Source organism: Neglectibacter timonensis (genome assembly GCF_900048895.1).
In the GTDB taxonomy this organism is placed as follows: domain Bacteria; phylum Bacillota; class Clostridia; order Oscillospirales; family Acutalibacteraceae; genus Acutalibacter; species Acutalibacter timonensis.
Map to the genome: position 1 here is coordinate 115343 of NZ_LT160635.1, position 53895 is coordinate 169237.

General features: G+C 57.7%; 49 protein-coding genes, 1 tRNA gene and 1 pseudogene (1 of these 51 running past the window's edge). 29 read left to right on the forward strand and 22 right to left on the reverse strand.

Features of this window, described 5'->3' with window-relative positions:
- The 7 genes from BN3911_RS01145 to BN3911_RS01175 all read left to right on the forward strand — a co-directional run.
- On the forward strand, positions 1–824 hold the 3' portion of the coding sequence (locus tag BN3911_RS01145) for an S-layer homology domain-containing protein (protein ID WP_066860178.1). The gene continues 751 nt to the left of window position 1, outside the view; 824 of the gene's 1575 nt are visible here — the last part of the coding sequence; its start codon lies off the left edge, out of view; the stop codon is at positions 822–824.
- Positions 825–1070: 246 nt separating this feature from the next.
- Positions 1071–1724, forward strand: a complete 654-nt coding sequence (locus BN3911_RS01150) for a hypothetical protein (RefSeq protein WP_066860180.1) — start codon at positions 1071–1073, stop codon at positions 1722–1724.
- Between the two features lie 276 nt (positions 1725–2000).
- Positions 2001–2390: a MerR family transcriptional regulator gene (locus BN3911_RS01155; protein WP_066860184.1), complete on the forward strand. Its 390-nt coding sequence runs from the start codon at positions 2001–2003 to the stop codon at positions 2388–2390.
- Between the two features lie 421 nt (positions 2391–2811).
- Positions 2812–4179 carry an NCS2 family permease gene (locus BN3911_RS01160; protein ID WP_066860544.1) on the forward strand — a complete coding sequence of 456 codons (1368 nt, stop codon included), beginning with the start codon at positions 2812–2814 and terminating at the stop codon, positions 4177–4179.
- 242 nt (positions 4180–4421) lie between these two features.
- The gene (locus BN3911_RS01165; protein ID WP_066860187.1) at positions 4422–5102 is read left to right on the forward strand and encodes a TetR/AcrR family transcriptional regulator; all 681 of its coding nucleotides are present in this window, start codon (positions 4422–4424) and stop codon (positions 5100–5102) included.
- Positions 5099–5986, forward strand: a complete 888-nt coding sequence (locus tag BN3911_RS01170; protein WP_066860191.1) for an ABC transporter ATP-binding protein — start codon at positions 5099–5101, stop codon at positions 5984–5986. Before BN3911_RS01165 ends, BN3911_RS01170 begins: the two co-directional genes overlap by 4 nt.
- Positions 5983–6780, forward strand: coding sequence for an ABC transporter permease subunit (locus BN3911_RS01175; protein WP_066860194.1), 798 nt, complete (start codon positions 5983–5985; stop codon positions 6778–6780). Before BN3911_RS01170 ends, BN3911_RS01175 begins: the two co-directional genes overlap by 4 nt.
- A gap of 467 nt (positions 6781–7247) precedes the next feature.
- Here BN3911_RS01175 and BN3911_RS01180 read toward each other — a convergent pair whose 3' ends face one another.
- Positions 7248–8342 (reverse strand): uroporphyrinogen decarboxylase family protein, encoded by a 1095-nt coding sequence (locus BN3911_RS01180; protein WP_066860547.1) that lies wholly within the window; start codon positions 8340–8342, stop codon positions 7248–7250.
- A gap of 337 nt (positions 8343–8679) precedes the next feature.
- Here BN3911_RS01180 and BN3911_RS01185 point away from each other — a divergent pair, with 337 nt between their 5' ends.
- From BN3911_RS01185 to BN3911_RS01215, 7 genes are all read left to right on the forward strand, one after another.
- On the forward strand, positions 8680–9444 hold the full coding sequence (locus BN3911_RS01185) for a MerR family transcriptional regulator (RefSeq protein ID WP_082942001.1): 765 nt from the start codon (positions 8680–8682) through the stop codon (positions 9442–9444).
- 311 nt (positions 9445–9755) lie between these two features.
- Positions 9756–10547: a class I SAM-dependent methyltransferase gene (locus tag BN3911_RS01190; RefSeq protein WP_066860197.1), complete on the forward strand. Its 792-nt coding sequence runs from the start codon at positions 9756–9758 to the stop codon at positions 10545–10547.
- Between the two features lie 32 nt (positions 10548–10579).
- The gene (locus BN3911_RS01195; RefSeq protein ID WP_242871052.1) at positions 10580–11068 is read left to right on the forward strand and encodes a GNAT family N-acetyltransferase; all 489 of its coding nucleotides are present in this window, start codon (positions 10580–10582) and stop codon (positions 11066–11068) included.
- Positions 11069–11106: 38 nt separating this feature from the next.
- Complete coding sequence (locus tag BN3911_RS01200) at positions 11107–11844, forward strand: class I SAM-dependent methyltransferase (RefSeq protein WP_066860200.1); 738 nt, start codon at positions 11107–11109, stop codon at positions 11842–11844.
- Between the two features lie 221 nt (positions 11845–12065).
- A complete protein-coding gene (locus tag BN3911_RS01205; RefSeq protein ID WP_147578477.1) occupies positions 12066–12326 on the forward strand; it encodes a hypothetical protein in 261 nt (86 codons plus the stop codon).
- 1 nt (position 12327) lies between these two features.
- Positions 12328–12762, forward strand: coding sequence for an RbsD/FucU family protein (locus BN3911_RS01210; RefSeq protein ID WP_066860205.1), 435 nt, complete (start codon positions 12328–12330; stop codon positions 12760–12762).
- Positions 12763–12809: 47 nt separating this feature from the next.
- Entirely contained in the window at positions 12810–14900 is a 2091-nt protein-coding gene (locus BN3911_RS01215; protein ID WP_066860207.1) for a DUF6259 domain-containing protein, read from the forward strand.
- 163 nt (positions 14901–15063) lie between these two features.
- On the opposite strand, the gene BN3911_RS01220 is transcribed toward BN3911_RS01215, so the two are convergent.
- Together BN3911_RS01220 and BN3911_RS01225 are read right to left on the reverse strand one after the other, a co-directional pair.
- Entirely contained in the window at positions 15064–15561 is a 498-nt protein-coding gene (locus BN3911_RS01220; RefSeq protein WP_066860210.1) for an NUDIX hydrolase, read from the reverse strand.
- A gap of 125 nt (positions 15562–15686) precedes the next feature.
- Positions 15687–16148, reverse strand: coding sequence for a hypothetical protein (locus BN3911_RS01225; RefSeq protein ID WP_066860213.1), 462 nt, complete (start codon positions 16146–16148; stop codon positions 15687–15689).
- Positions 16149–16502: 354 nt separating this feature from the next.
- Between BN3911_RS01225 and BN3911_RS01230 the strand changes: the two genes are divergently transcribed.
- Positions 16503–18416 carry an N-6 DNA methylase gene (locus tag BN3911_RS01230; protein WP_066860215.1) on the forward strand — a complete coding sequence of 638 codons (1914 nt, stop codon included), beginning with the start codon at positions 16503–16505 and terminating at the stop codon, positions 18414–18416.
- A gap of 1 nt (position 18417) precedes the next feature.
- On the forward strand, positions 18418–18759 hold the full coding sequence (locus tag BN3911_RS01235; RefSeq protein WP_187127659.1) for a type II toxin-antitoxin system PemK/MazF family toxin: 342 nt from the start codon (positions 18418–18420) through the stop codon (positions 18757–18759).
- 371 nt (positions 18760–19130) lie between these two features.
- On the opposite strand, the gene BN3911_RS01245 is transcribed toward BN3911_RS01235, so the two are convergent.
- Positions 19131–19715, reverse strand: a complete 585-nt coding sequence (locus BN3911_RS01245; protein WP_066860224.1) for a TetR/AcrR family transcriptional regulator — start codon at positions 19713–19715, stop codon at positions 19131–19133.
- A gap of 161 nt (positions 19716–19876) precedes the next feature.
- Between BN3911_RS01245 and BN3911_RS01250 the strand changes: the two genes are divergently transcribed.
- The 6 genes from BN3911_RS01250 to BN3911_RS01275 all read left to right on the forward strand — a co-directional run bounded on the left by BN3911_RS01250 (position 19877) and on the right by BN3911_RS01275 (position 25746).
- On the forward strand, positions 19877–20788 hold the full coding sequence (locus tag BN3911_RS01250) for an ABC transporter ATP-binding protein (RefSeq protein WP_066860227.1): 912 nt from the start codon (positions 19877–19879) through the stop codon (positions 20786–20788).
- Positions 20788–21702 carry an ABC transporter ATP-binding protein gene (locus BN3911_RS01255; RefSeq protein WP_066860230.1) on the forward strand — a complete coding sequence of 305 codons (915 nt, stop codon included), beginning with the start codon at positions 20788–20790 and terminating at the stop codon, positions 21700–21702. Before BN3911_RS01250 ends, BN3911_RS01255 begins: the two co-directional genes overlap by 1 nt.
- Positions 21689–22882, forward strand: a complete 1194-nt coding sequence (locus BN3911_RS01260; RefSeq protein WP_066860233.1) for an ABC transporter permease subunit — start codon at positions 21689–21691, stop codon at positions 22880–22882. The genes BN3911_RS01255 and BN3911_RS01260 overlap by 14 nt, the downstream gene beginning before the upstream one ends.
- Before the next feature lie 419 nt (positions 22883–23301).
- Positions 23302–23505, forward strand: coding sequence for a helix-turn-helix domain-containing protein (locus tag BN3911_RS01265; RefSeq protein WP_066860236.1), 204 nt, complete (start codon positions 23302–23304; stop codon positions 23503–23505).
- A 31-nt stretch (positions 23506–23536) separates the two neighbouring features.
- The gene (locus BN3911_RS01270) at positions 23537–24670 is read left to right on the forward strand and encodes a DNA cytosine methyltransferase (RefSeq protein ID WP_066860239.1); all 1134 of its coding nucleotides are present in this window, start codon (positions 23537–23539) and stop codon (positions 24668–24670) included.
- Positions 24634–25746: a hypothetical protein gene (locus BN3911_RS01275; protein WP_066860243.1), complete on the forward strand. Its 1113-nt coding sequence runs from the start codon at positions 24634–24636 to the stop codon at positions 25744–25746. Before BN3911_RS01270 ends, BN3911_RS01275 begins: the two co-directional genes overlap by 37 nt.
- A gap of 191 nt (positions 25747–25937) precedes the next feature.
- Here the strand turns inward: BN3911_RS01275 and BN3911_RS01280 are convergent, their stop codons facing one another.
- Complete coding sequence (locus BN3911_RS01280; protein WP_066860246.1) at positions 25938–26150, reverse strand: helix-turn-helix domain-containing protein; 213 nt, start codon at positions 26148–26150, stop codon at positions 25938–25940.
- Positions 26151–26330: 180 nt separating this feature from the next.
- On the opposite strand from BN3911_RS01280, the gene BN3911_RS01285 reads away from it, so the two are divergent.
- The 3 genes from BN3911_RS01285 (at position 26331) to BN3911_RS01295 (ending at position 27453) form a co-directional block, all read left to right on the forward strand.
- The gene (locus BN3911_RS01285) at positions 26331–26639 is read left to right on the forward strand and encodes a hypothetical protein (protein ID WP_066860249.1); all 309 of its coding nucleotides are present in this window, start codon (positions 26331–26333) and stop codon (positions 26637–26639) included.
- A 20-nt stretch (positions 26640–26659) separates the two neighbouring features.
- Positions 26660–26989: a hypothetical protein gene (locus BN3911_RS01290; RefSeq protein ID WP_147578478.1), complete on the forward strand. Its 330-nt coding sequence runs from the start codon at positions 26660–26662 to the stop codon at positions 26987–26989.
- Positions 26990–27102: 113 nt separating this feature from the next.
- Positions 27103–27453, forward strand: a complete 351-nt coding sequence (locus BN3911_RS01295; RefSeq protein ID WP_066860255.1) for a DUF2200 domain-containing protein — start codon at positions 27103–27105, stop codon at positions 27451–27453.
- Between the two features lie 105 nt (positions 27454–27558).
- Here BN3911_RS01295 and BN3911_RS01300 read toward each other — a convergent pair whose 3' ends face one another.
- From BN3911_RS01300 to BN3911_RS01320, 6 genes are all read right to left on the reverse strand, one after another.
- Positions 27559–28278, reverse strand: a complete 720-nt coding sequence (locus tag BN3911_RS01300; protein ID WP_066860258.1) for a DUF5714 domain-containing protein — start codon at positions 28276–28278, stop codon at positions 27559–27561.
- Between the two features lie 2 nt (positions 28279–28280).
- Positions 28281–28964: an alpha/beta hydrolase gene (locus BN3911_RS01305; RefSeq protein WP_066860261.1), complete on the reverse strand. Its 684-nt coding sequence runs from the start codon at positions 28962–28964 to the stop codon at positions 28281–28283.
- Between the two features lie 61 nt (positions 28965–29025).
- Positions 29026–29484, reverse strand: coding sequence for a metallophosphoesterase family protein (locus BN3911_RS01310; protein ID WP_066860264.1), 459 nt, complete (start codon positions 29482–29484; stop codon positions 29026–29028).
- Positions 29481–30197 (reverse strand): SDR family oxidoreductase, encoded by a 717-nt coding sequence (locus tag BN3911_RS01315; protein ID WP_066860267.1) that lies wholly within the window; start codon positions 30195–30197, stop codon positions 29481–29483. The genes BN3911_RS01310 and BN3911_RS01315 overlap by 4 nt, the downstream gene beginning before the upstream one ends.
- An 11-nt stretch (positions 30198–30208) precedes the next feature.
- On the reverse strand, positions 30209–30298 hold the full coding sequence (locus BN3911_RS17870) for a peptide deformylase (protein WP_472671528.1): 90 nt from the start codon (positions 30296–30298) through the stop codon (positions 30209–30211).
- Between the two features lie 364 nt (positions 30299–30662).
- Positions 30663–31136 carry an SLOG family protein gene (locus BN3911_RS01320; protein WP_066860270.1) on the reverse strand — a complete coding sequence of 158 codons (474 nt, stop codon included), beginning with the start codon at positions 31134–31136 and terminating at the stop codon, positions 30663–30665.
- Between the two features lie 133 nt (positions 31137–31269).
- Between BN3911_RS01320 and BN3911_RS01325 the strand changes: the two genes are divergently transcribed.
- On the forward strand, positions 31270–31512 hold the full coding sequence (locus BN3911_RS01325; RefSeq protein ID WP_066860273.1) for a helix-turn-helix domain-containing protein: 243 nt from the start codon (positions 31270–31272) through the stop codon (positions 31510–31512).
- Between the two features lie 173 nt (positions 31513–31685).
- Here BN3911_RS01325 and BN3911_RS01330 read toward each other — a convergent pair.
- The 10 genes from BN3911_RS01330 to BN3911_RS01385 form a co-directional block, all read right to left on the reverse strand.
- A tRNA-Pro gene (locus BN3911_RS01330) sits at positions 31686–31762 on the reverse strand.
- A gap of 62 nt (positions 31763–31824) precedes the next feature.
- Positions 31825–33024, reverse strand: coding sequence for an L-serine ammonia-lyase (locus BN3911_RS01335; RefSeq protein WP_074039101.1), 1200 nt, complete (start codon positions 33022–33024; stop codon positions 31825–31827).
- Positions 33025–33204: 180 nt separating this feature from the next.
- Positions 33205–34449, reverse strand: a complete 1245-nt coding sequence (locus BN3911_RS01340) for a hypothetical protein (protein WP_066860278.1) — start codon at positions 34447–34449, stop codon at positions 33205–33207.
- Positions 34450–34467: 18 nt separating this feature from the next.
- Positions 34468–35190 (reverse strand): hypothetical protein, encoded by a 723-nt coding sequence (locus BN3911_RS01345; RefSeq protein ID WP_066860281.1) that lies wholly within the window; start codon positions 35188–35190, stop codon positions 34468–34470.
- Between the two features lie 166 nt (positions 35191–35356).
- The gene (locus tag BN3911_RS01350; protein WP_066860284.1) at positions 35357–36241 is read right to left on the reverse strand and encodes a TolB family protein; all 885 of its coding nucleotides are present in this window, start codon (positions 36239–36241) and stop codon (positions 35357–35359) included.
- Positions 36242–36339: 98 nt separating this feature from the next.
- Positions 36340–37053: a PHP domain-containing protein gene (locus BN3911_RS01355; protein WP_147578479.1), complete on the reverse strand. Its 714-nt coding sequence runs from the start codon at positions 37051–37053 to the stop codon at positions 36340–36342.
- A 479-nt stretch (positions 37054–37532) separates the two neighbouring features.
- Complete coding sequence (locus BN3911_RS01365) at positions 37533–38969, reverse strand: MATE family efflux transporter (RefSeq protein ID WP_066860292.1); 1437 nt, start codon at positions 38967–38969, stop codon at positions 37533–37535.
- Positions 38970–39093: 124 nt separating this feature from the next.
- Positions 39094–39720 carry a flavodoxin family protein gene (locus BN3911_RS01370; protein ID WP_066860295.1) on the reverse strand — a complete coding sequence of 209 codons (627 nt, stop codon included), beginning with the start codon at positions 39718–39720 and terminating at the stop codon, positions 39094–39096.
- 55 nt (positions 39721–39775) lie between these two features.
- Entirely contained in the window at positions 39776–40468 is a 693-nt protein-coding gene (locus BN3911_RS01375) for an HAD family hydrolase (protein ID WP_066860298.1), read from the reverse strand.
- A 186-nt stretch (positions 40469–40654) separates the two neighbouring features.
- Positions 40655–41437: a LytTR family transcriptional regulator gene (locus BN3911_RS01385; protein ID WP_066860304.1), complete on the reverse strand. Its 783-nt coding sequence runs from the start codon at positions 41435–41437 to the stop codon at positions 40655–40657.
- Positions 41438–41727: 290 nt separating this feature from the next.
- Between BN3911_RS01385 and BN3911_RS01390 the strand changes: the two genes are divergently transcribed.
- Positions 41728–51582, forward strand: a complete 9855-nt coding sequence (locus BN3911_RS01390; protein ID WP_066860306.1) for an S-layer homology domain-containing protein — start codon at positions 41728–41730, stop codon at positions 51580–51582.
- 262 nt (positions 51583–51844) lie between these two features.
- Here BN3911_RS01390 and BN3911_RS01400 read toward each other — a convergent pair whose 3' ends face one another.
- Positions 51845–52141 (reverse strand): hypothetical protein, encoded by a 297-nt coding sequence (locus BN3911_RS01400; protein ID WP_066860310.1) that lies wholly within the window; start codon positions 52139–52141, stop codon positions 51845–51847.
- 231 nt (positions 52142–52372) lie between these two features.
- Between BN3911_RS01400 and pfkB the strand changes: the two genes are divergently transcribed.
- Both pfkB and BN3911_RS17330 read left to right on the forward strand, forming a co-directional pair.
- Positions 52373–53299 carry a 1-phosphofructokinase gene (gene pfkB / locus BN3911_RS01405; RefSeq protein ID WP_066860313.1) on the forward strand — a complete coding sequence of 309 codons (927 nt, stop codon included), beginning with the start codon at positions 52373–52375 and terminating at the stop codon, positions 53297–53299.
- A gap of 186 nt (positions 53300–53485) precedes the next feature.
- Positions 53486–53895, forward strand: a pseudogene (locus tag BN3911_RS17330) (hypothetical protein); the annotation flags it as partial.

Below are 53895 nucleotides of genomic sequence, written 5' to 3' on the forward strand. Positions count from 1 at the left end.
ACGAGCTGAAGGGCGTGGGCACGGATTTTCTGACCGAGGCCCCGGAGGGCATCACCGGCCTGCCCGTGTACCGGGATAAGTATCCCTCCGACGAATATGAGACGACGGAGGAAATGAAGGCAGGCTACCGGAAACGGGTGGAGGATTTCCTGACCGCGGTGGGCCGCGGAGATTTGGTGGAGGCGGGCTTGACCCCCAACAGCTATCTGTGGAACGAGAGCGATACCCCGAGCTTTTCCTGTGACTTTCCAGAGTTTAAAGTTTCGGCAATGGCACGCGGCATGACCTTGGGCCTGAAGCTCCCGGGTGTCAAGGAAATGGGAACGGAGGAGCTGAAAACGCTGCTTGCGGAAAATGTGTTTCTTGCAGAGGCATGCAGGTATGCGGGGATAGACAATCCGGCGTTCGCTTCCAGGCAGGATTATACTTTTAGCGGGGACGGCTCCAGAAAGTTATTCTATATTTACCAGGACTGCGAGGACGCGGGACAGGCCGCGTTCAACCGGGCGCTGGCCCCCATGTTTCTGTCTGTGGAGACAGATGACTCCACAGCAGTGGGCGTCACGGCGCCTGACGCGATGGAATATGCGGGGGATTACGTCCTGCTCCCCTACAACGAGGCGCTGAAGCAGCTGGAAGAAGAGAAGGGTATAAAGAGCCAGGACGTCCTCGGCTATAAATTGGAGTACGACAATATGATTACCGCGTACTATTACATGCCCCATTACAAATTTTACTACGATATCACGGGGAGCCGTCCCTACGCGCTTCCGGAGGGTTTTCGTGAATATGGGGAATACGCGGTGCGGGCGGTGAAGGACTGAATTTGATGGACGAAACGTGATTTTGCTTTCCATCCGGCGGGAAGGGGAAGAAAAAGCTCGTAAACAGGCAGCGGGGCGGGGCTGCTCCAAAAGGGACCCCACCCCGCTGTCGGGTCGGATTTGAAGTGGGAAGATCGATTCATCAGGCGGGAAACAGGCCGTCGTTGGAGGGATGGAAGGAAGTTCTTGCTTTCTGTGAGAGATGGAGGCCGCGGACCCTGCGGCCCAGTGATCGAGGTGGAGTGAATGGCCCGGAACATAGAACAGATCATGGAATTGTTTCAGAGCGGCCCGGAATGGGGGATGTCAAAGCTGAGTCCGCCGGACAAGGCGTCCCTTTTAGAACTCCAGAAGACTTATCCCTTGCCGGAGGACTATGTCAAAATCCAATCCGTCACAGACGGTTTTGTGCTGTTTCAGGCGGGAGATTACCGGATGAATGATCTCAAATTTATCCTGAAAACCAGAAGTTGGGTCCCTTACAATTTGGGACTCATGGACAGCGTAGTGACGGTGGGGTATTTTATGGGTTACGATATTGTCATCAACCAAAGGGAAAGCCGCACAGCGTCCTACCTCTACGCGGGGGATTCCGGTTCGGACTTTATCCGGATCGGCACGATAACGGACTTTTTCAATGGATTGATCGAATCAAAGGGGGAACTGCCGTTTTGGGAGAGCAAAGGCCAGGAGCTGTTTGATTTCTCAGCGGATAACCTGCCTCAGAATCCTGGGGTCCTGGAGGTTCCGGCCCGTGGGAGGAGGATCGTATCCACAAGGCCCTATTATCCCAGCCCGGAGGAAATCCATAGAAATGGGCTGGACAGGGCCGTTACAGTGGAGTATTCCAACGGTACAGAAACGATCTTCTTCTTGCGGGACGGCGAAAGAATTGACTGAGGCCCGCGGGCCCGGCTGAAATGCCTGCAGAACAGCTGCGCTTTTATCAGGCGGGCGTTCTGCGGGCATTTTCTCGCTTTTGAAGCGAAAGGGAATCCGGCGCGGAGGAAAAAACGGCTGTCCCATGATGGGGAGGAACGTGTCTTTTCCGGCAGGTTTGGCGGCGCTTCTGCTTGACAAAGGGATTCTGCGCTGTTAAACTTGACTCAAACTATAATGAAGGGGAGGCGGGGCGCTGCGGGCCCGGCTTCTCCAGGCGGAAGGAATGGTAACTACATGACATACAGCATCTCACAGGCAGCCAGCCGTTTCGGGGTGGAGCCCCACACGCTGCGGTTTTATGAGAAGGAGGGCATCATCACGCCGGAGCGCACGGAAAGCGGGATTCGGGCGTATACGGAGGAGAATATGTCCCAGCTGGAAATGGCCATGTGCTTAAAGAGCACCGGCATGCCGCTGAAGGACATCAAGCGCTATTTTGAGCTGGTGGACGCGGGGGACGATACCCTGGACGAACGCCTCAAAATCTTTACCGACCACCGGGAGCACGTGCTGGAGGAAATCGGCGTGCTGCAGCGGCACCTGTGCAAAATCGAGGGGAAGATCAAATGGTATTCCGGGTTTATTGAAGAGCGGAAGAAGGAGCTCAATAAACAGGCTGGGTAAAAGATGACCTCGCCTCCGCTCGGCCGTCTTCGGGAAGAACAGTTTCCACTCCGCAACGCCCGACTTTCCTGCGGAAGGTACCGGGCTTCTTCCGGCCCGAAGAAAAAATGGCATACGCAGTTCGAAGATATTCCGTTCCCTGTTCTGCCGCTGGGGTGGAAGAGGGACGTTCCACCTCATCAGCCGCCTGCGGCGGCAGCTTCCCCTCAAGGGGAAGCCTAGGGGCGTCCTTGCCTTTCTCCGGCCTGGAGGGGAGTTTTGGTCCTGAAATTTATTATGAATAAAATGTGACGAAAGTATTGATTTTCTATAAAGAAATTGTTATACTGAATTCTGTTGCAGGAACCCCTATTTTGTTTCACTTTGGCGAGTGTTGGAGAAAGTAGGGGTCAATTTTATTTTTTTCAGGAGTGTGACTGTTTTGGAAAAATTCTTCAAGCTGAAGGAGCACGGCACGAACGTCCGCACCGAAATTATTGCCGGCATTACCACCTTCCTGTCCATGGCGTACATCCTGGCGGTGAACCCCAGCATCCTTTCCGCTGCGGGTATGGACCAGGGCGCGGTGTTTACCGCCACGGCAGTTTCGGCGGCATTTGCCACCATTATCATGGGCGTGTTCGCCAACTATCCGGTGGCGCTGGCTTCCGGCATGGGCCTGAACGCCTACTTTGCCTACACGGTCTGCCCGCAGCTCCAGGAGATGGGCATCACCGATCCCTGGAAAATCGCCCTGACGGCGATTCTGGTGGAGGGCATCATCTTCATTCTGCTTTCCCTGTTCAAATTCCGGGAAACCCTGGTGAATTCCGTACCGGCCAACCTGAAGTTCGGCATTTCCGCCGGTATCGGCCTGTTTATCGCCATTGTGGGCCTGAAGGGCGCAGGAATCATCATTGCCGACCCCTCCACCCTGGTGGCGCTGGGCGACGTTTCCAGCCCCGCGGTGGTGCTGGCCTTTGTGGGCCTTCTGATCATCGGCATCATGTGGCATTTTAAGGTAAAGGGCGCCATTCTGTGGGGCATCCTGATCACCTGGGTGCTGGGCATTATCGCCGAGCTGACCGGATGGTATGTGGTGAATCCGGAAGCCGGCGTCTACTCGCTGATCCCCAATTTCAGCAGCGGCATTCTGCCCCCCTCCCTTGCCCCCACGTTCTTCCAGTTTGATTTCAGCTTTATCGCCAAAAACGTGATGAATTTCGTGGTCATCGTGTTTGCATTCCTGTTTGTAGATCTCTTTGATACTGTGGGCACTTTGATCGGCGTGGCCGACCAGGGCGGCCTGCTCACCAAGGACGGCAAGCTCCCCAAGGTGGGCGCTGCCCTGATGAGCGACGCTGTGGGCACCGTGGCGGGCGCCTGCCTGGGCACCTCCACCGTCACCAGCTATGTGGAATCCACCGCGGGCGTGGCCGAGGGCGGCCGTACCGGCCTGACGGCTCTTTCCACCGCCGGCATGTTCATTCTGGCCCTGTTCCTCTCTCCCATCTTCCTGGCCATCCCCAGCTTTGCCACCACCCCTGCGTTGGTGTTTGTTGGCCTGCTGATGATGAAATCCGTGCTGAAGATGAAGTTCGACGGCGATATCGCCGACGTGCTGGGCGGCTTTGTGGCCCTGATCATGATGCCCTTCTCCTATTCCATTGCCAACGGCATCATGTTCGGCATCGTGGCCTGGGTCATCCTCAAGGTCTGCACCGGCAAAATCAAGGAAATCCATCCTGTCATGTGGGTGTCCTTCGGCCTCTTTGTCCTGCGCATCATCACCCTGGTGCTGCATGTATAAGGCGGCTCACCCCTGAAGGGGAAATCATTGCTTTCTCAACTGTCGCGGCAGCCGCCGCGGCAGTTTTTTTTCTGCGGGGAAAGCGGGCCGGCCGGCACTGGCGGCCAAAAATTTTGTATGAGATTTTTCAGGCTTGCTGGACGCGGGAAAAGGCGGAACGGGGCCTTGTAAATCTGAGTCAATCCTTTATAATGGCATTGACCGAATGAGCTTGACCGGTTTGGTCGGAAGGGGCTGCATACATGAACGAGGCTTTTTTTGCGCTGCCGGAGGAAAAACGGCAGAGGATTCTCAACGCGGCGCTGGAGGCGTTCGCAAAGCACGAATACAAAAAGGCGTCCACAGACGACATCGCCGCTAAGGCGGGAATCTCCAAGGGGCTGCTGTTCTACTATTTCCACAACAAGAAGGAGCTGTATCTCTATCTGCTGGAGTATGCAAACGAGGCGGTGCGCAGGGCTGCCCAAGAGGCCAACCTGCGGGAGGAGACAGATTTCTTTGAGATGCTGGAAAAAGGGGCGCGGGCAAAGACGGGGATTCTGGAGCAAAACCCCTATCTGCTGGACTTTACGGTCCGCTCCTTCTACTCCTCCCAGGAGGAGGTTTCCCAGGCGGTGGCCGCCTCTTACCAGCAGAAGGTGGGCTCTGCGTTTCCGGACTATTTCAGCCATATCGACTTTTCTAAATTCCGGGAGGGTGCGGACCCGGCCTACCTGTTCCGCATGCTCACCTGGATGACGGACGGGTACATGCACGAGGCCCGGCAGAGGGGAATCCCGGTGGACTCCGGAACGGTGATGGAGGAATTCCGCCGCTGGTCTCAAATATTCCGGAGGATGGTTTACAGGGAAGAGGAAACGGGCGGGGCCCCCGGCGGAAAGCCGGAAGAGCCGGCCCAGGAGAAAGGGGCGGATACAGAATGAACGTGATCGAGGTCAAGGGCCTGACGAAGGACTATGGCCGGGGCCGGGGAATTTTCGGGGTGAGCTTTTCCGTGGGCCGGGGCGAAACCCTGGGCTTCCTGGGCCCCAACGGGGCGGGCAAGACCACCACGCTGCGCCATTTGATGGGCTTCCTGCACCCGGATTCCGGCGAGGCCCGCATTCTGGGAATGGACTGCTTCCGGCAGGCGGCGGAAATCCAGAAGCATCTGGGCTACCTGCCGGGGGAGATCGCCTTTCCCGACGGCATGCGGGGAGAAGAGTTCCTCCGGTTCCAGGCCGGAATGAAAGGGAGGAAGGACCTGGGCAGGGCAAAGGAACTTTCCGAACGGTTTGAGCTGGATTTAACCGGAAGGATTTCCAAAATGTCCAAGGGGACCAAACAAAAGCTGGGGATTGTCTGCGCCTTCCTGCAGGATCCGGAGCTCCTGCTGCTGGACGAACCCACCAGCGGGCTGGACCCCCTGATGCAGAACCGGTTTGTTGAGCTGCTGCTGGAAGAGCGGGCCAGGGGCAAGACCATCCTCCTTTCCTCCCATGTGTTCGAGGAGACCGAACGCACCTGCGGCCGTGCCGCCATTCTGCGGAAAGGCAGGCTGGCCGCTGTGGAGGATATGGAGCGGCTGCGGGCCAGCCGGTCCAAGACCTTTTGCATCTCCTTTGCCCGGGAAGAGGAGGCTGCCCGTTTTGCCGGGACGTTCCCGGAGGCTGTCCCCAGGGGCACAGAGGTGGAACTGCCGCTTTCCGGCAGCGCCGACAGGCTGGTCAAGGCTTTGGCAGGCTATGAGGTGCGGGATCTTTCCACCCGCAGCCAGACCCTGGAAGAGCTGTTCCTAAGCTATTACGGAGAGGAGGCGGCGAAATGAGCGGCACGCTGCTGAAAAGGGAACTGAAGATAAACGGAAAGCTGCTGGCGCTGTTTCTCGCAGTGCTCACCCTATACGGGGGGATGATCACCAGCATGTTTGACCCCAAGCTGGGGGAGAGCCTGAAGGCTATGGCGGATTCCATGCCGGACCTGTTCTCCGCCTTCGGCATGAACCAGTCCGGAGCCACGCTCACGGAGTTCCTGTCCAACTATCTCTACGGGTTTCTGCTGGTTGTATTCCCCATGGTGTTCCTCATCCTGCTGGCGAACCGGCTTTTGACCCGCTACCTGGACCGGGGTTCCATCGCCTTTCTGCTGGCCACGCCCAACCGCCGCAGCAAACTTGCCCTGACCCAGGCTTTTGTCATGGTTTTGCTGCTGTTCTGCCTGACTTTGTACATGACCGGCCTGCTTCTGGGCTTAAGCGCGGCACTGTTTCCGGGGGAGCTGGACTGCGGGGCCTTTCTCCTGCTGAACGCAGGGTTGTTCGGGCTCTACCTGTTCCTTTCCGGGCTGTGCTTCTGCACTGCCTGCCTGTGGAGCGAACCCAGGCTTGCCACGGGCGTGGGCGCCGGGGCCTGCATTGCCTTTGTGCTGCTGCAGATGCTCTCCCGGGTAGGAGAAAAATTTGAATGGCTGAAATATGCCACACCGCTGACCCTTTTCGATCCCCAGGGATTGATTGGCGGAGAGCCTTCGGCAGTGTGGAGCTTCCTTCTCCTATATACTGGGGGGCTGGCGCTGTATGGAGTGGGAATCGCCGTATTCTGCCGCCGGGACATCCCTGCCTGAGCTCCCCAGCCCCAATCCGCTTTCTTTCGCAGAAAGCTTGGCAAAGAACCTTATGCTCCAGCCCTCGCGCCTTCGGCTTCCGGGCTGGAGAAAGGGCTAAGGGCGCTGGACGCGTGCCGGTGGCACGCGTCCAGCGCCGACCACAGACTTCCCCTTGAGGGGAAGTCTGTCAAAAACATCTCTTCACTTTGTTCAGAGATCTTCGCCGGAGGCGGCTGATGAGGTGGTTCTGCCTCCTTACTCTGCCGCTGCGGATGAAAGAATGGGACTTTCCACCTCATCCGGCAGATTCCCGCAGGGAATCTGTTTCCCCTCTTCCCTCGAGGGGAAGGCACAGTTCAAAGGCTTCCCCTTGAGGGGAAGTCTGCCAAAAAGATCTCCTCACTTTGTTCAGAGATCTTCGCCGGAGGCGGCTGATGAGGTGGTTCTGCCTCCGTGCTCTGCCGCCGCGAAGTGATCAGGAAGCGTTACATCCCGGCTTCAGAGTATGGGTGGAACGCCTGCTGCCCTTTGCATTTCTCCGTGCCGTAGCGCAGGGCTTCGTCCAGCAGGGCGCGAAGGCTTTCCGGCGGCGTGTCGGGGGTCATGTTGTTGCCCGCCGCCAAAATGAGCCGTCCTTCGGGACGGTAGTAGGTGTCAATCATAAACCGCACCTCTTCCCGTACCTCCTCCGGCGTGCCGTAGGGGATGATCTGCTGCACGTCGAACCCGGCCCAGAAGCAGAGCTGCCCGCCGAATTTTTCCGCGATTTCCCTTTCCTGCATGGTATATTTCTGGATGGGGTGCAGCACGTCCAGACCAATTTCAATGAGGTCCGGGATCATCATTTCGATGTTTCCGCAGGCGTGCAGCCAGAAATGCATGCCCAGCTGATGGGCGTACTCGATGAGCTCCCTGTAATAGGGCTTGAAAAATTCCCGGAAGATTTCCAGAGAGAAAAAGGGCCCTTTCTGGGTGCCGATGTCGTCGCTGGTCCAGACGGCGTCCAAGCGGAGCTCCTCCCTTCCGCGCCGGAGCATGACCTTGTAAAAATCTGTCAGGGCCCGGAACAGCCGGTGCACCTTGTCGGGGGACTCGTAGAAATCGCACAGCGCGTTTTCCATGCCCCGCAGGGACCAGAGCCGTTCAAACAGCCAGTACCACCAGAGCCCCACCCGGTAGGTCCCGTCGTCCGGCGGAACGTTTCCGGGAATCAGGCCTGGGTAACCAGGGTCGGGAAAATCCGCCAGCACCGCGTCCAGCTGGTCCCACTGCAGGGCTGTAACGGCATCCAGCGAGGTGTTCTCGGGGAAAAAATTGTCCACGTTCATCCACCGGTAGGAGGGGGCGTCCTTTGGAGCCTGAAAAACATCGGGGATTTTGAAATCAATCCTGGTGAAATCGCAGGGGCAGGAGTCCAGAATTTCCCGGATCAGGGGAGCCTTTTCCCCAAAGACAGAGGGATCGGCCCAATGCTGCACGGCAATGGGGACCCTGCGGGCACGGCCCTTTCCTTCGATCACCCCCGCCATTTCTTCCCTGGTCAGGGGCCTGTCAAATTCTGAAGAGATTCCGGTTGTCATTTTGAGATCGCATCCTCTCTGTAAACGGACCGCCGTGCACTGCGGCGGCCCTTTCTTTTTCCAGCCTTCCGTCCCCTTCCGCAATTCCCGGCCAAGGGGGTTCTTGCTGCCATTATAGCGGATCTCGCGGGATCGTGCCAGGGCATTTTTTAAAATTCCCAAATGATCTTGGGGGATGGGAAGCGGACTGCTATGATAGGCGGGAAAAAGCGCAGGCGCACGGCCCCATAAAAAGTGGGGGAAAAAATTTTGCAAAAAAATGAAGTTTCCCTCTTGACCCTCACGCCGCGTGAGGGAGTAGGATAGAACCACGGTACCGGAAAGAAGGAGGATTTCCATGGAGGAAGACAGGAACAGAGAGCTGCTGCTGACCGTGAAGGAGACGGCCCGGCTTAGCGGTGTGAGCGTGCGCACGCTCCACTACTATGATGAGATCGGCCTGCTGCGGCCTGCCGAAGTGACCCAGGCCGGCTACCGGCTCTATGGGGAGCGGGAGCTCCTCCGGCTGCAGCAGATCCTGCTGTTCCGGGAACTGGAATTTCCCCTCAAAGAAATAATGCCTCTGCTGGAAGCGGCGGAGACCGGCCGGAACAGTGCGCTGGAAAGACAGAAGTCCCTGTTGGAACTGAAGCGGGAGCGGCTTTCCGGGTTGATCAGGCTGGTGGAAAACTTGATGAAAGGAGAACGGAACATGAATTTTGAGGCTTTTGACAAGAAGGAATACGAAGCGCGGCGCGACGCCTACGCGGAGGAGGCGCGGGAACGCTGGGGGGATACTGAGGCTTACCGGGAATCCCAGCGCAGGACTGCCGCTTACAAGGATGGGGACTGGACGGAAATTCAGGAAGAGATGGAGGGGATTTTCCGGCGGTTTGCGGACTGCATGGACCAGAGCCCGGAGCCGGCAGGGGCAAGGGGGCCGGCCGGCGAGCTGCAGGCATATCTCAGCCGGCGGTTTTACCTATGCACGCCGGAGATCCTTTCCGGGCTGGGGGAGATGTACGCGGCGGACCAGAGGTTCCGCGCCTATTTCGACAAAATCCGCCCCGGGCTGGCTGACTATGTGTCGGAGGCACTGAAGGCGCATGCGGCTTCCCTTTGAGCGGCCGCTGGTTAACGGATACCCAAAGGCTTACTGTGCATTCTGCGGACGGCTTTTGAACCTTTCTGCGTAAAAAACTTATCATCCTTTTGGCGTTGCGAGTACGGCAGTGTTTTTCGGGTTTTTACGGTATGCCTGAAATACGGCACATAGGCCGTGCAATCGGTTTACGCAGCGCCTGCGGGGGGCCGGAAGATATTTTTCTTCCGGCCCTGTACTTTTCCGCCGGGTTGCTTTATACTGGACAGAAACCCGTAAAATCGGGAATGCGTTTCCCGGGAGGGAGACACAAGAGAACAGGAGGGTGGGCCATGCCGGAGAACGCGGAAATTGACGGCGGCAGGTTTTTTGACTGGGGACGGGCTTCCCAGGAGTATGCCAAATATCGGGATATCTATCCGGAGGAGTTTTACCAAAGGATTGTTGGAGCCGGCCTGTGCGTCAAAGGGCAGAGGGTGCTGGATCTGGGCACGGGTACAGGGGTGCTGCCCCGCAATCTGTACCGGTACGGCGCGGAGTTCGTGGGTACGGATATTTCCCCCCAACAGATCGGGCAGGCCAGGGCGCTGTCCGCTGCGGGCGGTATGGATATTGCTTACGAATGCGTTGCTGCGGAGGAATGCAGATATCCAGACGGTTCCTTTGACGTGGCGACCGCCTGCCAGTGTTTTTTCTACTTCAACCACCAGGTGCTGGCGCCCAGGCTCAGCAGGATGCTGAAACCTGACGGGAGGCTGGCGCTGCTGTACATGGCCTGGCTTCCCGGGGAGGACACCATAGCGGCTGCCAGTGAAAAGCTGGTGCTGCGGTACAATCCCTCCTGGTCGGGCGGCGGAGAGACACGGCACGAAATTTTCGTGCCCCAGGTCTATGAACAGTATTTTGAGGCGGAGAGCAGCCAGGTCTTTGATCTGCAGGTCCCCTTTACCCGGGAAAGCTGGAACGGCCGGATCAAGGCTTGCCGGGGAATCGGCGCGTCCCTGAGCGGGGAGGAGATCGCCGGGTTTGAACGGGAACACAGGGCGCTGCTGGCGGCCTGCGCGCCGGAGGAATTCCAGATTCTCCATTATGCGGCAATCACGGTGCTGAAACGCAGGGTGTGATTTGGCTGCCTGCCGGGAAAGGGGCGGTAAGGATGATGATGAAGGAAATCACGCTGCGGGCCTACCGCAGCGAAGATCTGCCGGAGCTGCTGCGGCTCTTTCATGAGACAGTGCGGGAGGTCTGCGCGGGGGAATATACGCGGGAGCAGCGGGATGCCTGGGCGCCGCCGCCGGAACAGCTGGACACCGGGGCCTGGGATCGGAGCCTGCGGGCCCATGTGGCGCTGGTGGCTGAGGCGGAGGGAAGAATCGCCGGTTTTGCAGACCTGGCCCCACCGGATTATCTGGACCGCCTTTACGTGGGGAAGGACTTCCAGCGCCGGGGCGTGGCTTCTGCTCTGGCGGAGGCGCTGGAAAAGGAGGCCTTCGGCCTGGGCGCAGAAGCGATACGGGTGCACGCGTCGCTGACGGCAAAGCCCTTTTTTGAAAAGAGGGGCTACCGGGTGGAAAGGGAGCAGACAGTCCGCTGCCGGGGCGTGGAGATGACGAATTTTGCGATGAAGAAAATCGGGCCGGGCTAAAGCTGTCCGGCGCGGCCGGGAGAAAGGGGCGGTGGGGCGTGGAACAGAATTCCGTGCACAGGATCAACGGTTTGTATTGGGATACGGAGGGAAACCGCTATTTGGGGGCTGTGGTGCTTCCCCGGTACGGGGCGTTCCTTTCGGAGGAGAAGTGCCGCCTGCTGGAGGATATGGCGGGGAAAAAGGTGCTGGAAATCGGCTGTGGGAACGGGCAGTCCCTGTGCTATATGGGGGAGCGGGGCGTTTCTGAACTCTGGGGCCTGGACCTCTCCCCGGAGCAGCTGGAAAGGGCAAAAGAGAATCTGGCGGCCCGGGGCATGAAGGCAAGGCTGGTCTGCGCCCCGATGGAGGAGGAATGCGGCCTGCCCGAGGCGTATTTCGACCTGGTCTATTCCATTTATGCCATCGGCTGGACCACTGATCTGGAGGGGACCTTCCACAGGATTGCCTCCTGCCTGAAAAAAGGCGGGACTTTCCTTTTCAGCTGGTCCCACCCCATCCACAAATGCGTGCAAAGGGAGGGGGACAGGTTCGTCTTTCAGAAATCCTATTTTGACGGGTCCTGGTATACGGTGCCCGCTGATTTCTGCGGCGGGGAGCTGACCCTGTCGGACCGGACGCTTTCCGCCTACATCAACGCGCTGGCAGGAGCGGGCTTTGCCGTGGAGCGCCTGGAGGAAGAGCCCGAGGAGGCTCTGCTGGCGGGGGAAAGCGAACAGGCCCAAAGAGCAAGGCTGCTGCCCCTCACCTTTGCGCTCAAGGCCAGAAAGCTTTGAAGAAAACCAGTTTTTCCGGAAAGCAGAGAGGAAAAGCGGAGAGAATCTCCTTTTAAAACCATGCAGACGTTTTTTGGATGGAGAATAAACAGAGAGAAGACGGCTGTGGGGATTGGCGGACTACAACCGGCTGTCTGCGGCGGTTTCCAAAAGCAGTTTGTGAGCGGGCTTACCAGCGGTTCGGTGAAAGGCTCAGATTACACATTTAGGGAGGATTTGTAATGATGCAGGATAAAACCAGGAACGTGTACGAAAAAAACGGGGGAATTCTCCGGCTTGTCCCGGTGTTTGTGCTCTGCGGGCGCTCCAGTATCACCCGGTTCATGAACGGCCGGCTGAGCGCCGGCGAATATTATGTGGGCGCCCCTGCGGCAGGCCGGGACGTGCGGGTGGAAAACCATTCGGAGTTTGAGCCCCTGGTCATGCTGAAGCACTTCTCCAATCATCCCGGCGTGCCCCAGGCTGAGAAAGGGGGCTGCTGAAATGCTGCGCCATATTCCCAGGAACATTACCCCCGATTTGATGGATGTGCTGATGCGCATGGGCCATGGGGACGAAATTGTGTTCGGCGACGCCAATTTCCCGGCGGAATCCATGGGGCAAAGGGTGGTTCACGCAGAAGGAGACACCATTGAGAATCTGCTGGCTTCTATTTTGCCCTTCTTCCCCCTGGACGACTATGTGGAGGAAAACGCGGTCCTCATGTCCGTTGTGGCGGGAAAAGGGGAGGAACCCGCCGTCTGGAACAAATACCGGGACCTGCTGGAACGGTATGACGAGGAAAAGGCGTTTACAGGCTTCTCCTTCCTGAGCCGCCAGGAGTTTTACGCCAGGGCCAGGACCGCAGTGGCGGTGGTGGCAACCGGTGAACGGGAAAAATATTCCAACATCATTCTGAAATTGGGCGTGGTGAAATAACCGTGCGCGGCCTTAGCGGGAAAACCATAGATAAGGAGCGAAATGAAATGAAACCTGAGATTGTCACCCTGGAAACAAGCAGCCTGGTATTGGGCTTTGACAGGAGCAGCGGCTCCCTGGTCAAGCTGTATTCCAAAGCGTCCAACTGGAATGTGATCAAGCGGCCCAAGCTGGGCCTGTCCTGGCGGATGATGCTGCCCCTGGAGGGGAAGCGCAACAACGAGGCCTGGGGCCATAAGCAGCCGGACGCGCCCCGGTGTGAGTGCACAGATGAAAGAATTGTCTTTACCTGGGACAGCATTACCACTGAGTTCGGCGGAAAAATGGATGTGAAGGTTACCGCTGAGTGCGCCGTTGAAAACGATCAGGCCGTGTTTCGGATGCACCTTTCCAACAGGTCCGGCTGCCTGATTGAGAACGTGTACTATCCCTATATCGGGGATTTGTACCGCACCAACAACTGTGAATCCATGAAATTTGAACATGGCAGCTATATTGCCATGAAGACCTACTCCATGTACCCCATTTTCCCCAACTGCCAGGGAACCCACAGCGTGGATTATCCCACCCTGTGCGTGGAGGATCACATCAATCCGCCCATGAACCCCTTTGGGCTGATTTCGGACAACAATGGCAACGGCCTGTATTTGGGCGTTGCCGAGCGCCGGATGGAGGCGGCTACCTGGCACGCGGAATACCTGCCCGGGTGGCGCAATTCCAATGATTTCCGAGTGTTTGAGGAAGACACTGCGGCGGGAAAGGACGCTTACACCCGTTTTGCCGTCGGCCACCTGCCCTTTGTGGCCCCGGGGGACGACTTTGACCTGCTGGCTTTCTCCATGGAGGCCTACCGGGGCAGCTGGCATACCGGCGCTTCCTGCTACACCAAGGTGAGCAAACAGTGGAACCGCCTGCCTGCCCAGACGCCCGCCTGGGCGAAGGAGCCCCATTCCTGGCTGCAGATCCACATCAATTCTCCGGAGGACGAGCTGCGCATCCGGTTTAAGGACCTTCCTAAAATAGGAGAAGAGTGCAAAAAATACGGCGTCAAGGCCATCCAGCTGGTGGGCTGGAACCAGGGAGGCCAGGATAGGGGGAACCCCTCCCATACCCCGGACCCCCGTTTGGGAACTTTTGAGGAGCTGAAAGAGGCCATCCGGCAAATCCGGGAGATGGGCATCAAGCTCGTCCTATTCGCCAAGTTTGTGTGGGCCGATCAGTCCAATGAGGACTTTGAGGACGTGTACAAGGAGCTGGCCATCAAGGACCCCTACCAGAATTATTACGTGTATAAGGGCTACCAGTACATGACCCTGTCCCAGCTCACCAACGTCAATACCCGGCGGCTTATCCCCATGTGCTTTGGGGCTGAAAAATACCGGGAAATTTGCAACGCGGAGTTCCAAAAGTGTGTGGAGCTGGGCGCGGACGGCATTTTGTACGACGAATGCCTGCACCATTCCCCCACCTTGTGCTGCTTTGACACCAGCCACGGCCACCGGTACGGCGCGTCCTCCTACGGCTGGGACGAGGATTTGATCGAGGGCTTCCGGGAAATGGTAAAGGACAGGGAGTTCCTGATTGCCGGAGAGGCTGTTTACGATTTCCAGCACAATTACTACGACCTGTCCTACGCCCGTACCTGGGGCCGGGATCACAAGCCGGTCAGCCGGTACATCCGTCCCGACGGCAATATCATGACGGCGGTTACCGGCTTTAACGACCGGGGGATGATCAACCAGTGCCTGCTGAACCGGTATATCATCAGCTACGAGCCCTACATGTTCAAGGGCATGCTTTCCGATTACCCGGATACCGTGGATTACGGCCAGAAGATGGACGCCCTGCGCACCGATTTGCGGGAGTACTTTTGGGACGGCAGGTTCTGCGGCGGGCTGGGCGGTTCCGTACAGCTCGGCGACGGGGGAACCCTCGATTCCTACGCCGTGTACCAGAACGCCGGCGGCAGGCAGGGGATGGTCATCTGCAACTACGATGAGGAAAAATCCGTCTTTGTACTGCCCAGCCTGGAGAACGGCCGGAAGCTGAGCCGGTACCGTCTGGTTGACGACAGCGGGCTGACCCCCTTTGAGTCCGGGTTTGTCATCCCGCCCCGTTCCGCCGCCGCAGTGATCTGAACGCCGGAGGCTGGAATAGGAAGGAAGATCGGCTGGGATTTTACGAAAAGGCAATGCCCAAAGCAATGTCTTATTTATCATTTTCTTTGAAGCACGGCCGGTTCCGCCTGGTTTGGAAAATTCTGTTTACGGTCGACAAAAGGGTGAGCGTTTGTCAGGGCGCTCACCCTTTTTGAACCTTGTCTGGCAGCGGTCTGCCGTCCAGGACCGCCTCCCGCAGGGAGTCCCCCTCGTAGCGGAGCTTCAGGGAGAAAAAGGGCGCGCCGCCGGCCAGAAGGTCTAAAAAGATCCTGTCTCCGTCCCACAGGTTCAGGCCGCCCAGCTCCGATTTTTTCACCCATTCCAGCCTGCCCTCGTCGCAGTCCCGAAGCTCGCCTGTAAAGCCGTCCGCGGTATAGAGGCACATGTATTCCGTTCCGAAGCCAGCCTGGGAAAAGGTGACGAGCCCGCGGAACTGGAAGGAGGTGAGGGTGAGGCCGGTTTCCTCCCGCGCTTCCCGCAAAAGGCATTCCTCCGGACTTTCCCCCTCTTCAAAATGGCCGCCTATGCCGATCCATTTTCCCTCGTTGACATCATCCTTTTTCACATTGCGGTGCAGCATTAAATAGCTGCCGTCCCGCTCCACATAGCAGAGCGTGGTCATGCAGGAGCGCTTTATCATTGGCACAGCCCTTCCTTTCTTTATTCGCCCCGCAGGAAAACCTGCGGGCCTTTTTGGAGTTCAGCGGGCAAACGCCTTTCCCACGGCGCGGAAAGGCGTTCCGGCGAGGGGAGGCGGGCAGCCTGCTATTCAATATTTTTCAACCCGCGGTAGAGCTCGTCGAAGGAGGCCCTTCCCGCGCACCTCCCGAAGGAAAGCTCCCTGTTCTCGCCGAATTCCAGCAGGAAGCATTTGGCCAGCTCCTCCACGGTTTGTTCCAGCGCCTGGAAAAACTGGCGGCTGGCAAATTGATACCCGGCGCTGCCCTCTTCCATATGGCTGACAATCGGGGATTCCGTCACCTGGTCAAGGGGGTAGAGCTTCAGGTGAAGCAGCTCATGGACGATCACCTCTTCCAGATTTTCCTGCTTCGGGCTTGCGATGTTCAGCAAGAAGATGGCTTTCCGGTCATCGCAGTCCACCTTGAAGTCTCCGGTCTTGTTCCAGGAAGGATCCTCAGAAAATTCCAATTTTACATCCCAGCCGGGGGTGATTCTCAGCCTGCGGCACCAGGTTTCAAATAACCTGTTCAGTTCGTCTTTTTCCATAGGGAAAACCTCCTGTCGTTGCCACCTGCGGTGGGCGAGCCGCGCTCCCCAGCTTCCGGGAGTTCCAGCCCGCCGCATGCGCTGTATGTTTCTGCGGCTATTATATCACAGCGGGAGTACTCCGGCAAACCATGGTAGATATGCCTGTCCTCCGCTGTCAGACTGAAAGATGATATAGAGTAATATAATTACTTATTAACAGAGCCTATTCGTTTTTACGGTCTGACCCTTTTTGCCAGAAAAACAAACTTTTATATTTACAAATATTCCCTGCCGTGCTATGATAATACTAAAGAAAGAAAAGATAACGACAAAATTCTATAAAAGAGTATTTTTATTACTACGGAGGACGACATGAACAGAGAGGAAGTTGCGCGAGGCAGGGCGAAGAGCCTGCTGGAGTCGTTTTCCAGGGGCAGGGCGGTTCAGCTGGACATGCTTCACAACATGCTGATCGTCTGCCTGGGCGCGTATGTGATTGCCGGAAGCAGGGGTTACCCCAGCGGGGAGGCACACGGGCCTTTCACCTATGATTACTGGCTTCAGGTCGCCGGTTCCCAGAATACGCTTTATGCCCGGGACCTGGTCTACGACTTGATCTTTCCGGCTGCGCCCAAGGGGCTGCGGGAGGCGGTGCGGGAATTGGAGCAAAATGAGAGGCTCACCGCAGAGGTCGGCCCCCTTGTTGCGGAGCTGTTTTCCCAGCGTCCTGGCAGGGAAGAGCTCCGGGAGCTGGCGGAGCAGCTGATCACCGGTTATTATCCTTTGGTGATCCCGGCGCCCATCGACACCCCTCTCCCGGTCAACCGGCTGTGCATGGAGATTTTAGCCCCCAAAAACGGCGCCTTTTATGACGGCACGTCCGGGCTGGGCTCCACCTGCATGGAGGCGGGGCGGTACGCCGCTGGGCATGGGGGCGGCCTGAACATCTTCGCCCAGGAGAAGCTGGACGTGCTCTGCGCCGTTTCCACCGTGCGCGCCTATCTCAACGGGCTGGAGGACTTTACCGTACGCGGCGGGGACGTGCTCACGGCTCCTGCATACACTGTGGGAAATACGGTGGCCTCCTTTGATTACTCCGTTATGTTTCCCCCCCTGGGCCTGCCCTGGGGAGAAGCGGAGAGGGAGCTTGCCTGGGACAAATACCGCAGGTTTTCCGGGGGACCTGTGCCACGCTCCAACGCGGAGTGGCTCTTCGTGCAGCACCAGCTGGCCTCCCTGAAGGAGAAGGGCCGGGGAATTATTGCGGTTTCCACCGGTTCCCTGTTCAACGACTCCGCCCGGTGGATCCGCAGGCGGCTTCTGGAAACCAACTGCATCGACTGTGTGATCACTCTGCCCTCCCACATCCTGCCCTACACCGCCACGCCGCTCAGCCTGCTGGTGCTGGACAGGGGCAGAGACCCGGACCGGACAGACGTCCTGATGGTGCAGACGGAGGGCATGTTCCGAAACGTCAGCGCCGCCCGGGTGGCTTCGCAGCTGGATGAGGAACTAATTCAAGAAATCACCGCCCTGCTGAAGGAAAAAACGGACACGCCCTACAGCCGTGCCGTGAGCATGGGGGAAATCGAGGAGAACGACAGCGTCCTGCTGCCCAGCAGGTATGTGGTCAACCCCTGGGTGGAGACGGAACTGGGAATGCTGAATGTGGATTTTGCACGCATGCGGGGCTGGCCCAGCCTGGGGGACATGGCGGAAAAAATCTACCGGGGGGTGAACGGTTCCCGGCTTTCCAGCGGGGCGGGGGACTCCTACCGGATCATCAATTACGCCGACGTTCAGGACGGCGTGCTGTGTACCGAAGGCCTGAAGGAGTGCTGGGCCGACGGCCAGGTCGGGCGGTACCTGGTGCGGCCGGGAGATGTGCTGGTGTCCTGCAAGGGCGCGCAGATCAAGACCTGCCTTGTGCCGGAAGGCACGGAAAACGTCCTGCTCTCGCTGAATTTCATCGGGATCCGGCTGAAACAGTCGGTCTATTCCCCGGAATTCCTGCTCTGTTACCTGAACAGCCCCGCCGGGCTGGCCTATCTGAAAAGCAGGCAGATAGGGACGTCTATCATCACGCTCAAAAATTCTGATTTGGAACGGATGCCCGTTCCCCAGGTTTCTCTGGAGGTCCAGCGGGAATGTATTTCAGAATTTGACTCGGTCCGCCTTGGGATCGAGGAAGAGCTCCGGCGGTTATATCACTGTCTCAATCTGGAAAAAGGGAGGCTGTATCAGAAAATGGGTTTGGACGGTGTATGGAAAAGAAAGGATGATTGATGTGACAATTCAGACAGGCGATATGTATTGGTGCGATTTGGGCGCGGGCGGGGACAGCGACAAAATCCGGAAGATGCGGCCCGTCATCGTGGTGAAATGCGAACAGAATTCCACGCTTGCCCATGTGGTGCCGCTGACGGGCAACCCTCATAAGCCCCGGAATCTCAGGCATATCACGATCATGGGGTATGGGCTCCACAAGCCCAGCACCACCCTGATCGAGCAGGTCTGCCTGGTGGAAAAGGCTTCTCTGAATGGGCGGATCGGCTCCATCCGGGGCACGGAGGAATTGGAGCAGATCCTCACCTGTCTGGCCCAGTACTTCAGCCCGGACGCGGCCTGAAGCTCCGCCGCTCCTGCCCTGCGGCCTCCCTTTCCAGGGGCGCACAGGGCGTGCTGTCTGCAAAACCAGAGGGGAAGAATGCCGAATACGCCTGTGTGCCCGCTAATTTTTTGCCATGCTCCACCCGGCCCGCGCAGCGCCGGCGGGACGGGCGATGCGGCGATGGCTGGCACGTGGCTCCGCACATACGAAAAGGCCTCCCGGTACGTTCTGTACAACGTACCGGGAGGCCTTTTATCTTTCTGCGGGTTCCTCTATCCTGCGGCGCGGCGTCCCTTTCCCATCCCGCGTTGGGTGGGAATCCCCGCTTTAGTCCCGCTCCCCGCCGCGGGTTGTTTTTCCCCTCTTAATTCTATTATAAGGCATGCGGATTACGGATGCCATTCCAAATAACCCAAGATGCCTTTTGCCACCAGGCCCTGCGCCATCCTAAAAAATTCATCGTCGGTCACGTCGTTTCCGTTTTCATACCATTTGGCCATCAGCCCGATCATGGCTGAGTAGGCATATTCCATCAGATAGTCCAGGTGTTCAATTCCATCCGGCATATTCCAAAACTCAATCAAGATGGCCCGGATGCTTTCCCGAAATACCCCTGTGAATTTCGGATCCCCGTTTTTTCCAAGCAGCGTGAAAATTTTCTCTTCGTGCCTTTTAAAAATCGGCATACTGACGGAATACAGCCAATCGAGATCCCTTTCGCCTGCAGCATAAGGAGAATTGCGGAAGGCCTCGCTTACCTCCCTGTTCACCTGCTGAAGCAAATCGGCCTCAATTTGCTCTAAAACCGCATACACATCTTTAAAATAGTGGTAAAAGGTCCCTCTGTTGTTCCCGGTAATCCGGGTGATTTCGGCAATGGATATTTTTTCAATTGCTTTTTCTTTATAGAGCGTCCAGAACGCATCCATGATTTTTCGCCTTGTAGCGGCGGTAATTTCCGGCTGCTTTTTCACGGCATTCTCCCCTCCCTTTCTTTTACTTTACTGAAATCCGTCTGAATCATCAAGCAACAGTGTGTTCCATATTGTTGCTTGATGAACCGGGCGGATTCTTTTATAATGGCATCCTACAACATACTGTTGCACAAATCAAGAAGAAGATCGGAGCGATACGGATGTCGGTAATTGAAGTCAATCGATTAACAAAAGACTACGGGCACGGCCGCGGCGTGTTCGATGTATCCGCCCGTGTGGACAAAGGAGAGTGCTTTGGATTTCTCGGCCCAAACGGGGCGGGAAAGAGCACGACCATCAGGCATTTGATGGGATTTTCAAAGCCGCAGGGCGGGAACACCGTCATTGACGGCAAGGACTGCTGGACCTATTCGGCGGAGCTTCAGCGCAGGGTGGGGTACCTGCCGGGCGAAATTGCCCTGCCTGCCGGAATGACGGGAACGCAGTTTCTGGCAATGCAGAAGAAGATGAGAGGCTTGACGGATACCTCCTACCTGGAAAAATTGCTGGAACGGTTTGAGCTGGATCCCAATATCGGCCTGAAGCAGATGAGCCTGGGTACAAAACGCAAATTGGCGGTGGTAACCGCCTTCCTGCACGATCCCCAAATACTGATTTTGGACGAACCCACCTCCGGCCTTGACCCGATTATGCAGGAGATCTTCATTGATTATGTCCTTGAGGAAAAGAAACGGGGCAAAACCATATTTTTATCCTCTCACATTTTCCATGAGGTAGACGCTTCCTGCGACAGGATCGCAATTATCCGGGATGGCAGAATCGTTTCGGAATTTGACCCCGAGGTGCTGAAGCGGGAAAGCGACAAAATTTACAGGGTTTCCTTTGCGGAGAAAAGCCAGTGGAAGGAGTTCATCTCCCATCCCTATCATTTTACCTCTGTGAACGAGTATAAGCTCCGCGCCAGGATTCAGCTCAAAAGCAGCGAAATCCCTTCCTTTCTCGCGGATATTTCCCAATTCCACATCAACGACTTTACGGAGTTCCCCTTCTCGCTGGAGGATTACTTCATGCAGTTTTATCATGAGGATAAAGTATTTGAGGGGGTGAAGTGATGGAAGACGTTGTGATAAAGACAAGCGGACTGACCAAAGATTACGGCAAGGGCCGGGGCGTTTTTGAGATTGACCTCGAGGTCCATAAAGGCGAGGTTTTCGGCTTTGTGGGAACCAATGGTTCCGGGAAGACAACGACCATCCGCAATATGATGGGCTTCATCAGGCCGGACCGCGGCATTTCCACCGTAAACGGGTTGGATTCCTGGAAAGAGTCCGCCGTGATCATGAAGCATGTCAGCTATGTTCCCGGTGAAATTGCCTTCCCCGCGCTGAAAACGGGGACCGAGTTCCTGAAAACACAGGCAAAGTACCTTGGGGTGACGGATTTTGGATATATGAACCACGTCATTGAGCTTCTGCAGCTGGACCCCACCGCCAACCTGAAAAGGATGTCCAAGGGGATGAAGCAGAAGACGGCGATTGTCGCCGCCCTGATGGGGGAAAAAGAGATTCTCGTCCTGGACGAACCCACCACCGGCCTGGATCCCCTGATGCGGGAGGCGTTTCTGGGGCTGGTCCGGGAGGAAAAGCAGAAGGGCCATACCATCTTTATGTCGAGCCATATTTTCGAGGAAATCGAAGCGGTGTGCGACCGGGTTGCCATGATTAAGGACGGGCGTATCATCGATACGGTTTCCCTGTACGATCTGCGCCATCCGGCTGTGAAAAACTTCATCATCGAATTTGGGGAGGCGGGGGAAAAGCAGCGTTTTCTCCAAAACACGGAATTCTCAGCCGAAAGCAGGGATGCAAAGAGCTTAACGGTCCAGTGCAGGACATCGCAGCTGGACGCGCTGTTCCTTTCGCTGAAGGACTGTCAGATTACAAATTTGCAGGAAATCCACCGCTCGCTGCAGCAGCAGTTTATGAGCGCATATAAGGAGGGGCTGGCTCAAAATGGAAACAACTAAAAAGACGGCAAGATTTTTCTCAAGGCCGCTGATGGGGCAGACAATCAAATCCAACTGGGCGCTGTGCCTTGCGATCCTGCTCATCATGGTGCTGCTGGGAAACGTGATGAACTATGCCATGAGTATGATGGCGACGGAAAAATCCGACGTGGACGTCACGGAGTACCAGGAAAGCTTCTATACCTATCTCGGCGGGCTTGCAGCCTATGATACAATGGCGCAGCAGGAACTGTCCTATGAGGATTTTGCAGGAGGGAAGAATGAAGCGGCGTATGAAACGGCGTTTGAAATGCTCAATGCCCAGGCCGGTATGGATTTGAGCGTGGAGGGATTTCAATCCGCCATTGACGGATTATCGCAGTCAGGAATCGGCCTTGAAAAATATGTGGAGCAGTTTGAATATGCATATGCTTTAAAACAGTCGGAGGGCGTGTTCAGCAAAGAAGAGCTGACGGTGTCTGAAATGCTTACCGTCACGCTGGATATGATGGGCGTTGCCCCGGATCTTGTGGAGAAGATGAGCGAAATGGACCCGGCGTCCATGATGAACCAGATGTATTATACGGCAATGGGCCTGCTTCCCATTTTCATTCTCATCGTCATTCTGGCAAATTCCCTGATCGCGGATCAGGTGGACCGGGGCTCCATGGCATATGTGCTGTCTACGCCCACAAAACGTTCCGCCGTGGCCGTCACACAGATGGTATTCCTGCTTGTGGTGCCGCTGCTGATCATCGGCGTTGTAGGCGCAACCCGGATCGGGACCTCCTTCCTGTTTTACGATGAAGTGAACGTGGCGGGGATGGTGGCCCTGTTTATCGGGATGTACATCCTGGTGGAGGCGGTCTGCGGTCTGTGCTATATGGGAAGCTGTCTGTTCTCGCAAAGCAAAAAGTCAATGGCGTTCGGCGGCGGCCTGGCGGTCTGGTTTTTCCTCGCGTCCATGATCGGCCTGTTTGGTTCGGAAAATATGGTCAACACCGGCATGGGCGTTGAGGAACTGAGCATCTTCAACAAACTGACGCTGGTGGGCCTGTACGATGTGGATGCCCTGGCGACCATCGGCACAGGCAGCGTGGACACCGCCTTTGTCTGGAAACTGCTGGTTTTGGTTGCTGTCGCAGTGGTGAGCTATGCGGTGGGCGCCGTCAGGTTTTCGAAAAAAGATTTGCCCCTGTAAGGCGCGGCGGAGAACGGAGCGGACAGGAAAAAAATACGAGAACCGAATACATGGCCTCACTGTCCAACGAAACTTGAAGCCTTTTGTCATGCAGGCTACGGCGGGCGGCGCTCCTTTTTTGGAGCGCCGCCTTTCTCATAGACGCGCCCTGGCCGCGCCGCAAATGGCCCGCCGGTTTAGTCGGTTGCCCATAAAACGACGGTTACAAATCACAACACGAACGGGCGGCTGTCCTCCCGGCCTGCCGTGCCGTACAGCGGGGAACGACGGAGAGCGGCAAGCAAAAGAGCAAAGCAATTTTCAAGGAGGAAAACGCATTATCACACTATTAATCAGCGAACTCATAAAAATTTTCCGCTTATGCGTTGTTTGGCTCACAAGGAGGTGCTACAATATACTAAAAAGCAGGAGGCGAGGATATGGCTGCTAATTATAATAAGCTCTGGAAAATCTTAATAGACCGGAAGATGAAAAAGACGGACTTGATTGAGCTTGCCGGTGTTAGTACGACTACTCTTGCAAAACTGAGCAAAGACGAGTATGTTTCGATGGAAATACTCTACCGAATATGTAAGTCACTCAACTGCAATATTGGCGACATTACAGAATTCATCTTTGAGTAGAGTATGATATTGCAAAATGCAGGAGGTTAAAATGTCTGAGACACTTAAGGCAATATCCCTTTTTTCTGGCGCAGGCGGAATGGATGTCGGCGTTTTGCAAGCAGGATTTGATATTAAGGCTTGTGTTGAAATCGACAAGAATTGTTGTGCTACCCTTAGGGAAAACATTAAAAGGAAAAAAAGAAATACCCTTGTATATGAGGGTGATATACGAGAGCTTAGCCCCGGTACAATCCTTGAAGAGATTGAACTGCAGGCGGGTCAAGTCGATTTACTGTTTGGCGGCCCCCCCTGCCAAGCGTTCTCTCAAATAGGAAAACAAAAATCTTTGGAGGATGAGCGCGGCTTGCTTTTATACCAGATGATAAGGTATGCCGAAGCTATCCAGCCAAGAGCGATAATGATGGAACAGGTCAAAGGATTACTTACTGCAAAGGACTTGTCTGGAAAAAGCGGCGGCGTATTTGAATCATTCGTTGCGCAACTTGAGGAAATGGATTATGTGCCAAAATGGAGAGTTATGCTTGCTGCGCAGTACGGTGTCCCTCAGCTCAGAGAGCGTGTCTTTATCGTTGCAACAAAGAAGCCGAATGGCTTTAAGTTCCCTGACCCTACACATGACAAGCCGGAAAGGTGTGATAGCCTTTTCGCGCTGCTCCCTTATACCACCGTTGGAGAAGCAATAAAAGGGATCCGTAATCCTGTTCGTAAAGGGGAAACAAGCGAGATACCGGACGATAGCCATTATGATGTTACTCCGGCACGGGACAGAGAAAGAATTCACGGAGTACCGGAGGGCAAAAACCTTTCGTCACAAACTCAATTGCCCAAAGAGCAAATATGTGGACTGACGAAAAAAGATACGACTAAGTTTTTGAGGTTAGACCGAAACAAGCCGTCGAATACCCTTCGGGGCGGTGAAATATTTTACCATCCTACCGAAGATAGATATTTAACGCCGAGAGAGTATATGCGTATTCATGGTTATCCGGACGATTATGTATTACGCGGGCCGATAAGAGGGCGCACAGGTACGGTACGAGATTTGGATCAACATCGCCAAATTGGCAATTCTGTGCCGCCGCCGCTCGCCCGTGCTATTGCGGAAAAAGTTAAGGAGGTATTAGAATGCCAAAAATCTATGAATTGCTCGGATATCCCATAAACGATAACAGTCCAGAAATTATGGAGTCGCGCAGGCGTGCATTTTGCCCTTTCATTTCTGATACTTGTGATGGCGGCGGCAACCGTTATATGGCCGATATAGATTTGAGAGAACATCCGGAGTTGGGAGAATGTTTTCCCGGCATGACCCGTGTTCCCTCTGGCGTATGTTCAATTCAGATTTCGGATGGGACTTCACCTTGGATTATTTGCCCGCGCCGTTTGCTTTATATGGGGCACAAGGCTGATGAAGCGATTATTAAGGGCGAAACACAGACGAAACTCTTAGAAAAATGCGATTATCCAAAGGGTACTCTTGTCGGGATTTGGGCGGAGGCAAAAGTGAAGTATACGAATGAAGAGGATGATACGGACACATCAGCCTTCGATTACACGTTTGATTATGTGATGATGCCGTTAGGACGAGCGAGTAAGGCGGAAGCTCTTGAAGCTACGGGGCTTAAATGGAGTGTCCTGCAAAAGAACCTACGCCATAGCGGACATACGTTTGCACTCCGCAACGGAGAAACTTATATTGAAGATTTCCCAATAGGGAGCCCTGTCATCATCGAAGTAATGACGTCAAGCACATCTGGTGGCAACAAGGATAAACGAAGCTGTATCCCGCAGGCATTTGAAGATTGTATGCTTGGAAAACATCATCTTGCACCCGGCATAAATTACAGACAGGTATGGGCAAGGATGGCAAGTCAGCTTATAGTAAAATCACAGGCGGCTATGGCCTGGAATGGCAAAACCATCTGGGTATTACAGGATTTACTTGCCGATTACATTTCGGCAAGTACCGCTTTGGATTTGAAGAAATTCATATCTGGGCATACTGACGAAGTCAATATTTTAGCGTTCTCTTATGGAAATAATTACAAGCAGCCGGAAAACTCAAAAACAGTTTCATTGAGTGACTCGACTTTATATGCGGGGCCAATCCGAGCAAACAACGGTGAAGATGTTCATCCATGTTTTCAGGATATTGTTCTCGCATCCATATGTCCCCCTAAAAATGTTTTGATAACAGCTCTGACAAAGAAAAGACTTGCAAACCGATTAACTGTGTAAGCAGTAACCGATACATGGATGAGCCAATACAGCAGCGGTATACATCCTTCGTTTTGCCGTAAATTATACTTCATATAAAACTTGGTTTTTAATTGGCTAAGCCGTAAGAAATATATACGGCTTAGCCAATTAAATGCATTTATTAGAACAAGGAAAAGGGGTGGATTGATTCCACCCCTTTTCTGGCTGTTTTATATCTGCTTTCCGGTATCCCTGAAGGTGAAAATACCGTCATAATCGCAATCAAGTGCGTTCGCTATGGCGCGTAATTCTTTTTCACATAAATTATCTCGGTCAAGTTTGTTATATAGATTGTTTCCCTTGTATCCTAACTTTTCGCTTAACTGCTTTATCGTCATACCTCTTTCAAGAAGTATTATCTTAATTTTAAGTGCCATACCCATATTGCTTCACCGCCTTTATTTAAAATTATACACGTTTTTATGGGAGAATCAAATTGGAAAAATAAAATCACACTTAAGAATGGAAATATCCTCTTGACTTGTTCCCTTTAAACGTGTAGTATTAAAATAACAAGTGGAATAATCCACGCTAAAACGGAAAAAGGGAGATGTAAATTTTTTATGAACTATATGGATGAAATCTTTTTGAGGGCGGATCTCCAGCAGATCCGGGAGTTTCTCCTGCGCGGCGGCGAATGCGGCGTAGACCCGCGCCCATACAAGGAACGGATTGACTGCGTACAGGAGCGTATGGTTGCCCGGCTGAGCCGGGAATACCCGGACAGGGAGGAATACGAGGAAATGGTCAGGCTGCTTTTTGAGTATGTGGGCACGGTTGAGGATGTTTACATGGAAATCGGCCTGCAGGCGGGCATGATACTGGCCGCGCAGGTATGCCAAAACCTGAAGGCGGCCTTTGCGGGGGAGTGAGGATGGAGGATTTTACACAAATGCTGAAACGTGCGCACATACAGCAGCTGCGCTCTTTCCTTATGGACGGGACAGGCCTTGACAATTGGTATGAGGACGAGGACAGCCGCCCCTATGGACAGCGCCTGGAGGAAGAGGAAAGGCCCATTTGGAAGCTGCTGGAAAAGACTTTCCCGGACGGAAAAGCCCTTGACGAAGCGGTGGACAAATTGACCGGGGCCCTGGCGGCAAACCAGTCTGTCTTTCTGGAAATCGGTCTCAGGGCGGGGGCGGTCCTCCTGTTTGATTTGCTCCGGGAGAATCCGGAGGGAAACGGATATTTGAGGGGGGATTCCCTCCGGAATCGGTAAAAACCGGGAAGGCTGTTTCCACAGTTGCCGGCAAAGGCCGTGTATGCTATGATGGAATCAAAAAGTCCCGGAAGGGACCGCCGGGCGGACAGCCTGGGAAAGGAGAAGCCGCTATGCCCCGCGCTGATGTGACAAAAATGCCCTTTGGAAAGCTCTATCCCCTTTTGGTAAGCAAGGCGGAAAAAAAGGGCCGCACCCGGGAGGAAGTGGATCAGGTAACCGCCTGGCTCACCGGATACACCCCGGAGGCCATTGCCCGGATGGAGCAGTCCGGCACGGAATACGGGGAATTCTTTCGCAGCGCCCCGGCCATGAACCCGAGACGCACGCTGATTCACGGCAGGGTGTGCGGCGTCCGGGTGGAGGAAATCCAGGACCCGCTGATGCGGGACATCCGGTATCTGGACAAGCTGGTAGACGAGCTGGCCAAGGGAAAAGCCATGGAGCAGATTCTGCGGAAATAAGGGCCTGCCGGGGCTGCGGAACCGGAAGGAGAACATGCGGAAACAGCCGCCCGGAGCATCCGGCAATTCGGATGCTCCGGGCGGCTGCTGTCTGTGCCGATGCGGTCAGAGCCTGCCCTGAGGGCCGGCGCCTTCCCGGTTCCCGTCCGCAGAAAAGGGACAGCGGCCGCCCAGGCATTGATTGTTTTGACTGCTGTAAGGGCAGACGGGGACGGTTCGCTCCATCTCCACTCCCAGATGCTCCCGGGTAAAGTCCACGGCGGCGAGAATGGCCAGCCAGGAGTCCCGCTTGCAGCACCGTGGGCCGCCCACCCTGCCGATGCTTTCCAGGGCGCGGGCGGTCATCCGGTTGCTCAGACCCCAGGGCTCCCGGGCCAGAGGGGTGGACCGGGTGGCAATGGCCAGAAATTGCCCGGCGCCGATTCCCGCCCCGCAGGCGCCCCAAAAGCCGCAGGCCCCGCCGGGGACGGCCCTGCCCCGGCTGTACATCTCCCGGAGGGCCTCCTTCAAATCCAGCGGACCCCCTGCGTTCCTGTAGGCGGTGAGCAGGGCTGCGCCCACCATCACATGGTGCTCCGGGCCATGCATGTGGCAGAAGGGCAAATCCATCATCCGCCGGATGACGGCCACGGGGTCGGCGGATGTTTCGGAGAGGCACAGGCCGAAAATGCTGTCCATGCCCTGGGTGTGGCAGTCGCTGCATACATAGTGCCCGTTGACGCAGCGGGTCTTGCTGGGCTCTTTTTTGTGACAGACCGCGCACTCCATGGCCTCGTCCTGTGCCAGGTATTCCAGCGGCGCTTGACAGATCAGGCATTCTTCCATTTTCAGGCCTCCCTTTCTTCCCATGCCCGCAGCACGGCCAATTGACCGGGGGTGTGAAACCAGTGTTCCCCGTTCTCCATTACGGTGAGCCCGGCGTTGTGACGCCGGACATAGTCCTCCACGGTCCGGCGGGGCGTCATGTTGTCCCGGCCTCCATAGAGGATGCTGACAGGGCAGGTCCAGCTGAAAACGGGATGCTCCCGCACCCAGCACAGGTACTTCCAGGACAGGGTCTGCCCAAAGGTAGTGTGGATTTCCCCCTGCTCCCGCAGCTGTCCTTCCGTCACCCCGGCCCAGCCCAGCATGGTCAGGATCAGCCCTTCCATGTCCAGGATGGGAGACGCCAGCAGGGCACGGGCCGGGGCGTCAAAGGCAAGCATGGCAAAATATGCCCCGATACTGTTGGCCCGGAGGGAGACCGCTTCCCAGCGGCGCTCTGCCCAGCCCAGCGCCTCCTGGATATCTGGAACCGCCTCCCACGGGGTCAGCTCCCCGCTCCGGAGCTCCCCGTGGCCGGGCAGGTCGATGGACAGCACCTGGTACCCCCTGGGGCACGCCGCCCGGGCAAAATCCTCCGCCTCTTCCTTGCGGCCCATCTGTCCGTGGAGGAACAGATAGCCCTGGTCTGCAGGGTCTCCGTACAACACGGCGGGCACGCCGCCCATTGAAAACTGCTCTGCTTTCATCCTGATACCTTTCTTTCCGTTTTCTGATTCCACGCCGCGGAGGAAGCTGGCCCTTGCTTCATCATGTGGTCTCGTGGGGGATGGCGAGCTTTTTAACCCGGAGCTTTCCGTCCGCAATTTCCGCCGTCATCATGGTGATCTCCTGATGAAAGCGCCGGGGGCCGCAGGAGCCGGGGTTGAGCCAGAGGATGCCGTCCCTTTCCTCCTGCAGATACCTGTGGGAATGGCCGAATACCACCGCGTCAATGCCGGAGAGGTCCGCCGGGAGTTCTTTCCTGTTGTGAACCAGATAGAAGGTCACGCCGCCAAGGGTGACGGTCAGGTGGTGGGGGATGGCCTCTGCCCAGTCCTTGTCGTTGTTGCCCCGGACGACGTAGAGGGGGGCGTATTGTCTCAGCTCGTCCACAATCCCCTGTTTGTTGATGTCCCCGCCGTGGAGAATGGCGTCGGCGGTTTTCAGCTGCTCCGCTACCTGGGGCCGCAGAAGGCCGTGGGTGTCGGAGAGGATGGCGAGCTTCACAGGACGGCGCCCCCTTCCAGCGTCCAGCCGAAGTCGTTATGGTAGATCATCTGGCGGGTCATGCCGCCGTCGATGCAGATGTTCTCGCCGGTGAGGAAGCCCGCCTTTTGGGAGCAGAGGTAGAGGACCATATTGGCAATGTCCAGCGGATTGCCCACCCGGCCCGCAGGCTGCTGGACCGCGTCCGGGCCTTCCCAGACGGCGTCCCCGGTGTCGATCCACCCGGGGGAGATGGAGTTTACCCGCACCTTCCCCGACAGGCTCACCGCCAGGGCATGGGTCAGGGCGGAAATACCGCCCTTGGCCGCCGTGTAGCTTTCGGTCTGGGGCTGGCTCATCCGGTCCCGGGAGGAGGAGATGTTCACGATGGACGCCCCGGGGGCGAAGTGAGGGGCAAACAGCTTGGCCAGGTAAAAGGGCGCAGTGACCCCCACCCCCAGGGCGCGGCTGAATTCCTCGTAGCTGCACTGGTCCAGCCCTTTCATCAGGGGCGGGGCGTTGTTGATGAGGTAATCCACGTGGCCGCAGTCAGCTATGACCTGACGGGCAAAGTCCTCGAGAACGGCCTTGTCGCCCAGGTCTCCCACGTAATACTCGTTGGGCAGAATGTCGATGCCGCACACCCTGGCCCCTGCATTGCGGAATTCTTCCGCAATGGCTTTTCCAATCCCCTTTGCACTGCCGGTGACGACGGCGACCCGATTTTGAAACATAACGGTTCCTCCTAAATGGTGATGCCTTCGCAGTGGTCCAGCTCGTGCTGGATGATCTGAGCCGTCCAGCCGCCGCGTTCTCCCGGGCCGCTCTGCGGCATGCCCCGGACAGCGCCCGGGCATGGGACGGGCGCTGTGAAACGGCTGCCCGGCAAGAAAATCCGCGGGGAGGCGGCCCTCCTTTTCCGGTTCCTGTCAATTTGCATTATACATGGTTGCGGGGCGGGGAGCAAGGGGACCAGGGCGTTTCTTCACAAGATACGGCGAAGCGGTATGGGAAAACACGGCCTTGGCCGGGGGATTGACAGGGGACACGGGCTGAGATGTGTGGAGGAAAGTACCGGGTGAGAGGTTCTTTTCCGCTGTTTTCCTTTGACAAGTGCAGTTATCCTGCAGGGAGCGTGACGCTCTGCACACATACAAAACCCGGATTTGTTTAAAAAAATGAAGTTCCAAATCAGACGATTATCCTGGAATCATAAAAACCCTTACGTTTTGACGTTCAGCGTAATCGATGGTGTTGAGCGTGCCGCCCTGCATCCCATTGCAGACAGCGATTACCAGAGCGCTGTGGTCCACCATCCAACGGTTTCGCTCCTGAAACGCGGCATAGGAAAAGGACGGATAAAACACTTTTTTGTAATCCGCCGCTGCCAACACGTCATGGTAGCACTGCCGCCATGCCGGCGACCACCTTTTTTCAAAGTTCTCATAGGGTACGGCGCAGAGAAGCTTTACGTCCGGATTCTGTTTTTTCAGTTCAAGCACCAACTGTGCCGCCCATAGATCGACACCCCGCGCCATGCCGGAGATAAAGTGCGTGAATCCGCGTGAAACCGCAGCTTCAATTGCCCTTTCCAGAGCCTCTTTGACCTGCGTTTCGTTCCTTTTCAGTTTCTCCGGCCTATGCCCTGTAAAACAGCAGGTTTTATCTTTCATGATTGATAACCTCCTCGTGTGGGATATATCCAGTACTATACCATAAAATAACGACACTGGATATATCCAGCACGACATATCCCAGATAATTTTAGAATATAAATTGGATATGTCGTGAGAGGAGGAGCGCCTTTTGACTGTCAAACAGGCAATCGCCAATAGAATTGTGCAGCTTTGCAAGGAACGCACAATCGCTCCGAATGAGCTTGGGAATATGGCTGGAATCAACCCGTCTACCATATACAGTATTTTAGGGCCGAAAAGCAAAAGCCCGGAAGTGGCGACGATCAAAAAACTCTGCGACGCCCTGGACATGACGCTTGGCGAGTTTTTCACCACGCCGGAGTTCGATGAACTGGAACAGGAAATCAAATAATAACGATAATAGAGAACAGCCTTCCCACGGGAAGGCTGTTCTCTATGAAAGTTTGTCCTTTATTTACGAGATGCTCATGGGAATGCTGATAAAACAGACGCCTGCCATAAACGCGGGCAGATAGGCAGGAAAATAGAAAAAACCTGCGGTGCGCGATTTGCGCACCGCAGGTGTGGTCGAGGTGACAGGATTCGAACCTGCGACATCCTGCTCCCAAAGCAGGCGCGCTACCGGGCTGCGCTACACCTCGCTGTGTGCCCCGGTGACGGGGCAATGATCATTATAGCGCAGGAATGCGGCTGGTGTCAACCTTTATTCGGCATACATTTTCGCAAGGCCGCCCTCGCTGGTTTCACGGTATTTGCTGAACAGGTCCCGGCCGGTTTCATACATGGTTTTCACCACCATGTCAAAGCTGATTTTCCGGGTATGGGTGAGGAAATTGGCCAGGCTCAGGGCGTTGATGGCGCGCATGGCGGCCACGGCGTTGCGCTCGATGCAGGGGATCTGCACCAGGCCGCCGATGGGGTCGCAGGTCAGGCCCAGATGGTGCTCCATAGCCACCTCGGCGGCGTATTCAATCTGGTCCAGATCCATGCCGAACAGCTCCGCCAGGCCTGCGGCGGCCATGGAACAGGCGCTGCCGATCTCCGCCTGGCAGCCGCACTCTGCTCCGCTGATGGAGGCGTTGGTTTTGATCAGGTTCCCGATGATCCCCGCGGCGGCCAGGCCGCGGACCATCTCCGTATCGGAAAAGCCCTGCTGTTCCTGCTTGTAGACCATCACCGCGGGCACCACGCCGGAGGCGCCGCAGGTGGGGGCGGTGACGATGACGCCGCCGCCTGCGTTTTCCTCGCTGACGGCAAAGGCGTAGGCGCAGACGATCCGGTTCTCCCGGGTTTCGGCGCTTTCGTCGATATGCCGCTGCCGGATCAGGTACTTGGCTTTGCGCTGTACGCTCAGCCCGCCCCGCAGCACCCCTTCGGTGTGAAGCCCGGCATAGACCGCCGCCTTCATCTGCTTCCACACGTCCATCAGGTAATTCCAGATTTCCGGCCCTTCGCTTTCCTCCACGAACTGCCAGAGGCGCAGGTCCCTCTCCTCGCAGTAGGCCCGGATTTGGGAAAAGGTGCTCAGGGAATAGACATCCTGGGGGGCGGTGGAGGGCTGGCCCTCGATTTCAATCTTTCCACCGCCCACGCTGTACACCCGCCAGCCTCCCAGGCGTTCCCCACCCCGGAAAGCCTCCAGGTCCATGGTGTTGGGGTGCCTCAGCTCAGCGGCCTCCGTATGGAAAACCACACAGGTGTTATAGGGGGCAAGGGCGTCTTTGACTGCGACGTCAGTCAAATGGCCCCGGCCTGTTTTGGCCAGGGAGCCATAGAGCGTAACCTGAAAGCTGTCCGCCTGGGGGAAGGCCTCCCGGAACCGGGCGGCGGCCGAGGCGGGTCCCATGGTGTGGGAGCTGGAGGGCCCTCTCCCAATGCGGTACAGTTCTCTCAGTGATTCCATGCTGACAATCTCCCGGAAAAAGGTAATCGGCGGTTCTCCGCCGTCGGGGTTTATTATCCCACACTGCCTGCAAAAAAACAAGGTTTCCCCGCGCAAAAGATTTCCCCGCGCAGTTTGGGGAACAGGCCGCGAGGGCCCGCCCCTTTCCAGGGCGGGCCCTCAGTTTTTCGTTCCCTTCTTTCAGGGTGTTTGGAGGACAGTCATGGCGCAGAGGGAGCCGTCCTGTTTCGCCGCGGTGAGCAGCAGGCTGGTCCCGTCCTCCAGTTCCAACGTGAAACGGCGGCATGGGCCGAAATAGGGAGAAGGAACCTCCCCGTCCTCCCCGCGGATGGAGAGAACACCGCCGCTTTGGGGGAAAACCTCCGCCGCATACGCCGCAACAGAGGCCTGCAGCTCTTCTTCGGAGCGGGCGGCCCCGGAAGAAGCGGCAGGGGAGGCGGAGGCTCCGCCGTCCATGTAAAAGCCCTGGGGCCAGCGGACCCAGGCGGAAAGCTCCCCGGTGTCCGCCCGCAGAGAGACCGCATACTGGCTGCCGGAGGGATAGAGCAGCGTCACCATCCAATAGTCCCGGGACGGGTCCCTGGGCTCTTCCGTGAGGCCGTCCATGGGGACCAGCAAGGCCAAGTAGGGGGGAAGGGGAGGCGCGCCCAGCTGGAACCGGTCAGCGGCTTCTTCCAGCACGCCCGGAAGCTCCTCATAGGCAAGCTCCCCCTCCAGAGGAATCCAATAGGAATTCGGCATATTTCCATACACCGCGTCCAGATACCGCAGGAGCCCGTCGCCGCTCATGTCCTCTGCGGGCAGAACTGCAAAAAATTCTTTTTCCTCCTCCGGGGAAAGCCGGAAAAGCGCGGGACCCTCCTCCGGATCGCGGTCCTGCCTGTTCCCCTCGTAAAGGTAGCCGGGTTCCAGAAAGGGAAGGCGGCTCTCTTCCCCGGGGCTGAGCTCCCGGCTCTGCCGGAGAAGCGGAAGCTCTCCGGCGCTGTCCTGCAGGCCGGTGCGGGAATGGGAGGGCTTGAGCAGGTCGCCCGCCGGAAGGCCGTCCATCCCGGCAGCCAGTGAGAGAAGCTCTTCGTCGGTCAGGTCCCGCCAGCTCAGGGGGAGAAAGGCAAAACGGCTCACCCCATAGACCTCCTGATCCAGAGACACCACGGCAAAGCCGGTCCCGGCCGGATCAGCGGGGGCGGGATTTCTAGGCGGCGCGCCCTGGGAGAGCCGGTCCAGGGCCTCTTGGTACCGGGCCAGAAAATCTCCCCGGTCAAATTCATAGGGCTCCCCGGAGGCGGTTTGTTCCGGGGAAGCGGCAGGGGACGGCGGCCCGGAGGCGCCGCTGCCCGCGGGGCCTCCGGAACACCCACCCAGAATGAAAAGAAGGATTAGGGAAAAAAGGACATAATCAGGGCAGAAAAGTTTATGATTTTTCATTTGAGGAACCAAAAAATGCTATGGATTTGGTGTAACTATTCCCGCAGGGTTCACTGTGAACTCTACTTTGATAGAACCACCATTATCAAAAAACAAATAATCCTTTAATCCTACAAAAGCAGTTCCGCCCATGATATAGAGTCCAGCTTGGTTGGGGTACAAAGTATAACTTCCACTTGGATAGGAAAAAATGTCAGAAGTATTATATACTGCACCACCAGCTTCGACACGAATTACGTTACTCATAACTAAACGTGCGGCACCCCCACCATATACAGTATCGTGGGTATAAAGCAAACATATTTCAGTATGTCCACTAACTGTTATAGTATTTAAGTATAGCGTAGCCACAAGAGTAGAGCCATAGCCAGTATTCTGCCCTTGGTGAGATGTGACATACCTAGCAACAGATGATACCGCATAAGTATCAATTTGCTTATTATCAATTGCTTTGCGTTGAAGTAGCTGAGAGGTAACATGATTCTCAGCAAGTATGTTTCCCGTAGTTTCGATGGTTGATTTGGCTTCTATGCCTAAATTATCTGCTAATTCATCAATTCCCAACTTGGCCCTGGAAATCAAAGTATCCGGATTTTGTATTTCATTTACCGTCCAGAGTACTCTCTCCTCTTTTTTTGACAAATCTTCTATAGTTGGTGAAGCAGCCAAAGCCGTTATACCGCTGGATAAAATTGTAAAAACTAATACCAGAGTTAATGCAAGCACTTTTCTAAGTTTCATGATAAATATTCCTTTCTTGAGAAAACATAAGGGGGTTTATCTTCGGAAGTCCAAATGAATCCATTGGTATCACCTCTTCCATCATAAACAATGTATCTAAAAAGGAATTTACAATTATATATTATCACTAACTTATTATATATTCAATAGAATATTTAAAAAAAAATCAACTGATTGGCGTATAGCTGACGAAGGCAAGCTTCCTGCCGCAGGGGGACCAGCTGTTGACGTTCAGGGTTCCCTGGCCGCCGAACAGGCTGCACAGAACCCTGCCGTTTCCGCCGTCCGCATCCATCAGGCGGATTTCCACGTTTTTGTGGGGCGGGTGGTCTCCGGGGGCCACGTCGCCTTTTTTGTAGGCGATGTAGGCCACCTGCTTCCCGTCCGGAGACAGGTGGGGAAACCAGCAGTTGCTCCCCTCCTCCCAGGTGACGCGGGTCTGTTCGCTGCCGTCGGCGTTCATGCGCCAGACCTGCATCAGGCCGCTGCGCACGGAGTTGAACCAGATCTGCTTTCCGTCCGGCGAGTATTCGGGGCCGTCGCTGAGGCCGGGCGCGAAGGTGAGGCGGGTCTCCTCGCCGCCCTCCACGGGAATGGTGTAGATGTCGAATTCACCGTTTCGCTCCGCGCAGTAGGCCAGGGTGGACCCGTCCGGAGACCAGCCGTGGAGGTAGCTGGGGGCGATGGGAGTGATCAGCCGGGGGACTCCGCCGGAGAGGGGCACGGTGTACACCCGGGACCAGCCGTCCTCCGCTGTGCCGTGGCTCAGGCCCACGGAGCGCCCGTCGGGGGACAGCACGTGGTCGTTGTTGCAGCAGGCGGCAAAGCCTGTGTCCAGCTTTTGGCTTTCTCCGGTGGAGAGCCGGAAAATCCAAAGGCTGCCTCCCGCGTTATAGAGGATCCGGTCCCCGTCCGGAAGCCAGTTTGGGGCCTCGATGAGATGATCGAACTCCTTCAGGACGCTCCGTTCCCCTGTGGAGACGTCCACGGCCTCCAGGGTGGAGAGTGCGTCCCTCTCCGAAAAGCCGCGTTTTTCAGTGAAAACCTGCATGGCAATGCTCCTTCCTATTATATAAGTTTCGGGCAGGAAGCCGGGCGGCCGGCCCGGTCTTTGTCCGTCTCCTGCCTGTTCTGTTTTGGGAAGCCCGGTCAGACCAGCTCGCCGTTGATGATGAGCCGGTAATCCCCGCTGCGCAGCAGCTCCGCCAGCTCTTTCCCGCCGGTAACCGGCCGGGGCAGGGCAACCCCCGCCATGCCCACGGCGTCGCTCTCCGCGTCGTGGACGTCCCCGCCGGAGGTGGGCAGCAGATGGTGCTGCTCCACCAGGAGGGCGGCTTTTTTGTTTTCCTCACCGGTGTTAAAAAAATTGAAGAGCTCCGCGCCGTCCAGGCAGTCCGGCTGGGGGCCTATGGTACTGTCGATATAGGCTGCGCCCCGGTAGGGATGGGCCATGGAGAGGAAGCCCCCCGCGTCCCACACCAGCTGGGCATACTCCCTGAGGGGAAGCTGGTCCAGGCAGGGATGGGACAGCAGGAATTCCAGGTCAATGCCGTAGGTGAGCACTTCCTTGCCGCCGCCGTACTGGTGTTCCAGGCCGAAGAGCACGTGAAAATCCTTGCCGTCCGCATACTCCGCGGCTTCCAGATAGGCATTGTGGTAACAGTTCATCTTCTCCTCCCAGGACAGGGAGGGATCCACAGCCGTGTTGCCCCGGAGGAAGTGGTCGGTGATGACCATGCCGGCGTACCCTTTTTCATAATAGGCACGGGCCATTTCTACCGGGGTGCTGTGGGCGCATTTGCTGCACCGGCAGGTATGGCAGTGCAGTTCATAGCGATAGGGATATCCGTTTGTAGGTCTCATGGGTTTCGTCTCCTGATGGATTTTAAAATTGTAATGCGGAAAAGCTGCTGCGGGGTGAGGGGAAGGCAAAGTTCAAAGGCTTCCCCTTGAGGGGAAGCTGTCGCCGAAGGTGACTGATGAGGTGTTTCTAACCTATATTCTGCCGCTGCGGGGAGAGTAAGACTTTCCACCTCATCCACCGCAAGCGGTCCCCCTTCCCCTCAAGGGGAAGGCAAAGTTCAAAGGCTTCCCCTTGAGGGGAAGCTGTCACCGCAGGTGACTGATGAGGTGTTTCTGTCCCATATTCTGCCGCTGCGGGGAGAGTAAGACTTTCCACCTCATCCACCGCAAGCGGTCCCCCTTCCCCTCAAGGGGAAGGCTAAGGACAGCCCTTTCTCCAGCCCGGAAGCAAAAGATACTCGAACGAAGTGAGAGCATCTTTTGCTGGAGGGCTGGAGCTCAGAGTTCTTTGCCAAGCTTTCTGCGAAAGAAAGCGGAGATTAGAGGGGGGTGTCTGAAACTGGGGATTCTGGGAGGGGCTGGTCTTCCTGGCGGGCACCCACCACGTTTTTGGCCCAGATGCCGGAGCGCAGCATGACTGCACCGATGACAGCCTTGATCACCTCGGCCAGCTGAACAAAGAAGAAGACCCAGATCACAGAGAGGCCGGTGAAGTTGCAGAGGAGATAGGCGATGGGCAGGCAGACCACCCAGGTGAAGACACAGTCGAAGAGAAAGGTGATAAAGGTCTTGCCGCCGGAACGGATGGTGAAATAGGTGCCCTGTACGTAGGCGGACAGGGGCAGGAAAGCGCCGGAAATGAGCAGAAGGCGGGTGGCGGTATGGCGGACCACCTCCTCCGTGTTGTAGATGTGGGGGATGAAGGGGGCGCTTGCCATGATGAGGCCGCCCATTACCAGGTTGGCGGCCACGCTGAACACCAGCAGCTTGCGCACGGTATCCTTGGCCTTCTCGATTTCATTGGCTCCCAGCAGCTGGCCGGATAGGATGCCGATGGCGTTGCCCATGGCGGCCATGACGATGGAGAACAGATTCCATACGGTGGCGTTGATGTTGGTGGCTGCTACGGCGGTGAGGCCCCGGGTGGCATAGCACATGTTGATGGTGGCCATGCCGATGGACCACAGGGTTTCGTTGAGCAGCAGGGGCGTGCCGGTGACCGCGATTTTCTTCACCAGGGACAGGGGAATGCGGAAGCTGCGGAAAGCGCCCTGCACGAACTTGAATTTGGCTCGGTTGCGGTAGGTGCGCCCCACCAGATAGAACATTTCCAGCCACCGGGCGATGACGGTGGCCAGCGCCGCGCCCGCCACCCCCATTTTGGGGAAGCCGAAGCTGCCGAAGATCAGCAGGTAGTTGAGCACCAGGTTCACCAGAATGGCGATGACGCTGGCGATCATGGGGGACACGGTTTCGCCCACGTCCCGCAGGGTGCTGGAAAAGCACTGCACCACCACGAAGGGCAGCAGGCCCCAGAGGGTAATCAGCATGTATTCGTTGGCGTAGTCCAGGGTTGCGGCCAGATCGGCGGCGCTGGAGGCCTCCTCGTTGAGGTAGAGCTTGAACAGGGATTCCCCAAGGAACAGGAACATCAGGATGCCGATCACCAGCACGGCAAGGCTGAAGAGGAGGCGGAAGCGGAAGGTGTCCCGCAGGCCCTTGTGGTCGCCCTTCCCGTAGAACTGCGCGCCGAAGATGGAAGCGCCGGAAAGGCCGCCGAAGATGGTGAGGTTAAAGATAAAGACGATCTGATTGACGATGGCCACGCCGGACATGGGGGCGGTGCCCAGCCGCCCTACCATCACGTTGTCCAGAAGGTTTACAAACTGGGTGATGCCCTGCTGGACGATCATGGGGACGATGAGCAGAATGACCGAGACGTAAAACGCCTTGGTCCCGATAAATTTTTTCAGCATAAAGGTTGAACTCTTCCTTTCTCCGGGTCTGCGGGTCAACGCAGGGAAAACAGGACTCGCAGAGGGAGCGTGTTCTCCGGAATTTAAATTTGAAACGTCAATTTCTGAGGGAGCCGCTTTTCCTTCAGCGGATGAAATTGGTGAAGACGCGGGGTTCTTCCGGCGCGGGCGGATGAATCCCCGCCTGCCTGCCGGCTTCGATGCACTGCAGCAGCCAGGCCATGTCCCTGCCCAAGCTGCGCATGATCTGCATGCCCTCCTTGTCCTGCCGGACTTCCTCAGGCGTGTTGCCGTGCACCATGCACCAGTATTGGGAGGACACCAGCGGCATGTGGCTGATGGTGAAATACTTCTGCAGGGCGTCCAGCGAAGCGGTGGTGCCCGCCCTTCTGGCGGAGACCACACAGGCCCCCGGCTTGTGGGAAAGGGCGGCGGAGCCGGAATAGAACAGCCGCTGAAGCAGGGAGAGCAGGGCGCCGTTGGGGGCGGCGTAGTAGACGGGGGAGCCCACGACCAGGCCGTCCGCCTCCAGCGCCTTTGCCCGGATTTCATTGCAGGCGTCGCCGTCGAAGACGCAGCGGCCCAGCTCCCCGCATTTGCCGCAGGCGATACAGCCGTGAACAGCCCCGGCCCCGATCCAGGCGATTTCCGCGCCCACGCCGTTTTCTTCCAGGGATTTGGCAACCTCCGCCAGGGCGGTGTAAGTACAGCCCCTTTGATGGGGGCTTCCGTTGATGAGCAATACTTTCATTTCAAAAACTCCTTTCCGCGGCGGCTGCTCCGCCGCAATCACTAACTCGATCCGGCTATTTCCGGACCGCCCGGAGCAGGCTACCTTCCTCCTCCGGCGGGGTGAGCTCCGCCAGCAGCTGGGCATAGTCCGGCAGATACCGGTGGCAGAGCTGTGAAAAGTCCGCGCCGGGCTCTTCCGCGGAGATTTCATCCCGGATGCCCACGGTGAGAAATCCGGCGCCGCGGGCGGTTCTCAGGGCATAGGCGGAATCCTCGAACACCACGCATTCCGCCGGGACCGCGCCGAAATGCTCCGCGCAGTTCAAAAAGACGGCGGGGCTGTCCTTCCCCTGCCCCACCTCCGTGCAGGAGACCAGGTATTCCACATAGGGCGTCATCCCATTTGCTTCCAGGGCGGTGCGGACCCCCACGGGATTGGAAGCGGTGGCCACGGCCACATGGACGCCGTTTTCGTGCAGCAGCTTCAGCAGGGCCGTTGCATGGGGCTTTTCCTTCACCCTGTCCCGGTAACCGTTCAGGGCGTACTGGGACAGCTCCTTCCGGATTTCCTCCAGGCTGCCGGGCGCGCCCAATTCCTTGTAGGCGGCGGCGCACTGCTCCATGCTCAGACGGTTTAAGGTACGGTGCAGGCCGGGGGGCGCGTCAAGCCCCCTGTCCTGGGCATATTCGTAGGTGATGGCCTTCCACATGGGCATGGAATCCAGCAGAGTGCCGTCCGCGTCAAAGATGGCGCATGTAATTTTCATCCTCATGCTCCCTTTCTCTATTTTCCGGGCTGAAAAGAAAACGGGCCGCGGCCGCAGCACGCTGCGGCCGCCTCTTTCCTTGGCCTGCAGCGCCAAGGGACAGATAAATAAAGTATATCAGAAAACAACCGGGGATTCAACGGCAGGAACGGCGGAACTCCCCTGGGGGCCCTGTTTCCCGGCCTCCTAGGGTTTCGTTCCGGCCAGGATGCGCTTGAGGGGCAGATAATGCTCCCTGCCGATGGGCAGCTCCGTACCGTCCTGCAGGACGGCGCGGTAGCGGCAGATTTCCCGCACGTGGGAGAGGTTGACCAGATAACTCCGGTGGATCACCAGGAAACCCGGCCGTTCCAGTGCGTGCAGGGTGGTGCGCATGGAGAAAGGAGGCTGCCTCCCCGAATGGATTTCACAGATTTTCCCTGACGAGCGGCAGTACAGGATTTCCCGGTCGGACAGGTAGCGGATGTGGCCGTTCAGGTCCCGGTAGGGGTGCTTCGGCTCCGCCCGGCCGTCCATTTTCACCGCCGGGGGCAGGTCAAACATATGGGCCTGGGGGTTTTCCGCGGCCTTTGCATCGGCCGGCGGATGGGCGTGGAAGGCGCTGGCGTGGAGCAGCAGAAGCGCTTCTTCCCGCTGCCGCCAGACAAAGGTAAAGTGGATGGAGGAGCGCAGGGGCGGGCTGACGGCCTGGAAGCGCCCGGACGTGACCCACAGGCTCTTTTCATGGGCCAGCAGCATATAATCCTCCCCTGTGATGGAGACCGGCGGCGACTTCCGTTCGTTCTGCGTGCTGTTGAAAAATTCCTCCGTCCCGTGAAGGAACAGAGGGGCGTCGTCCCCAACGAAGGAAAAATCCGGATCCAGAAGGCCGTCGAAACCGGCCATGTCCCGGCTGGTAAAGGCGTGAATGGCGGCGCGTGTCAATTCTATGACCTCCTGGGGCTGGTATCGGCGGTGCTTGACCGGCATAAGCTTTCCCTCCTTTTTTCCCTTTCAGCATAGCAGAGAGAACGCAGAAACGCAAGTGAATATACCGTTTATGCCATATAATTTACGAAAATACTTTTTCTTGCAAATGAAAAATAGGGATGCTACAATGCTCATGGATAGATATGACAGTTTTATGCTAGGGGGGACGTCCCCCCCTAGCGCATGGGGCGCTGGCGCCCCATGCGCTACCACGGCCTGTGGTGCAAAGTGCGTGCGGATCAAGGAAAGAGCCCCGCGGCGCTTGTGATTGAGAAAGGAGAGACAAAGGGATGAAACGGATAGGAAAGCGGCTTTTAGCCTGTTTTTTAGCGGCGGCAATGGCGTTTACCGTGCCGGCCGTCCCGGCCTACGCGGCCGTCAGCCAAACCAGCGGCAACACCGCGGTGCAGAACGCAGCCCTGCTGGAGGCTCTTCGGCAGGAATACGGCGGCGACGCGGAAAAGCTGATGGGCGTTTTGACGCAGTACGGCCTGCTGGACGATAAGGGGAACCTGAAGACCAGCGAAAAGATCGACCTGGACGGGAAGGAATATACCCTGGACCAGATCGAGGCCCTGCTGGACGACCCGGCCACCGACCTGAGCCGGGTGGCCAAGGTGGACGGCGACCCCGTCACCCTGGAAAACCTGAAGCAGATGGTGGAGATCGAGCGGGAACTGGCCCGGATTCAGTCCACTTACTTTACGGACCGGAGCCTGACCCCGGAGCAGGCCGATTCCCTGCTGTCCTTCTACCGGGCCGCCCAAAACGGGGAAGTCTCCCTGATTTCCTCCCCATACACCCCCTCCATCTATGACCACACCGCCCGGGTGCGCATGAAGGTGGATAAGAACGAGGTCAAAAACGAGGCGGGGACTGTCACCGCCTCGTTCTCCCTGGCCGCGCCCCTGAACTACGAGGTTTCCTTCAAGGTGCAGACCCTGGACGGCAGCGCCCTGGCCGGAATCCACTACACGAAGACGAAAGAAGAAGAGAAGGGCGGAGAGGTGAAGATCCCCACCGGGGAGACCTCCGTCGATGTGGAGATTCCCATTCTGGCGGTCTCGGAAAACTGGGACACGAAGGACGATTTGTGGAATGGCAAACGCAGCTTTTTCCTGCGGGCCTATGACGCCAAGGACGTGCTGTTCGCGGACGATTCCGGGGACAGGGAAGCTCTGACCCAGCAGATCGACATTGCCATGAAGTACGACTTCGGCAGCGGCACGCAGCAGCTCTCTGTCAATGAGAACAATTATAACAAGACGCTGCCGCTCAGCGACCCCATGAAGTACCTGGTGAACAAGGGCGTGGTCAACAAGCTGACCATGTCCTACAGTTCGGAAGTCAGTGGGTCGGCTTTCAGCTTTGATGGCTTCCTCCGCGGAGACCAAAACGCCATATTATGCTCTATATATCTGTACCGCGGATTTGAAGCGTCCATCAAGACGGGGAGCACCGACCTTCTCTCCGGCAGCAAAGGATATCAATATTACAGCACCCGAAAGTATGCAGACGAAGTCAATACGGATTGGAATAGCGATCCCACTTATTGTACAGAGGATGACTACCAGGATCAATACCCTCCCTATCCGGGCTTCAATGTAAAAGCGGGCGTGGATGTGGGCAGCGAGGCATCCAAGACTATTACCGACCTCGCTTCCTACCGGGAGTCCCTTTGCACAAACGGGATCACCCTGCACGGCGCGGCCCATGAGAGCAGGATGGTGATCATTCAAGCGCTGGGCGGGCTGTGGGGCTATAGCCGGACCACCAACGGCGTTCCGCCGAAAGACCAGGGCTTCAATGGTGGCGAGACTGAGCTCAATAATGCGTACGACTCTGCGTGCGATCAGTTCCCGTGGAATGGGTACGACAAGAAGACGAGCACCGCCATCGCCCTCTCCGACACCCAGATGCCTACCGTTGTCTCCATTAAAGCCCCGGAGAACATCAATTTCTACGCGGGGGACGTGATTCCCGTCACCGTGCAATTCAGCGAGCCGGTGACAGCTGAGAAAGTGAATTTCGAGGTGCTCCAAAATGCCACAGGCGAAGCAACCATCCAGCTTCAGCCGGCGGACGGCGCTCTGACGGCCGAGCGGCACACCTTCCTCTACACCGTACGGGAAACCGACAACCCCATGATCCACCCGGATTCCTTGTCCTTTCAGGACCTTCAGGGCAACGAGGGAACCACTCTGAAAGGCAACAGCAATTTTAAGGGGCTGAGCGCCGACGATCTGTGCAAGGAAGGGATAAAGGCCCCCTTGCCCAAGGCCGCCTTCGGAACGCCCGCCGTGACCATGGGCGAGGACGAGACGACGAAAAAGCCCGTGGCCACCGTGACCGTCCCCCTGACCGACGTCGCAGAGGCCGTGGACGACGTGCTGGATATGGGCAAAACCAAGGACAATAAGTTCTATCTCAACGACCTGCAGGTTTCCCTGGACGGCGGGACGAACAAACAGCCCTTCTGGTTTGACAACGACAAGAACCCCACCAAGCTGGAGTGCCGGATTCCCCTGGACTACAACACCACAGGGGACGATCTGCCCTTCACGGCGGAGCTGTGGTGGAAGGACATCCTTCTGCTGGGCAAAAAGGCGGATGGCAGCGTGCCCTCCACCGTGTTTGCCGAAAGGAAGGATTTTTCCATCGTCCCCTCCACCGATTTTGCGGAATACGCGGGCAAAAAGACGCTGTTCTATCAGGACTTCCTGGGCAAATCCCTGCCCAAGCTGTCCCTGGGGCGGAAGATCAACAGGCCGGAGATTACCTTCCAGCAGGACGGCGATTTCAAGTGGTCCTCCGGCAACGACACCGTGGCCACGATCGATGAGAAGGGCGTGATTTTCCTCACCGGCAAGTCGGGAGAGGTCGACTTTACCCTCACCGCCCTCAACGGCGGAGTGAAAGAGAAGGAGGCAACGAACACCACCGCAAAGCTGAAGGTGGACATGGGCAGCACTCCCTTTTTGAGCGTACCCGCGGGGCAGGACCGGATTACCGTCACCCAGGGGCAGAGCGCCGTCCTCAACTGGACCAGCAACCTGAGCGAAAAGAACCAGGCCGCCAAGCCCGGCGAGAAGGTGGAGACCACCTTCTCGGCGGAACTGTACGCGGCGGGAGACTGTGAAATTGACGGCGCGGGCAAGGTCACAGGGGTCAAGCAGGGGAAGGAGTTCCAGTGGAGCGGCACCGTCACCGGCGACGCCACAAAGCCCGCCGCCACCGTCTCCGTGCCGAAGGAAGAGCTGACCGTGCTGGGCTCCCCCGCCTATGTGGTCCGGGTGTCCAGCGGAGGGCTGGCGCTGTACTTCCAGATCACCGTGATTCCTCCCCCTGCCGGGGTGGACCTGGCCCGCCCGGATGGGGGGCTGTACGTGCTGGACAGCATAGGCAGCCTCTCCCTTTCGTACACCTTCAGCAATTTCGTCAAGGATCAGGAGGGGAGCCAGTACGAGCTGTACATCGTGAACAGCAAGGGAAAGGAGATCGCCAGGGAAACAGACCTTAAGAAGCTGACGGAAGAGGATGGGAAGCTCAGCGGCAAGTATACGCTGGAAATCCCCAAGGTGGAGCTGAATAAGGAGGACAAGGAGAGCTACCGGGACGTCTACACCGTGGCGCTGAAAGCCAAAAACGGCACCGACGCCAACTGGAGCTACGACTCCTTCCTGCTGTATGTGTACAGCGACGGCGCCCTGAAGCTGTGGATTGACGGGGAGGAGGCGCCTGCCTCCCTGGAAATGACCAATGTGCCCCAAATCAGCGGCCTGTACGAGGAATACGAATTTGAGGTCGCCCAAAAAAAGGTTCTGGACATGGAGCGCGATATCAACCTGAAGCGGATGATCTCCATCAACTATGGGGACTACGCCTGGGGCGCCCTGTGCGACCGGGTGAAGTGGGCCGAAACAGACGGGCGGGAGAAGGGCAGCGTGGCCACGGTGAACTATAACCGGGGCGGCCTGTATGAGAACATCGAGTATTTCGACCGCAGCTCCTACGCGCCCACCGACCAGTTTATCCTTTCCGGCCTGGCCGAAGGTGAGGCCGAGATTACGGTGGAGCATGCCCTCACCGAGGCCAACGCCACTCTGGACTTGAGCGTGAAAACCCTGGCCGACAAGCTCTACTTGTTCCAGTGCTACCCCAAGCTGACCACCACCCTCACCTATACCAACGGCAATGGGGAGCGCAAGACCGTGAAGAGCCAGGGAGACGGCCGTGCCGCCGTCTATGAGGAAAGCGGCATCGCCTCCGACGTGTACTGCCGCTCCGAGGCCACGGAGGGGAGCGACATCGCGGTCTATCTGGGCACGGTGTACCAGCCCAACCTGGTTTCCGGCGAGCGGGATTCCACCCGCCTGGAGCTCTATCCCCTGAATAACCTGCAGCTTCGCCGGGCGGCCCAGGCCACCCTCTACTTCAAGCAGCCCGACGGCACGCCCTATACCGGCAGCGTCACCTTCCGCGGCGGCGTTTACCGGGAAGGGGAGTATGCGGAAAAAGCCCAGTTCGCCTTCCAGGGCGAGGAGGCCGTCAACAAAAACGGCGCCGAGGACCAGACGGTCAGTTTGGGACCGGACGGCAAGCTGGCGGTGACCATGGATATCACCCAGTTTACCACGGCCTCCCGGCCCGACGCGGTACAGAACGCGGTGCAGGCGGGGGAAAACATCCAGTACATCATGGAGCTGCGCTTCGGGAACGACAAAGACTACCAGCCCATTTTCACCAGCGTGGACGCTTCCCTGAACGAGGCGGACATCACCTCCTCCGGCGACGCCATCTATACTTTGACCAAAGCGGAGAAAAAGGCCCCCTTTATCGCGGGGCAATCCACCCGCTACGCCGAAAAAGGAGACCGCTTCCCCGTGCTGGGCTACACTGGGAACGTGGGTCCCAACACCACCTATCCCAGCGTCTGGCTGTCCACCTCTGTGCTGTGGTGGGGGGATGAACTGCCCGAGAACGTCAAAAAGGCCGCCAACAGCGTGACCATACAGGACGCCTCGCAGCAGACCCTGCTGAACCAGACCGTGGAAAACACCGTCTACCCCTTCAGCACCATGCTGCTCACCACCCACACGGTCCGGGTGGACCAACGCTCCATGGACCGGCTGGGCATGGCCACCTATGACGCCCGGAACCTGAAGATCACCCTGAGCCGGGATGGGAAAAACACCTATCAGTCCAGCACCCTGCCCTTTAAGCTGGTGAACATGATCGGTGCCCCCGCCTCGGAAAGCGCCGAGTCCCTGTCAGCCGCGCTGGAGCAGCTGGGTGGCACCAGCGTGGACGCCGGTTCGGACAACAAGATGAGCACGGCCGACAAGCTGCTCCAGATGGGGATGGAGCTGGTGTCCAGCGACTCGAACTACTCCACCGAAAAAACAGGCTTCAGCCTGAAGCTCTCCCCCACCAAAGACCCCCTGCGGTTTTTGGGCTTTATCACCGCCAACGGCGGCAACATGGAGAGCGGCCACAACGTCACCGGCGTCTACCCCGCCGACGGCAGCGGCGGCGGCAAGAAGCAGACCAGCGACTTTGACTATGTGCCCTCCATTTTCTCCATTGCCCAAATGTGCAAGGGCACCTACCTGGGCAAGCAGGAAGCGGATGCGATGGACGCCATTGAGGGTAAGGGCGTGCGCAGCCTCAGCTTTGACCTGGGCGGCTACATGGAATCGGAAATCGTTTACAACACCACCCATAAGAAGTGGGAGATTCACGTGCTCAACGGCGGCTTCCATGCCGGCGGCGGCGTGAGCTATTCCTGGCAGTCCAATATGGTGGTGGGCGTGGTGCCCGTGGTCATTTCCCTGACCCTCGGGGGGACCATAGAGGTCTCTATGGACGCCCAGGACGGCAATTATACCTATTATCTGGGCGGCGTGGGAACCGCCGACAGCGAGGACGCCGTCAAAGTGAGCATGGCGGACACCGACTTCCTGACGGAACTGCGGGTTTACCTCTATGCCCGTATCTTCGCAGGCATCGGCTTCGACATCTCCATTGTGGCCCTGAAGGTGGGAATTTTCGGGCAGATTGACGCGGATATGCAGTTCCAGTGGCTCAACCGGCCCTATCTGGGAGGCGAAAACAAGGGGTATGCGCTCAGCGACGTGGGAGCGGAGGGCACCAGGGATCAAGCTGTTCTGGACGGCCAGCATTTCTCCGCCACCGGCACCGCGGGCATTGAATTCTATTTCAAGTTCCTCTTCGTGAGCTATGAGAAGATCTTCGCCTCCAAATCCATCGAGCTGTTCAATACGGGAACGGGCCAATGGAAGCAGATCCAGGACATCTGGGCGGCAAACGCCAAGATCAACGGTGCGAAAGTGCGGCGCATGTCGGTCAACGGCCAGACCTGCTACGAGGTCGATCTGGGGGCCCAGCTGGAGGACAGGAGCTACCTGAACAGCGGCGTGCCGCGGATCTGGGGCAGCCCGGCCAACGGCATCAGCCTGCTCAGTGTGGACACGCAGCAGGGCGTGACGGAAAGCCTGCAGACCAACGCCTATCCCTACTCGAACCCCGTGGTATCCGACGACGGGCAGATGATGGCTTACCTGTCCGACAGGGGAAATGCGGACGTCTCCGCCACTCGGGCCATGTGTTCCGTTAAGTCCGGCGGATCGTTCCCGGAGGGGAGTCCCATCAGTAACGAGGGATATGGGGATTCCTCCCTCCAACTGGCCGGTACGGCAGACAGCGCCGTGGCCGTGTGGGTGCGGCAGTCCCAGCAGGTCGCGAAGGAAATTACCGGCTACGACGGGGAAAACAACCCCATCTATGCGCCCCTGACCCCCGAGGACCAGGCCCTGCAGAGCAATTCCACCGAGGTGATGGCCTCCCTGTGGAACGGAAGCGCCTGGGCGACCACCCGCCTGACCGAAAACGGCACCCCCGACTTGGCCCCTGTGGCGGCCACCAACGGGAAAAAGACCATCGTGGCCTGGCGCTCGGCCGTCCCCAGCAGCAACGAGGCGGTGACCACCTTTGACCAGCAGGATCAGATCCTCTGCCGCGTCTACGACCATGCAGCCAAAAACTGGGGCGAAGCCTTCACCCTCTACGACGGCAGCTCCGCCGCCGGGGCGGTAAAGGGCCTTCAAATCGCCATGATGGAGGACGGCGCCGCAGCCGTGGCCTACACGCTGGACACCTCCGCCGGGCAGGCGCAGGACGACACCAGCGGCTGGGAAACTATGGCCGCCATCATCCCTCTCGATGAGAAGACCGAAGACGGGAAGACCGAAGAGAAGAAAACCGCCGGCAAGGACGCCGTGCGCACCATCCGCCTGACGGAAGACAAGGCGCTGGACGAAAATCCCCAGATTGCCGCCGTCTATTTCGGCGATACGCAGCGCTTTGTGGTGGGCTGGCATACCCAGCAAACCGTCACGGAATCCGGCAATTTGGAGGACGATATCCGCCTGGCCGCCTTTGACGCCGACGGCGCCCTCTACAACGGAATGCCCGACTCCGTGGGGGTGATCACCGCCGGCACAGACCTGCGGGTGGGCTCCAACTTCCGCTTTGCCAAGAACGCCGGGAACATCGAAGACCTGTCCCTGGTGTGGGTGGACTCTGTGGCTCCGGAGGACGGCGGGAACGCCGAGAACCTGGATGAAGCCTATAAGGAAGTGGGCTATGACGTGCTCAAGGCCGTGAAGTTCATCGACGTGCAGGACCGGCTCTCCCTTTCCGCCGCCGTGGAGGTGGCCAAGATGAAGGGGGAGAACGGGAAGCCCAACAGCCTGGTGGACCACTTCGACGCCTGGATGGACGAAGGCGAGGTGAAATCCATCCTCCTGGCCACCAGTTATTCGGGGAGCAAGACCCGGACCGTGGAGGTGGAGATGAACGGCACAACCACTTCTATGGAACTCCAGGTGGCCGACCCCGTGTCCGGCATGTACACAGCCACGGGAACCTTTCTCAATCAAATCGAGGTGCCCACCGTGGCCTTCGACTATGACGACATCTACCTGAATACCGATATCCCGGTGCAGTTCACCGTGCGCAACAGCGGCAAGGACTCCATCGGCAGCGTGAGCATTCAGCTGGGCGGGGGCGATACGCAGACCATCGACGGCCTGAACCTGATGCCCAATGAGACCACCATCCTCACCGCCCTCTGCCCCGTGGGCAGCACGGTGGAGAATGTGGACTATACCGTGACAGCCTCCTTCACCGGGGGAGACTCGAGCCAGCAGTCCGGCAGTCTGTGCCTGGATATCCCCGATGTGGGCTTCTCCGGGCTGACCCTGGACGAGGCCGCGGACGGGAAGCGGACCCTTCGCTTCTCCCTGTACAACCAGCTCACCGCCCCGCTGAAGGCGGGCCGTGACACTGTTCAGGTGGCCTTCTATTCCGACCCGTCCCATACCGAGCCGCTGCTGTCCAGCAGCGGCGAGGCGCTGAAGCTCACCATCACAGACGAGCAGGATTTGACCCTCATCAACAGCGGCGCCTACAGCCGTACGGTCACTGCGGACCTCACCAAAATTCTGGGCTCCGGCACGGAAGTCCCGGACGGCGGCGTCCCGGTGTATGCCATGGCCTGGATCGAGCAGCAGATCCGCCCCGCCGTGCTGAACCGCAGAAATGCGAGAAGCGCCGAAATGGGCGTGATCGGTGAATTCCACACCAGCAACAACTATTCCCAGCTGAACCTTCAGGGCCTGCTGGGGCAGTACGGCAACGCCCCGGTCCATATGAACAGCACATTGACCAGCGAGGGCGGCAGCACCGTCGTCACCGTGACCATCCAGAACAACAGCCTGAAGGAGAAGACCAGCGGCAACCTGATCGTCACCCTGCTGGACGCCGGGGGGAAGGTGCTGGGGCAGCAGCAGAGCTATTCTGCCGGAGCCCCCAACGACGGCCTGCTCTCTCTGGGAATCGAAGAGATAAAGGATGTACAGTTCACCTTTGCGGGCCAGGCGGGCGCGTCGGTTCAGGTGGCCTATTCCGACGCGATGCTGAACGAGGAGGTAACAAACAACGCAGCTCTGGACCAGCTTGCCCTTTCCGGGGTTCCCCTGACCGTCGAAACCCGGGAGGAGAAGGACGGCACGGAGCAGATCTGGTTTGTGGGCAAAGGAAGGGATCTGAACCAGGCCCTTCTGACCGTGGTCCCGCAGGACCCCCGTGCCTCCGTTCAGGTGGACAAAACCGAGTATACGGCGGCCCGGCAGCTTCGCCTGTCCGGCGGCCTGAACCGGTATACCGTCACCATCACCGCGCCGGACGAGACCACCGTGCAGACCTATTATCTGGAGGTGAGCAACACGCTTTCCCCCAGCGGCGGAGGCTCCGGCTATTCGGTCACCGTACCGGAAAAGACGGACCACGGCACGGTGACCGCCAACCCGGACCAGGCTGAGGAAGGCCAGGCCGTCGCCATCACCGTCACGCCGGAACAGGGCTACATGCTGGAGAAGCTGACGGCTGTGGATGAAAAGGGAAATAAGCTTACGCTCACCAACCTTGGAGACGGAAAGTACACCTTTACCATGCCGGGCTCCAAGGTGGAGGTCCAGGCCGCCTTTAAGCCCGCGGCGTTCCCCTTTGCCGACGTTTCCGAAAGCGACTGGTTCTACGGCTCCGTCAAGTATGTCTATGAAAACGGCATGATGAACGGCACCGGATATACCACGTTCTCGCCCTACCTCAACACCAGCCGCGGTATGATCATGACGGTGCTGTACCGTCTGGAGGGCAGCCCCGCAGTCAGCGGCGGCAGCGGCTTTACCGATGTGGCGGCGGGCCAATATTACACCGACGCGATCACCTGGGGCAGCGCCCACGGCATCGTGCTGGGCTATGAGAACAACCGCTTCGGCCCCGACGACGACGTGACCCGCGAACAGCTTGCGGCAATCCTATACCGCTACGCGCAGTACAAGGGGTATGACGTCACCGCCGGCGGCAGCGGCGTCATCACCGGCTATGAGGATGCGGAAACGGTCAGCAGCTACGCCGTCACCCCCATGAAGTGGGCGGTGGGAACCGGTGTGATAAACGGCTCGGAAAACAGGCTGCTGCCCCGGAATATGGCGACCCGCGGAGAGGCGGCGGCCATGTTCATGCGCTTCTGCAGAAAGGTGGCCCAGGCGGCCCGGTAAAAATTTCTCTACGGATGCAGAATGTCTGCCGCCTCCCCCGCTGTCAAAGGGGGGAGGCGGCAGACGGGAAAAGGCCCCGGAAAAACCGGGGCCTTTTTGAACGTCTGAGGGGAGGCTGGAACAGGGCCTCCCCAAAAAAAGCAAACAAAAACCGGCGCCTTTTCAGAGCGGTTCAGGCTCGAAAAAGGGCGCCGGTTTTTTGTTTTCTTTCAGGCTTCCTTGTATAAGCCGCCGCAGCCGTTCTGTTTGCGGCGGCTCTTTTTTAGTCTCCGGAGACGCTGCCGCCGGAGGAAAGTTCGGAATCCAGGCCGGAACCGGGGGCGCTGCTGAGGCCGCCGTCCACGCCGGAGCCGTCGGATGAAAGGCCGCTGCCGCTGCTTTCCGGCTCAAAGAAGGATTCCACGGCGGACTCCACACGGCTTACCGTGGAGGCGATGTCATCGCCCACACGGGAGGCCGCGTTGGAGATGTCGTTCTTTGCCTTATCGCCGCAGCCCGCGAACAGAACGCTGATCAGGGCGCCGCAGAGAAGCACTGCAAAAAGTTTTTTTCTTATCATGAGGATAACTTCCTTTCCATTTTCGTAAGCGCTGAACCGATCCGGCGTCCGGTCTGCAGGAGGAACGTCCAGCCGTCCGGCGCGGTTTGTTCAGCGGTTACTTTACGGCATAGCCGATTTGAGCATTACTATAATTGCCGCGGCGGGCCAAAAAATACGCGGCTTCCGGTGATTGAAAAAAATTTTTTGAAATGTTAGAATACCTTAAAGAACTTTTAAGGTTGTGAGCATATGGTATACACGGTAACATTGAATCCTGCCATCGATTATATTGTCTCCCCGGCAAAGTTTTCCGCCGGGGAAATCAACCGCTATCAAAAAGCCGTCTACGGGCCCGGGGGAAAGGGCGCCAACGTCTCCCTGCTGCTCTCCTCCCTGGGGGTGCGCAACAGGGCGCTGGGCATCTGCGCCGGGTTTTCCGGCGGCGAGATTGTGCGCCTGCTGGAGGAGCGGGGCTGCGAGACGGATTTCGTCCGCATGCCCCAGGGCCATTCCCGCATCAACGTAAAGGTCTGCGCCCCGGACGGGGAGGAGACCGACCTCAACGGGGACGGCCCGGACACGCCGCCCGAGGCGGTGGAGGAGCTGCTACAAAAGCTGGACGGCCTGGGGGAGGGGGATACCCTGGTCCTGGCCGGGAGCATCCCCAGGTCCGTGCCGGGAGACATCTATGCCGCCATGCTGCGCAGGCTGGAGGGGCGCGGCGTGCTGGCTGTGGTGGACGCCACGGGGGAGGCCCTGCGTTGTGTCCTGCCCTGCAGGCCGTTTCTGGTAAAGCCCAACAGCGACGAGCTGGGGGAGCTGTTCGGCGTGGAGATTCCGGATGTGGGTACCGCGAAGGAATATGCCAAGCTGCTGGTGCGGGAAGGCGCGAGAAACGTGGTGGTCTCCATGGGGGACAAGGGCGCGCTGCTGGTGGGTGAAACCGGGCAGAGCCTGTTTTGCCGGGCAGTCAGGGGAGAGGCCGTCTCCACCGTGGGGGCGGGGGATTCCCTGGTGGCGGGCTTCCTGTACGGCTACGGGCTGCACGGCACCCTGCAGGGCGCGCTGCAGTGGGGCGTCGCCGCGGGAGCGGCCACCGCTTTTTCCAAGGGGATCGCCTCCGGGGACGCGGTGAAAGCGCTGTATCCCCGGGCGGGAAATCCCAGCCCCATCTGAAAGCCGCGCAAAACTGCCGCGGCCTGCAGCGCCATTTTCTGCCGGCGGCACATTTCCGTTGACAGGGAGGATGTTTGAACGTACAATGGTATATGTATCACCAGGTATCCGCCGGGCAGATCATACCGGACCTGTACCGCGCTTACCGGAGAAGCCAAGGGCAATTTTGTGATAAGGAATTGTGAAATGAAAAATAAGTATGGAAGACCGCTGGAAGACGAATTCCGTTCTTCCCAGGTATACAGGACCCTGTCCGGTTCCGGCAGCTATGTGGCGGACAAAATTGCGGAGGGGCTGGGAAAAGCGGCGGAAGGGATAGATTCCGCCCTGGGCGGCAGAAACGCCCCGTCCAGGCGGGGCGCGCCTCCTGCGGGGAACTATTATCCCCCAAACCCGGGGCCGAATCCCCGGGGCAGCGGGCCCATGCCGGGGGGACCCTATCCGGGGCAGCCCCAAGCGGGACCCCGGGGCGGAAACGGCCAGTACGCGGCCCGGCCCAACCCCGGCCCGGACGGCTATTACCATTATCGGGGCACGCCGCAGCAGCCGGTTCGTCCGCCGCAGCAGACGAGGCAGGCCGCGCCGCCGCCTCCCCC

What these genes read in the sequence shown, in the direction of transcription:
- BN3911_RS01150 (WP_066860180.1), top strand. Translation starts at nt 1,071, where the DNA reads ATGGCCCGGAACATAGAACAGATCATGGAATTGTTTCAGAGCGGCCCG.
- BN3911_RS01155 (WP_066860184.1), top strand. Translation starts at nt 2,001, where the DNA reads ATGACATACAGCATCTCACAGGCAGCCAGCCGTTTCGGGGTGGAGCCC.
- BN3911_RS01165 (WP_066860187.1), top strand. Translation starts at nt 4,422, where the DNA reads ATGAACGAGGCTTTTTTTGCGCTGCCGGAGGAAAAACGGCAGAGGATT.
- BN3911_RS01170 (WP_066860191.1), top strand. Translation starts at nt 5,099, where the DNA reads ATGAACGTGATCGAGGTCAAGGGCCTGACGAAGGACTATGGCCGGGGC.
- BN3911_RS01175 (WP_066860194.1), top strand. Translation starts at nt 5,983, where the DNA reads ATGAGCGGCACGCTGCTGAAAAGGGAACTGAAGATAAACGGAAAGCTG.
- BN3911_RS01180 (WP_066860547.1), bottom strand. Translation starts at nt 8,342, where the DNA reads ATGACAACCGGAATCTCTTCAGAATTTGACAGGCCCCTGACCAGGGAA.
- BN3911_RS01185 (WP_082942001.1), top strand. Translation starts at nt 8,680, where the DNA reads ATGGAGGAAGACAGGAACAGAGAGCTGCTGCTGACCGTGAAGGAGACG.
- BN3911_RS01190 (WP_066860197.1), top strand. Translation starts at nt 9,756, where the DNA reads ATGCCGGAGAACGCGGAAATTGACGGCGGCAGGTTTTTTGACTGGGGA.
- BN3911_RS01195 (WP_242871052.1), top strand. Translation starts at nt 10,580, where the DNA reads ATGATGATGAAGGAAATCACGCTGCGGGCCTACCGCAGCGAAGATCTG.
- BN3911_RS01205 (WP_147578477.1), top strand. Translation starts at nt 12,066, where the DNA reads ATGATGCAGGATAAAACCAGGAACGTGTACGAAAAAAACGGGGGAATT.
- BN3911_RS01210 (WP_066860205.1), top strand. Translation starts at nt 12,328, where the DNA reads ATGCTGCGCCATATTCCCAGGAACATTACCCCCGATTTGATGGATGTG.
- BN3911_RS01215 (WP_066860207.1), top strand. Translation starts at nt 12,810, where the DNA reads ATGAAACCTGAGATTGTCACCCTGGAAACAAGCAGCCTGGTATTGGGC.
- BN3911_RS01220 (WP_066860210.1), bottom strand. Translation starts at nt 15,561, where the DNA reads ATGATAAAGCGCTCCTGCATGACCACGCTCTGCTATGTGGAGCGGGAC.
- BN3911_RS01225 (WP_066860213.1), bottom strand. Translation starts at nt 16,148, where the DNA reads ATGGAAAAAGACGAACTGAACAGGTTATTTGAAACCTGGTGCCGCAGG.
- BN3911_RS01230 (WP_066860215.1), top strand. Translation starts at nt 16,503, where the DNA reads ATGAACAGAGAGGAAGTTGCGCGAGGCAGGGCGAAGAGCCTGCTGGAG.
- BN3911_RS01250 (WP_066860227.1), top strand. Translation starts at nt 19,877, where the DNA reads ATGTCGGTAATTGAAGTCAATCGATTAACAAAAGACTACGGGCACGGC.
- BN3911_RS01255 (WP_066860230.1), top strand. Translation starts at nt 20,788, where the DNA reads ATGGAAGACGTTGTGATAAAGACAAGCGGACTGACCAAAGATTACGGC.
- BN3911_RS01260 (WP_066860233.1), top strand. Translation starts at nt 21,689, where the DNA reads ATGGAAACAACTAAAAAGACGGCAAGATTTTTCTCAAGGCCGCTGATG.
- BN3911_RS01265 (WP_066860236.1), top strand. Translation starts at nt 23,302, where the DNA reads ATGGCTGCTAATTATAATAAGCTCTGGAAAATCTTAATAGACCGGAAG.
- BN3911_RS01270 (WP_066860239.1), top strand. Translation starts at nt 23,537, where the DNA reads ATGTCTGAGACACTTAAGGCAATATCCCTTTTTTCTGGCGCAGGCGGA.
- BN3911_RS01275 (WP_066860243.1), top strand. Translation starts at nt 24,634, where the DNA reads ATGCCAAAAATCTATGAATTGCTCGGATATCCCATAAACGATAACAGT.
- BN3911_RS01280 (WP_066860246.1), bottom strand. Translation starts at nt 26,150, where the DNA reads ATGGGTATGGCACTTAAAATTAAGATAATACTTCTTGAAAGAGGTATG.
- BN3911_RS01285 (WP_066860249.1), top strand. Translation starts at nt 26,331, where the DNA reads ATGAACTATATGGATGAAATCTTTTTGAGGGCGGATCTCCAGCAGATC.
- BN3911_RS01290 (WP_147578478.1), top strand. Translation starts at nt 26,660, where the DNA reads ATGCTGAAACGTGCGCACATACAGCAGCTGCGCTCTTTCCTTATGGAC.
- BN3911_RS01295 (WP_066860255.1), top strand. Translation starts at nt 27,103, where the DNA reads ATGCCCCGCGCTGATGTGACAAAAATGCCCTTTGGAAAGCTCTATCCC.
- BN3911_RS01300 (WP_066860258.1), bottom strand. Translation starts at nt 28,278, where the DNA reads ATGGAAGAATGCCTGATCTGTCAAGCGCCGCTGGAATACCTGGCACAG.
- BN3911_RS01305 (WP_066860261.1), bottom strand. Translation starts at nt 28,964, where the DNA reads ATGAAAGCAGAGCAGTTTTCAATGGGCGGCGTGCCCGCCGTGTTGTAC.
- BN3911_RS01315 (WP_066860267.1), bottom strand. Translation starts at nt 30,197, where the DNA reads ATGTTTCAAAATCGGGTCGCCGTCGTCACCGGCAGTGCAAAGGGGATT.
- BN3911_RS17870 (WP_472671528.1), bottom strand. Translation starts at nt 30,298, where the DNA reads ATGCCGCAGAGCGGCCCGGGAGAACGCGGCGGCTGGACGGCTCAGATC.
- BN3911_RS01320 (WP_066860270.1), bottom strand. Translation starts at nt 31,136, where the DNA reads ATGAAAGATAAAACCTGCTGTTTTACAGGGCATAGGCCGGAGAAACTG.
- BN3911_RS01335 (WP_074039101.1), bottom strand. Translation starts at nt 33,024, where the DNA reads ATGGAATCACTGAGAGAACTGTACCGCATTGGGAGAGGGCCCTCCAGC.
- BN3911_RS01340 (WP_066860278.1), bottom strand. Translation starts at nt 34,449, where the DNA reads ATGAAAAATCATAAACTTTTCTGCCCTGATTATGTCCTTTTTTCCCTA.
- BN3911_RS01345 (WP_066860281.1), bottom strand. Translation starts at nt 35,190, where the DNA reads ATGAAACTTAGAAAAGTGCTTGCATTAACTCTGGTATTAGTTTTTACA.
- BN3911_RS01350 (WP_066860284.1), bottom strand. Translation starts at nt 36,241, where the DNA reads ATGCAGGTTTTCACTGAAAAACGCGGCTTTTCGGAGAGGGACGCACTC.
- BN3911_RS01355 (WP_147578479.1), bottom strand. Translation starts at nt 37,053, where the DNA reads ATGAGACCTACAAACGGATATCCCTATCGCTATGAACTGCACTGCCAT.
- BN3911_RS01365 (WP_066860292.1), bottom strand. Translation starts at nt 38,969, where the DNA reads ATGCTGAAAAAATTTATCGGGACCAAGGCGTTTTACGTCTCGGTCATT.
- BN3911_RS01370 (WP_066860295.1), bottom strand. Translation starts at nt 39,720, where the DNA reads ATGAAAGTATTGCTCATCAACGGAAGCCCCCATCAAAGGGGCTGTACT.
- BN3911_RS01375 (WP_066860298.1), bottom strand. Translation starts at nt 40,468, where the DNA reads ATGAAAATTACATGCGCCATCTTTGACGCGGACGGCACTCTGCTGGAT.
- BN3911_RS01385 (WP_066860304.1), bottom strand. Translation starts at nt 41,437, where the DNA reads ATGCCGGTCAAGCACCGCCGATACCAGCCCCAGGAGGTCATAGAATTG.
- BN3911_RS01390 (WP_066860306.1), top strand. Translation starts at nt 41,728, where the DNA reads ATGAAACGGATAGGAAAGCGGCTTTTAGCCTGTTTTTTAGCGGCGGCA.
- BN3911_RS01400 (WP_066860310.1), bottom strand. Translation starts at nt 52,141, where the DNA reads ATGATAAGAAAAAAACTTTTTGCAGTGCTTCTCTGCGGCGCCCTGATC.
- pfkB (WP_066860313.1), top strand. Translation starts at nt 52,373, where the DNA reads ATGGTATACACGGTAACATTGAATCCTGCCATCGATTATATTGTCTCC.